Genomic DNA, 57,671 nt, shown 5'->3' on the forward strand with positions numbered 1-57,671 from the left:
AGAAGCTCTTCATCGACGTTACGGAGCTTGGTCTTGGTAAGACCATCCAGGTCGGTGCCCTCAGCTTCGAAGGTCTCGAAGTCATCAACGCTAAGAACGCTGTCGTCTGCGCCGTTAAGCTCACCCGTGCTGCACGTGGTGCTATGGCTAAGGGCAACAAGTAAGCTACAGCTCAGCCTAAGCGATAGAGCACCTCGATGTGCTCCCATCGCCCAACCTACAGAGGCTATCCCTACCACATGTAGGGGTAGCCTCTCTTCTTCTCCCTCCTACCCTCTCCCCAGCTCATGTAGTCCCGACCATCAGATGTCCCTTCGCGCTCGCCTATTCCTTCTCCTCAGCCTGTTCGCTCTCACCGCACCAGTCTACTCGCAGCCTTACCCCGAAGCGATCGAGATACTGCGCCGCTATGAGCAGCGTCCTGGGGTACGTGTCACAGCTCTCGTACGCGACCTCCAGACCGGAGAGCCCATACTTGCTCACCGCACGTCCGAAGCCTTCCGCCCCGCCTCGCTGGTGAAGATCCCCACGACGGGAGCCTTCCTTGCGCTACGTGGGCACGACTACCGCTTCCACATCCCCGTGATGATCCGCGGACAGGTCGATGGCGAGACACTTCATGGGGACTTGGTGCTGAAGGCCTCAGCAGACCCTTCACTTGGATCGCACTACATCCCCAATCAGAAGCGCCTCATCAGTGAGGTCAAGGCGCTGCTTGAGGAGCGCGGGATCACCCGTATCACGGGACGTCTAATCATTGACCTCCGAGGTTTCCCCCGTCCTTTCTTCAATGAGACTTGGGCCGACGAAGACCTTGACGAGTACTATGGCGCTCCCATCTCGGGCTTTAACATCGCAGACAACTACGCCGATCTCTTCCTCTTCTCCAGCGACGGGGAGCAGCCTGTCGTGGAGCCGAATGTCGCCTCACTCCTCGTCCCCACGCGCCAAGAGCTACTCCTCGGTAGTTCAACTCAACTGGACCTTACCCCGATGCGTAGAGCCGACACCCTGCTCATCTCGGGTACCGTACGCGAAGGCCTCTCAGGTCGACACCTACGCTGGACGATGCCTGACCCTCCCAGCTACGCCACGATGTGGCTCAATGAAGGCCTGCGCCTCGAGGGTATTGACCTACAAGATCGCCCCGAGCTCAACTACGACGAGCTCATCACGGGCCTTGATACGCTGGGCTACTACACCTCACTCCCTGCGGATACCCTCGCGAAGATCACAAACTTCCGCAGCTCCAACATCTATGCCGAAGGTCTTGCTTATGCACTCAATAGCTACGAGCAGCGTAAGACAGGTCAGCCTACGGTGATGCGCTCCTACTGGCGAGAGCGTCTGGGACTTACTCCGACCGAATTCTATCCCATGGATGGCTCTGGGCTCAGCCCCGAGGGACGCCTCTCCTCAGGTGCACTCAGCCTCATCCTCTCAGAGCTCTGGCGTGACCAGTCACTCCACAAGCCTTTCTTGGCCTCACTCCCCGAAGCGGGTGTCGAAGGCACAGTGCGCAGTCTCTCCATCCCGAGCGAAGTGACCGCCTACCTCAAGAGTGGCTCTATGCGTGGTGTACGTGGCTATGCGGGCTACCTCCTTCATGAGGACAAGTGGTACAGCATCGTCTACATCGCTAACGGAGCTATCAATAGTGCTGAAGCGCGTACGACCTTCACCCGCCTCTTGACAGGGCTCTTCACCCAGCAGCCCCTTCCTCCGCTTCCTACTCCCACGAAGAAGGTAGCGGCGAAGGGGAAGAAGCATAGCGAGCACAGCAAGGGTAGCAAGAAGGCTTCACACAAGGCCTCCTCTAAGTCCTCACGCAAGGGGAAGAAGCGTTAGCCAAAGAGGGCTAATAGCGTGCTACATGGGTGGATAGTCGTATATTTGCGCTATAGTATAACTCGGTATCCTTCTCTAATCCCCCTTTCCAGAGGGAGCATACCCCAAGGAATATGAACCAAAAGACTACCTTTACTACTCTCGCTCTCTGCGCCCTCGGGTGCATCGGAACGGCCAAAGCCCAAGAAGCTCGCTACTTCAATCCTGTGACAGCTGCTGTCCCATCCCTGCAGATTAGCCCTGATGCGAGGGCCTCTGGTATGGGCGACGTCGGGGTATCAACGACAGCAGACCCCTATTCCCAGTATTGGAATCCCGCCAAGTTTGCCTTCATCGATAGTAAGGCGGGCCTATCGCTCGGCTATACACCTTGGCTATCTCGCCTGGTAAGCGACATTGCACTGATGCATGCGGGAGGCTACTTCCGTATTGGGAATGACAACACCCAGACTATCGGTGCTTCGCTCCGCTACTTCACCATGGGTAAGCTCACGACGTGGGATGCCTCAGGAAGAAGTCTTGGCGTATCGCACCCCAATGAGTTCGCCATCGATGCGAGCTACGCCCGTAAGCTCTCCCCCAACTTCTCCCTCGCTGTAGCTCTGCGCTATATCCATTCGGATCAGGGAAGCCGTGAGCAAGGTGACCGCCCTGGGTCGGCCTTCGCAGCCGACATCGCGGGCTACCACCAGAAGTACATCACGATCGGTGGGGCTGAGTGCCTGTGGACAAAGGGCTTCAACATCCGCAATATCGGCACGAAGATCTCCTTTGACGGAGGGACGACTTCCTCCTTCATCCCCACGAATCTCGGTCTGGGTACGGGACTCCTCTACCCCATCGACAAGGAGAACATGATCTCCATAAACCTCGAGGCTAATAAGCTCCTTGTCCCCACACCTCCCACGGGGGATGCAGAGAAGGTCGCCGACTATCAGAAGACCTCTGCCATCGCGGGGATCTTCAAGAGCTTCGGTGATGCGCCTGGTGGCTTCGGCGAAGAGCTCAAGGAAATCCGCTGGAGCCTCGGTGCCGAATACAGCTACTGCGATAAGTTCTTTGTGCGTGCTGGCTACAGCTACCTCCATCCCAACAAGGGGAATCTCCAAGCCTTCACCGCTGGGGCAGGCTTCCGCATGAGCGCCTTCCGCATCGATGCCTCCTATCTCATCTCTACGATCTCCGACAATCCACTCGATCAGACTCTCCGCTTCACGCTGGCCTTCGATATGGACGGTATCCGCGGACTACTCAAGTGATATATATGCCACAGATACCTTTCCGGACGGGCTTCGGCTATGACGTCCACCGCCTCAGTGACGGCTATGAGCTATGGCTCGGCGGCGTGAAGATCCCCTTTGAGCAGGGTCTCGAAGGGCACTCCGATGCCGATGTCCTCCTCCACGCTGTATGTGACGCCCTCCTCGGAGCGGCTGCCCTCGGTGATATCGGGGTGCACTTCCCCCCATCCGATATGGCTTACAAGGGCATTGACAGCAAGATCCTCCTCAGCCGTAGCTGCGCCCTCGTGCGTGAAGCAGGCTATGAGATCGGCAACATCGATGCGACAGTAGCAGCAGAGGCACCGAAGATCAACCCACACATCCCCGAGATGCGCCGTGTGATGTCCGAAGTTATGGGCATCCCTGAGAGTGCGATCTCGCTGAAGGCTACGACAGCCGAGCGCATGGGCTTCGTCGGTCGCCGCGAAGGGATGGAAGCCTTCGCCACCGCACTCATCGCCGTCAAGGGAGCTTTCTAACGAAGCTCCTCTCAGAGTAAACAAAAGCAAGCGCGGGCGAATCACCAATGGTGATTCGCCCGCGCTTGCTTTATATAGGACTAAGTAATTAGTCGAACTTCTTATCAAATTGGACGGATGCTTCGCCCATGAATTCCTTGATGCGCTGCTCTTCATCGTGCTTACAGATCAAGAGGACCCCCTTGCTCTGAGCTACGATGCAGTCATTGATCCCCTGGACGACGACGAGCTGCTTCTCTGGATCTCCATCAAGCGAGACGATGTTGCCCTCAGCCTCATAGAAGAGAGCCTTGGTGTGGAGTGCCACATTTGCACGAGGCTCCTCACGCTTGAGCTCATAGAGCGAGCCCCAGGTACCGAGGTCTGCCCAACCGAAGTCGACGGGAAGCACCATGACATTGTCCGCCTTCTCCAAGACAGCGTAGTCAATCGAGATATTGGGGCACTCAGAGAAGACTTGGCTGACACGACTCTGCTCCTCATCGGTAGCATAAGCGCCCTTCACCTCGTCGAGGATAGAGGTCAGCGAAGGCAGGTACTGATGGAAGGCATCGAGGATCGTCTGCACGTTCCATGCGAACATCCCACTATTCCAGAGGAATTCCCCGCTCTCGTAGAAGACCTTCGCCATCTCGATATTAGGCTTCTCCGTGAAAGTCTTCACCTTCACAAAGTGCTCATCCTCTGAGTCGGTGAACTGGATGTAGCCGTAGCCCGTCTCAGGACGCGAGGGGCGTACGCCGAGAGTGACCAGCTTGGGATGCGCCTTCACATAGTCCAGCGAGCGGCGGATAGCTTCGTCGAAGGCATCCTCTTGCAGGATCAGGTGGTCAGCAGGAGTGACCAGGACGTTAGCATTGGGATTCTTCGCATAGATGTGATAGGTCGCCCAGCCGATGCAAGGTGCTGTATTGCGGCGCATAGGCTCCAGGAGGATCTGCCCTGGGGTCAGCTCGGGGAGCTGCTCCAGCACAAGGTCTCGGTAGATAGCGTTGGTGACGACGACAAAGTTCTCCTTAGGGATTACCTTCGAGAAGCGATCATAAGTCATCTGAAGAAGGGTGCGACCTGTGGCGAAGATATCGAGGAACTGCTTCGGCCTGGCCTCACGGCTATATGGCCAAAAGCGGCTGCCTACGCCTCCGCCCATGATGACACAATAGTTGTCTGTGTGCATAGTCTTTTTACTACCGGGGTTAGTATTACTACACAAATATAAGCATTAATACCATACGAAGCGATAGACTACTGGAGTAAAAACACCAAGTAGCACCCGCTACAGGACTGCCTCCCACGCTATCAAAAGCAGATGCGACTTTCCCTACATATTGCACGAAAGAGAGGTCATCCAGCAAAGCCTATCTATCTACCAGATAAAGCAACCAGTACTGGTCACCAAGCGAACCAGTACTGGTAAGATATATCGACCAGTACTAGTTCACACTTCGAGCAGTACTGGTCACTTCGCTGACCAGTACTGGTTCGTTTCGCCTCTCCATAGGGCCTCTATCTATAAGGCTATTAAAGGGGCTGGTTGATGCGAAAGAAGCAGGCTCAATAGAGGCGCAGGAAATAGAATGCCAGCAGCCCTTGGAGCAGGACGAAGACAGGGACGAGATAACGAAAACGCTTGTGCGAAGTCTTATGATTCCACACGACCATCCCGAGGCAGGCACCTAAGGCTCCACCGAAGGCAGCCAAGAGAAGGAGCGTCCGCTCAGGGATGCACCAGCGTCCGCCTTGAGCACGCCACTTATCGATGCCATAGACGACAAAGGTAAGGGCATTGAGCAGGAGTAGGAGTACTAAGACGAGATCAGCAGGCTGTAGTCCGAAGAGCTGCATCATGCGATACTGACGAGCTCCAGCTCGAAGATCAGGGTTGAGCCTGCGGGAATGCCAGGCTGCGCATAGCGACCATAGGCCAGCTCTGCAGGGAGATAGACTTCCCAGCGGTCACCGATACACATCTGCTGTAGGGCAATGATCCAGCCCTCGATGAGATCACTCAGGCGGAAGGCTGCAGGCACATCGCCCTCCGTACTATCAAAGACCTGCCCATCAATCGTCCGCCCCGTATAGTGAGCCGTGACGATGCTACGAGGCGACGGATGCTTACCATCTGCACGTCCTTCGGTAATTACCTTGTAATAGGCTCCTTTGGGCAGAGGCTTAACACCCGCTTCCTGAGACTTTGCTTTGAGCCAAGCCTTATTAGCCTCAATATATTCACGCTTCTTCATACACATTCATTTATAGGCCTTCGCGACGAAGGCAAAGTAAACCCCGCCTCCACAAGTGTGGGGGCGGGGCTGTGATAGGGCTCCTCTATGGAAGAGGGTTGCCTTTAGATAGAGTAAAGGATGCTGATCGACTCGTGATTGATCACACGATTGATAGCCTCAGCGAAGATATTGGCTACCGACACGATGTGGATCTTATCCGAGTGCTTACGCAGGGGGATGGAGTCGGTGAAGATCATTTCCTTGAGTGCCGAAGCATTGATACGCTCGGTAGCAGGATCACTCAGTACTGCGTGGCTGGCTACAGCGCGGACGCTACGAGCGCCATTCTGCATCATCAGGTCAGCCGCCTTACAGATCGTCCCTGCCGTATCAACGATATCGTCCACGAGGATGACGTCCTTATCCGTGACATCCCCGATGATCGTCATCTCAGCGACTTCGTTGGCCTTAGCACGGCTCTTGTGGCAGATGACCATGGGCACGCCGAGGAACTTAGCATAGGAGTTAGCACGCTTAGCACCACCGACGTCTGGCGTAGCGATGACCGTGCGCTCAAGATCAGACGTCTGGCGCAGGTAGTCGATGAAGACCATAGAGGCGTAGAGGTGATCCACAGGCACGTTGAAGAAGCCCTGGATCTGGTCAGCGTGCAGGTCCATAGTGATGACGCGCGTGACCCCTGCCGTGCTCAGCAGGTCTGCCATGAGCTTCGCCCCGATAGATACACGGGGCTTGTCCTTACGGTCCTGACGAGCCCATCCGAAGTAAGGGATGACCGCAGCGATGTAGTGTGCGGAAGCACGCTTAGCAGCATCGACCATCAGGAGGAGCTCCATGATGTTGTCCGAAGAGGGATAGGTGGACTGTACGAGGAAGACATCCTTACCACGGATACTATCCTTGTAGTAGACAGAGAATTCGCCGTCAGCGAAATGCTCTACCTGCATATCACCGAGGTTAATACCCAGGGCTTCGGCGATCTTTCCTGCCAGTTCCAGCGAAGCAGAGCCTGCGAAGATGGCAATGTTCTTTGTGTTGATACTCATTTGACGTGTAAGTTGATTGGGGCTCACCACTATGGAGAGTCATTTAATTGTTTGTGTTACGCTTGAGCACGAGAGCCGTACGTGCGGGGAGGTAGAGGCGCAGCGGTGCCAGAGCTGGACAGGCTGCAGTCCCAGCCTTCTCGGCAGGCTGCGTGGCATAGATGAGACTGTCGTCGATAAGGCCATAGCCACCAAAGGCCTTGCAATCGGTATCAATGACGACGGTGTATGCGCCCTCAGGGACATTGATAGGATAGTCGACGTGAGAGCGTGTGGGGTGGAAATTGAAGACGAAGAGATAGTCCCCACGCCCGAAGGCCAGAGTCTTATCCTCCTCATGGATGTGATATTGCTCAATATGGAGCGAGGGGAAGGTCTTCACCGAGTTAATGAAGCGAACCATCGCACGATCGAACTCCTGCAGGTCGTGGTAGAGGAGATCTGCATTATCTGCGAGGCTCCACTGACGGCGGGCGTAGTGGTAAGACCAGCCATTACCTTCGCGTGGGAAGTCAATCCATTCGGGGTGACCGAACTCATTCCCCATGAAGTTGAGGTATCCACCATTCATCGTGGTAGCAGTAGCGAGACGAATGAGCTTATCGAGAGCGATAGCGCGGTCGGTGACAAGCGTGCGGCTTGAGTGACTCATGTGCCAGTACATATCGGCATCAGCGAGGCGGAAGATGAGCGTCTTGTCGCCCACGAGCGCCTGGTCATGGCTCTCAACATAGCTGATGGTCTTCTCATCTTCACGACGGTTCGTGAGCTCATACCAGATCGCACCTGGGCTCCACTCCTCGTCGGGGTGGTCCGTGATGAGCTTCGTCCAGAAGTCGGGGATATTCATCGAGAGGCGGTAGTCAAAGCCAAAGCCTCCGTCCTCGATAGGAGCAGCGAGACCAGGCATACCACTCACCTCTTCGGCGATCGTGATCGCGCCGGGGTAGACGCTATGGATCAGCTTATTGGCCAGCGTGAGGTACGCCATAGCATCGGCATCCTGATGACCATTGAAGTAGTCAGAGTACGAGGTGAAGCACTCACCGAGGCCGTGGTTATAGTACAGCATCGAGGAGACGCCGTCGAAGCGGAAGCCGTCGAACTGGAAGACCTCCAGCCAGTACTTACAGTTGGAGAGGAGGAAGTGGATGACGTTGTTGCGCCCGTAGTCAAAGCACAGCGAGTCCCAAGCGGGATGATCACCTCGAGGACCTTCGTGGAAGAAGAGCGTGCGGGAGCCGTCATAGTATGCCAGCCCTTCGACTTCATTACGCACGGCATGGCTGTGCACGAGGTCCATGATGACCTTGAGACCTGCTGCGTGGGCTGCGTCGATGAGCGCCTTCAGTTCGTCGGGAGTACCGAAGCGGCTACTGGGTGCGAAGAAGCTTGAGACATGGTAGCCAAAGGAGCCATAGTAAGGATGCTCCTGGATGGCCATGATCTGAATGGCATTATACCCGAGGTCAATGATACGGGGCAGGACCTTCTCTTGGAACTCCCGGTAGCTACTTACCTTGCCCTCCTCTGACGACATACCGATGTGGCACTCGTAGATCATGAGGGGCTCTTCGGTGCGAGCTGGACGTGCGTGACGGAAGGTATAGCTATCCTCAGGTGCCCAGACCTGGGCGCTGAAGATACCCGTCGAGGGGTCTTGCACTACACGAGTAGCCCAGGCGGGGATACGCTCACCACTCCCATAGTCCCAGTGGACAAAGAGGCGATAGAAGTCACCGTGACGCATTGCCTTGTCAGAGATGCAGATCTCCCAGTTGCCATAGTCATCGACACGCTTGAGCTTCCACACCGACATCGTCTGCCAGTTGTTGAATGAGCCAATGAGATGCACACTCTGAGCTCCAGGGAGGAACTCACGGAGGATCCAGCATCCCTTCTCCTTATCATGGTGTAGGCCATAGTGAAGGTAGCCGTCGGCAAACTGCTCCAAGGGAATATCTCCACCTTGAGTGATCGAGCGCTCACGGGCATGAGTGAACTCCATGCGGCGGCGGATACGCTCTTCGTAGGGCTTAAGCCATGGGTCATTTGCTGCTAACTTCGTCATAGTCTTTGTGCGTTGAGGCCAGTTACTGGCGTGAAGTGATGAGGAGTGGACCTATTTCAGATTCAGTATCAAGGTGGAGGGAAGCTGTTCAAGAAGCTCTTCAGAAGTATCAAAGGACTCCTGCCAATAGGTGTAGCTGACGACCACGAGGTCATACTCGGTGGGGACAGAGCAGAGCTTATCTGTCGCGATAATCTCTTCTCCAGGATGAGAATTGAGGCCCTCACGTGCGACTCCTGTAGAGAGGACAATACGCAGTGTAGCCTGATTATTTTCGGCCATCGTGCGGGCATAGGGCAAGAGACGTAGGTCGCTGGCGCTACGCACATACACGAGGATATGCTTAGGTGAATCAAAGGAACGGCTCAGCAGGATACCTACCGAGCAGGGGGCACGGTGCACGAAGAAGGCCATCTTGTCACGCAGCATGCTATGGATGGAGAGGAGGCTCTCCGTGGTGCGCATCGGCAGTGAGCCCATGAAGCGGCTCATCTGCTGACGCATTGAGCTGGCCTCACGGTCATCTTCATCCGAGGAGAGACGTACGCCAGCCCCTACGATCAGGAGGTTGTAGCGCTCCGAAGTGAGCTTATTCAGCACGGCACTCTCTACCTCATCAGCTACGATATAGTCGGTCTCGAGAGGCTGCTCCAGCTCTTCGGCAGCACGGAGGATAGGGCGGAAACTGTCTTGGTAGAACTTATCCGCCTCGATGGGATTGATATCCTTGTCAGTAGTGATGTGCAGAGCCGTCACATTGGGGTGAGCGCCACCACGACGCAGTAGCTGATTCGTCAGATGCAGCAGCGTAGCCCCAGAGGAAGGACGACCAAAGGAGAGGAGCACCTTAGTTCCTGCCTGCTTATCAATAGTCTCGATGCGGTCACGCTTACGCTCCTTCATGCGGATGAAGACATTGATCAGGTGCACCATCGGCATCGTCATTACCGTCGTGATCACCGTCATCAGCACCAGCACCGCATAGATCGTCGGAGGCAGGATCTTCATCTCATAGCCGATACCCAAGACGACGAGCTCCATCAGCCCACGCGTATTCATGAAGGCACCGAGATAGATGCTGCTCTTGGGGCTCTCGCCAGAGAAGCGCGCAGAGACATAGGTACCACCGACCTTGCCGACGACAGCGACAAGAGTGAAGAGCCCGAGGAGCACCCAGGTAGCAGGGCTATCGATCAGCCCCAGCTCTGTCTGCAAGCCGCTCGACACGAAGAAGAGCGGAAGGAAGAGCATCAGCGAGACATCCTCGATCTTGTCGGTAAGAATCTTGCGGAAGGAGAGATCCTCTGGCATGACGAGCCCGAGCATGAAGGCTCCGAAGAGGGCGTGCATACTCAGCAGCTCGGTGATGTAGGCGGAGAGGAGGAGAAGGATGAAGATCACCCCGACCATACCATGGCTGATGACCTCCGTATTGTTGTACACCTTCCCCGCTACACGGAAGAGCGGGCGGATGATGCCAAACATCACCAGCAGGTAGGCGATGAGGAAGAGTAGATTGTAGCCTGTGCTCAAGATACTCCCACTCTGCGAGATCGCGATGATCGCAGCGAGCATGAGCCAAGCGGTGATATCACCAGCAGCAGCCGTAGAGAGGGAGAGCTTCCCGAGGTGCGTGCGCTGTAGATGGTTCTCCTGGATGATACGTGCCAGTACAGGGAAGGCCGTGATACTCATGGAGATCCCGATAAAGAGAGCAAAGGGCGTGAAGTCCGTTAGGCTCGAGGCATACTCCGTATATATAACGTAGCTGAGTGGTAGGGAGAGTGCAAATGGGATGAAGATCCCAGCATGGCTGATGATAAGGCTACTCTTGAGCTGACGGCGAATATCCCCTAAGCGGAGCTCCATACCGATGGCAAACATAAAGAGAATCAGCCCAAAGTTGCTTAGCAACTGAATATTAGGAAGGCTCTCCGTAGGGAAGAGTGCACCAAAGAGCTCTGGAGACACATGGCCAAAGAGCGATGGTCCTAAGAGAATCCCTGCGACGATCTCCCCGATGACGGCAGGCTGACGCATCTTGCGGAAGACCCATCCCATAATACGGGCGGCCAGGAGGATAATAAGGATCTGGAGGAGGAGCACCCCGATGGTAGAGTGTATATGGTGCGTGACGCTGGCGCTGAAGTCTCCGAAGGCAGAGGAGAGCGTCGCGACTTCTTCTGCGGGACGCAATGCCGTAGGGGTAAGTGCCTCACCTAACTGGAGCGTCCCCCAAAGGGCAGCCACAGAGGCAAGCAGTATCACGATGTAGAAGACATAGGGAAGGACTCCCCGCTCTTTAGGCATGCTGTTCCGTTGTGTTGTAAGCGCGGGCTGCGGCAGATGGAGGGTACTCGTCCTCATCAGCCAAGCCCATACGCACCACCAAAGATACAAATTCTTTAGGAGGTAGGCAGTAGGTCACACACACCTCCAGAGGGGATCTTACCTACGGTACATGTTCCTACTCAGACACGCATAGCGCACATTTCTCAGCACACATCCATACACATTATTATATACGCCCATAGAAAGGGCTAGTAATTAAGATTGCATTTTATGATTATCTTTGCAAGAGATTACAATTAATACTTAAAACGTAAAGCAAAACAAGCAATGGGAAAGTTCATCCAAGAGTTTAAGGAGTTCGCCCTCAAGGGTAATGTCATGGATATGGCTGTGGGTATCATCATCGGTGGTGCCTTCGGTAAGATCATCACTTCGCTGGTCAATGACATCATCATGCCTCCTATCGGCCTCATCACGGGCAGCAGCTTCAGCGATGCTAAGGTCGTCCTGCGTCCCGCAGAACTCGATGCTGCTGGTGAGACTGTCAAGGAAGCAATTGAGCTGAACTGGGGTAACTTCGTCCAGACGACTGTGGACTTCTTCATCATCGCCTTCTGTATCTTCCTTATGATTAAGGCTATGAACGCCTTCCGCAAGAAGGAAGAAGAGCAGCCCGAAGCTCCTGCAGCTACGCCTGAAGATATCGAGCTCCTCCGCGAAATCCGCGACGAGCTGAAGCGCCGCGGCTAAGCTTCCCTCCCGCCCTCTGTGGCTGGTACAGCATCAAGCCCTTCTCTGAGCACATCGCTCGGAGAAGGGCTTTTCACTTTCCTCCCCTAAGCTGGCAAGTTAGCGACTAAGAGTAGAGCATACACGAGGCAATATAAGTGGAGGATGTAAACCACTATTCGTATGGAGGGCGAACCAATAGTGGTACAGCATACAAACCAATAGTGGTCGATGAGTGAACCAATAGTGGTCACGACGTCGACCAGTATTGGTCCGAAAGCGAACCTATACTGGTCGGAGCGGTGACCAATATGAGACTGTTGTCTATAGTCCTGTCCTCTATTTAGAGTGCTAAGGCATCGCACGACCAGCTCCCCCCCGATATGCCTCTCCGAAGTGGTACACAAGCCCTTCGCCTTATCGCACGTATTTCTCTTATCCTGCGGAGGGAAAAGTGGCATTCCCGTAGTGGTTTTTCTCTATCTACGCACGTAGTCTTAAAGACCAGGCACGTCAGTCCAAATATCCACGTACGTAGATATTAGGACCACGTACGTAGTCCAAACTTATCTGCCACTCGTCCGCAACTTTTCTCCCTACGCAGGACAATAACCTAATAGAGGTCACTTCACAAAGCTGTATAGGAATCCAAGCAAAGCTATATAGCTTTCTTCGCCATCCTATATAGCTCTGCCCACGTACTCATATACCTATTATGAGACCATTGTGTAAGCCCACCTTCGGAAGCATGCTCCATGGCCTGCCCAAATGGAAGCCTCCTTGACGGCAACGTGAAGAGGAGAAGCCCTGAGGACAACTGCCCGATCAGCAGAGTCCAAAAGTTGGCGTATCTTTGACAATCCACTCCTCTCCCCATGGGAAGAGGCACTCATCTGGAGGCGTCTCGCCTCCCTACCCTACCAAGAATACTTATGAGTAATAAGCGTACCATCCCCACCTCTGAGCTCATCATCAATGGTGACGGCTCTGTCTTCCACCTTCATCTGCGTCCCGAGCAGCTCGCTGACCGCGTCTTCCTCGTCGGGGACCCCGCACGAGTTGACATGGTCGCTTCACGCTTCGACTCCATCGAGTGCAATGTATCGAGCCGTGAGTTCCACACCATCACAGGCTCTTACAAGGGCAAGCGCATCTCCATCGTCAGCCACGGCATCGGCACGGACAATATCGACATTGTCCTCAATGAGCTGGATGCCCTGGCGAACATCGACTTCGAGACCCGCCAAGAGAAGGACACCTTCCGTCAGCTCACCCTCGTACGTGTCGGCACCTCGGGCGGACTGCAGGACGAGACTCCTATCGGCACCTACGTTGCAGCCGAGCACTCCATCGGCTTCGATGGTGTGATCTACTTCTACTCTGATACGGCACGCATCCGCAATCGCGCCTTCGAAGAAGCTCTCATCAGTCAGCTCGACTGGAAGATCGAAGGCCTGCGCCCCTACGTCGTCGCTGCAGACAAGAGCCTCATCCAGCAGATCTGTCAGGACGACGTCCTGCGAGGAAACACCATCGCTGCTAATGGCTTCTACGGCCCCCAAGGTCGTCAGCTGCGCCTCCCTCTACAAGATCCCAAGCTCAATGAGAAGATTCAGGGCTTCAACTTCGAGGGCTACCGTCTGACGAACTATGAGATGGAGAGCTCCTCTCTCGCTGGGCTTGCTGCTCTCATGGGGCACCGTGCTATGACTGTCTGCTGTATCATCGCTGGGCGTAAGGCACAAAATATGAATACCGACTACAAGGGCAGCATCGAGGGGCTTATCGACCTCGTCCTCGAGCGTATCTAAGCCCCTTCACTGCTAAAATGGAGGCACTTTCTCTCAAGGCCCTATTATACATCTTCATCGGAGGAGGCTCAGGGAGCCTCCTCCGTTACCTTATTGGCTGGGGGACAGCACAGCTCCTCGGACGGCCTACCCCATGGGCGACCTGGGGTATCAACCTCTTGGGCTCCCTTCTCATCGGGCTACTCTTGGGGCTGATGATGCGCCCTACGGGGCTCAGCTCTGACTACCGCCCGCTGCTCATCATCGGATTCTGCGGGGGCTTCACGACTTTCTCCACCCTCTCGGCTGACCTCGTGAACTACCTACGTAGCGGGGAGCTTCTCACAGCTCTCGCCTACCTCAGCCTTAGCCTCATCGGGGGCGTCCTCTTAGCTTACCTCGGCCTTCGCTGGGGGCGCACCCTCTGATAGTATCCTCATCCTACGCTATGCATAGATCTCTACGCTTTCTCACCCTACTCCTTTTCCTCACAGCTCTCACAGAGAGTGCCCTTGCTAAACCCATCGACCAAGCGACAGCCTCGCAGCTGGCACGCCAAGTCCTCCGCGTCAGCAATACCTCCGCACGCAGCCTCCAGCACCTTCAGCTCACCGAGCGCCCTACCTACTATATATATAATGTAGGGGGAGGTGGGGGCTTTGCACTCATCGCCAAGGACGATACAGGGGGAGCTATCATCGGCTACAGTGACCGTGGGAGCTTTGATCTGGAGCGCATGCCCCAGGACCTCAGAGCCCTTTTCTCTACCCTTGACCAGCCTCAGCTCGCCGCACCAGGCAAGAGCGAAGCACGCGCCTTTGCCTATCCACCCAAGCACGGGAAGGTAATAGCCCCCTTAGTTAGCTCGCGCTGGGGGCAAGGCCATCCCTATAGCCTCGGCACCCCGACCTATACCGACAGCGATGGCGACCAGCAGCACATGTATGCTGGGTGTGTGGCCGTGGCTATGGCTCAGGTGATGTACTATCATCAGTGGCCTGCTCAAGGCACTGGATCCAAGACGCACAATCAGCTCGGCTATCGCGACTTCTCCGCAAGCCACTACCGCTGGGGCGATATGCGCCCCGTCTATGGGAACGATGAGCGCTACATCGGCTCGGGGAACAATCGTCGTGTACGCCCCGATGATGATCCGATCTTCACCTCGGTAGCCCAACTCATGTCCGACCTCGGCGTCGCCGTATCTATGGGCTACACCCAGTACGCCAGTAGCACCTCCTCCGAGCAGGCTGCCGCAGCACTCTCGACCTACTTCAGCTATGATGCTACGCCTGCTCTATCGGCCTCGGTCCTTGGGATGAGTACCATTGAGCGTCTTCTGAAAGAAGAGCTTGAAGCGGGCTTCCCCATCTACGTCAGTGGGATGAATCGGAGTGGAGGCAAGCTCTATGGTCACGCTTGGGTCGTGGACGGAGTAGATGCCGACGGGCTCTTTCACATGAACTTTGGCTGGGACGGGCAAAGCGATGGCTACTATTCGCTCCGACGTATTGCCCCTGGGCAAGCAGGGAATGAGTTTGCTGGTCGCAAGGTCGACTTCTCCCAAGGGATACAAGTCATCTTAGCCCGTCCCAAGCGCACGGGTACAGCTCCACTCTCTGATGAGGTGAAGGGCATGGGATCAGGATTAGCAAGTCACTACTCAGCCTTCCTCCGCCTGCATGGAGCTGGAGGCATGAAGCGTGCTCGCAAGAAGAGCATCGATGTAGACCTCGCTGGCTTCATCAACAAGGGGCTTCCCTTCAAGGGTGACTACGGCTATGGACTCTACGATAGCGAAGGGCATCTCCTGCGTATCTATCCCTCCAAGTACCACAGTGCAGGGGGCTTCACCAAGGTCAAGCTCTATGGACAGATGGTCGATGGGCAGTACATCAGTGAGGAGATGGCCGAGACGGACCGCTTAGCTATCGAGGGCCTCTCAGCTGGTATCTATGCCCTGCGTCCGATGAGTTCACGCCTCCAAGAGGATGGAAGCTGGACTCCCTGGCAGCTCATCCTGGATGCCCCCACCCTGGGTCTTCATCTCACTGATAGTGAGGTGGAGGTCATCGAGGAGGACGGCTTCGACCGTGGCTTCCAGATCATGGAGCCCCTGCAGCAGCCCGCACTCTATCCTGGTGATGAGGTCCGTCTTCCCCTCGTTATCAAGCATCTCGCTGCCACCAGCCGCGACACCCAGCTCGTCCTTCGTCTCTATGACGAAGCAGGCAAGCTCGTCGAGGGCTTCCAAGAAGCAGCACCGCTTGAGCTGGAGTTCACGCCTATGGAGACACGTCTTGTCCACCTACCTCTCACCCTCCCTGCAGGGATACAAGCAGGGCGCTATCGTCTCTCGCTTGAGGTAAAGCACGGTGATGGTAGCAGCACCTATCCGACACAGCGCTACCAGCTTCGTGAGGAGACCTATCTCACGGTATCAGCTCCCATGACGGGACGCGTACAGGCCGTAGGAGCTCTAATCACAGACGCCGCAGGGCAAGAACTCAAGAGCTATCCAGTAGACCTCACTACAGGTAGTAGCTCATACCTTGCTGTCAGCGTGAAGACTCCTTCATCTAATACGTCTCTCGGCACGATGCGCCTCTACCTCGAGGATCCCACGACAGGTAGCCGTACACTCTGTGCAACACGTACCCTCACCCACTCGAGCTTCTACACGATGACCAACATCATCAAGAGCGATGCCCTCACCCAGCAGCTTCTCGGCAACCTCATCACAGGTAGAGCCTACCGCGTCGTGGCAGAGGTCACACAGGGTGAGACGGTGTACAGCGCTTGGGCACCTAACGAGCCTGCCGTCTACGTGACCTTCATCACAGGACGAAGCCCAGAGACGCCACCGACAGCTGAGGTCCGTCCAGCCGAGCCCGCAACTGAGGAGCAACCTGAGCCTGAGCCAGCACCTACACCTACTCCGACACCTCAGCCACAGCCTACGCCCCAACCGACTCCGAAGCCCACGCCAGTGCCAGTGCCCGTGCCTGACCCCAAGCCAGAGCCTAAGCCGACACCGACACCAAAAGAAGAGGAGCATCAGGAAGGGCAACTTCGCTACTTCCCCAGTGAAAGCCGTGTCGAGGTCATCGGCAAGCAGCTCCTTCGTCTGGAGGTCTTTGACCTGGCGGGTAAGCGTCTTATCCTCCATACCCTCACAGGTACGACGCAGGCAAACCTCTCGCTTAGCACCCTGCCACGCGGGCTCTACCTCGTCCGTGTGCTGGATGGGACGAGCTACTCGACGCACCGTATCGCCCGATGATCAGGCGAGCGGTATTGGCTACAACGGATATTATCACTACCTTTGCCACACAATTACAGAAGCCTTGCCCATGGGCAACATGCTTCACACAGGCGGCTGTGGTGTAATTGGTAGCCACGTCAGACTTAGGATCTGATGCCGCGAGGCGTGGGGGTTCGAGTCCCTTCAGCCGCACTGAAAGCAGGCGATCTACTCTATCGATGAGTAAGACCGCCTGCTTCTCTTTTATACTTGGGACGCTATTTGTTTGGTAAATGCCCTACCTTGGCTTACCTTTGCGCCCGAAAGAACTAAGGACAAAGGGGTGCTCACCGCACATGATGGTGAGCTGAGATGATACCCTCAAGACCTGACCCAGATCATGCTGGCGTAGGGATTGTTCATCGACCATTATCTACCCTTTCCCCTTCAGCTCTGCATTACTATGCAAATGAATAAGTATTGTATGATGAAGAGAAAAACAACGCTCCTCTCCACCGTGGTCCTCTCGGCCACAGCTACCTTCATAGCCTCTCCCTCCGTAGCTACAGCTACACAGCTCGCAGATAGTCTCAGCACGCACCGCCTCGAGGAAGTGCAGGTAACCGCTACACGCGCTTCGGCAAAGACGCCTATGTCCTTCACCAATGTATCGAAGGGTCAGCTACTGAAGTCAAACCTTGGGCAAGACGTCCCCTACCTTCTTCTGCAGACACCTTCCGTCGTAGCAACGAGCGAGCCTGGCATCGGTATCGGCTACACCTACCTGCGAGTACGTGGGGTTGATGCAGCGGGCATCAATATCATGACCAATGGCGTGCCACTCAATGACTCCGAGAGCCAAGGGGTCTTCTGGGCAAATATGCCGAACTTCTCCTCCAGCATCCAGGATGCTCAGCTCCAGCGTGGCGTCGGGACATCATCTAATGGCTCTGCTGCCTTCGGTGCCAGCCTCAACCTCCGCACCGACCACTTCTCCATGACGCCGACCGCCTCCCTCACCCTCCTCGGTGGGTCTTACAACACCTTCCGACGTGACGTCCATGCCTCCACAGGGCGCATCGCAGGGCATTGGGCCTTAGAAGCTCGCCTGGGGAAGACGACCACGGATGGCTACATCGACCGCAGTGGTACGGAGGGCACCTCCTACTTCATCCAGGGAGGCTACTTCGGGGAGAACACCATCCTCAAGCTCCTCTCCTTCGGCGGGAAGCAGCGCACGGGTATCGCTTGGAACGGGCTTAGCCCCGAGGAAGAAGCCGTCTACGGCCGACGCTACAACTCCGCTGGGCACATGAATCCCGGCAGCACACCTCAAGATGCTCGCTACCGATATAATACGGACAACTATGAGCAGTACCACTATCAAGCGCAGCTCACCCAGCGTCTGAGTGAGGGCTTGATACTCAATCTCACGGCACACTATACCAAGGGTTACGGCTTCACCGACGAGTACCGCACGGGGCGTAAGCTCAAGGAATACGGGCTGAAGGAGTTCATCCTCCGTGATGAAAATGGCGCTGCTATCCTCGATAAGAATGGCAAGGAGCAGAAGATCAAAAAGATCACGCTGCTTCGCACCAAGTACCTTGACAATGATTTCGCAGGGGGTATCGCGACACTCGACTATAAGTCCGATCGTCTGGAGCTCACCGCTGGGCTATCAGCCAACCACTATACGGGCGACCACTACGGCGAGCGCCTTCCCGTCACTCCCTACCCTTACCTCGTAGAGCCCAATGAGCGCTACTACGAAGACAAGGCCAATAAGACCGACCTCTCAGGCTTCGTCAAGGCGAACTATGAGGTAGTGACTGGACTCAACCTCTTTGGCGACCTCCAGTACCGCTTCATCGACTACCGCATCGCAGGTACTATCGACCACTTCGTGAAGAATAGCCAGGGAGCGATGGTAGCGCAAGAGATCGACCTCAAGAAGACTTTCAACTTCCTCAATCCAAAGGCAGGGCTCTTCTATCAGTTCGCTCCCCAGCATCACGTCTATGGATCGGTCGCAGTAGCTCACCGAGAGCCCAATCGTAAGAACTACACTGAGGTCAGCCCCAAGGACTACCCCCGTGCTGAGCGCCTCACGGACTACGAAGTCGGCTACGGCTTCCGCAGTCGCACCTTCACCGCTGGGCTCAACCTATATTATATGGACTACCACGATCAGCTCGTGCTCAATGGTAAGCAGAGCGATGTCGGCGGTAAGCTCAGCGAGAACGTAGCCAGCAGCCACCGCATGGGTGCCGAGCTCAATGCCTCATGGAAGATCTGCCCCGTGCTTCGCTGGGATCTGGCTGGTGCCGTCAGTAAGAACCAAATCAAGCAGTACCACCTCTACGCTTGGAGCGATCAGGCTGGGACCGAAGTGCTGACGACCTACGACCGCACTCCTATCGCTTACTCACCCCAGCTGGTCCTAAGCAATACGCTGACCTTTGCGCATCGAGCCTTCGAAGCGGCTCTTACCTCGCAGTACGTCGGTATGCAGTACCTCGACAATACGGGGAGCCGTGAGCGCAGTCTCCCCGCCTACCACGTAGCGAGTCTACGCCTCGGCTATGAGCTACCCGTACACTTCGTGCGTAGCTGGAGCATCAGTCTGCAGATCAACAATCTCTTCGATGCACGCTACTCGAGCAATGGCGGAGCTGGCTACACCTTCGACAAGAAGGGTGCGATCAGCAGCTACACCTGGACCTATCCTCAGGCTGGTATCCACGCCTTCCTCGGCACCACCATCACGATATAATCTCTACCTTTACGGTCTATGGATCTGACCGCTCTCCTCTCCTTCCTCTCCTCGCACGTCCTGGAGCTCGTCACGCTCGTCGTGTCACTCATCTGGCTGTACCTTGAGTACCGCGCCAGTATCTGGCTCTGGCCCGTAGGTATCATCCTGCCCTTGCTATGGATACCGATCTGCTATCAGAGTCATCTCTACGGCATGCTCGCTATCAATGTCTACTACCTTGTGACCAGCGTCATCGGCTGGATAGCGTGGCTACGTAAGGGCAATGCCGAGGGAGAAGAAGTCCCCATCTCTAATATTCCAGCGAAGGCTGGGGCGATCTACCTCGCCCTGGCCTTCGTGGGTTACATCGCTCTGCTCTTCCTCCATCCCTTCATCCCCGAGTGGCAGCTCCCTTGGGCGGATGGACTCATGACGATAGCCTCGGTCATCGGCATGCTCTGGATGGCACGAAAGTGGCGTCAGCACTGGCTCTGCTGGATCATCGCGAATGCTGCTGGCTTCATCGCCCTCTACGGAGCAGAGGACTACATCTCCTCCTTCGTCTACGTCGTAAACTTCGTCACCGCCTTCTTCGGCTACCGCAAGTGGGGGCAGCTGATGAAGCAGTCCGACAAGCATACCGCCTAAGTAGTCCCCCGACACCATGCGCACCTACCCTCGCTTCACTCAGGAGACTCTCCCGCAGACACTCGTCCTCGCGAACGGGGCCTTCCCCACCGCCCCCACACCCCTTGCGCTCATCGACGACTGGATACTAGGCAAGGAGGGCTACAGCCTCACCTGCTGTGACGGAGCCGTCAATAAGCTCCGTCGCTATACCGACCGTCTGCCCGACGCTGTCATCGGGGACCTCGACTCGGTATCTCCTGCACTCAAGGATCTCTTAGCGGGGCGCATCCAGCACTTCCCAGATCAGGAAACCAACGACCTGACGAAGACCTTTACCTATCTCCATTCGCGCTACGGGAAGCAGGCCATCACCCTCCTCGGTGCCAGTGGCGGACGCGAAGACCACATCCTTGCGAACCTCGCACTCCTCCCGACCTATGCGCCCCTTGTCGAGGACCTCGTGATGCTCACCGACGAAGGCTACTTCCTCCTCATCACCGAGCCCTCCACGATCGACGTCTTGATCGGGCAGCAGATATCGATCTTCAACTTCCAGCGGACGCCCATCAGCTTCGGTGGAGTGCGCTGGCCCCTTGTGGAGGCTACACTTCCTGCGCTATGGTGTGGCTCCCTGAACTGCGCCATCGAGAATCAGATCACCGTCCACACCACCTCCCCCATCCTCATCTATCTGGCCAATGTCTGAGCAGGAAGCCCTCACTATCGTCCTCGGTGCGCTGGATCAGCTCACGCCACGGCGCACCGATCCGCCCACACTGATGGAGCTGACTCTATGCCTTGGTTATAGTGAGGCTGAGCTGGACGAAGCCTTCGCGACCCTCTTTGCCTGCCGTGCAGACGAAGCTCTCGCGCTCTTCTCTCAAGACGCTCTTCGCCTGCGCCCTACGGAGTTCCGCTCCGACTACCCCACACGACTGACCCTTGACAGCAGCTACACAGGGTCCGTCTCCTACTGCTTCTTCCCCTACCGCTTCGGTGAACTACTTTTAGCCACTACGCCACTCGGGCTGTGCTACAGCAGCTTCACCCTCGGCGACTGGCAGGGGACTTACGCTGAGCTACGCCAGCTCTATCCCCAAGCCTCACACGACCTCAAGGTCGAGCACGAATACCTCCAGCAGGCGATTCGCTATCTCAAAGCCCCGACGACGGAGGCTCTTCCCCCACTCCACCTCATCGGCACGCTCTTCCAGCGGAGCGTCTGGATGAGTATGCTCCTCATCCCAGAGGGGAGCCACACCAGCTATCAAAGCCTCGGTGAGACCTTCGGCATGCCTCAGGCCGCCCACGCCGTCGGGTCAGCCGTAGGAGCCAACCCCTTAGCTCCCTTCATTCCCTGCCACCGCGTCCTGCCGAAGGAGCACACCATTGGCCACTACCACTGGGGGGTCACGCGCAAGGCCCTACTCCTCATACCCGAGCTTCTCGCACCGCAGGCATAGTCCTCTGCACCCTTATCACACCAAGCCCCCGCATCGGTTGCCCAATAGGAGCACGATGCGGGGGCTAACTATTTATATCCAGTCCACGAACAAGGAAATCGCTCATGGTAAACTATCTGAGGCTTAGGCGTGTTCTCCTATTGCCTATTTATTTAAGTATTTAATAATATCTCCCGATGAGTATCAATCTACCTCCATCTTCTCTTCCCCGCGTCGTCATCGCTGGCGGGGGCTTTGCTGGTCTCAAGCTGGCACAAGCCCTTGACTCTTCGCTCTTCCAGATCGTCCTCATAGACCACCACAACTACCACCAGTTCCCCCCACTCATCTATCAGGTCGCCTCATCGGGTCTGGAGCCCAGCTCCATCGCCTTCCCTTTCCGTGCAGCCTTCAAGCGCAAGAAGAACTTCATCTTCCGCCTGGCGAACGTCATCGGCGTCGAGCCTGAGCAGAAGCAGCTCATCACCTCGGTGGGCGAAGTACCCTACGACTACCTCGTCTTGGCATGCGGTGGTACGACGAACTACTTTGGCAATGAGCAGGTCGCCAAGCATAGTCTCCCGATGAAGACCCTCTACGAGTCGATGAACCTGCGCAACGTCCTCCTGCAGAACATCGAGAAGGCGCTCGTCTCCGACAAGCCCGAGACCCGCGAAGCCCTCCTCACGGTAGTGATCGTCGGTGGCGGTCCTTCGGGCGTAGAGATCGCAGGGGCGCTGGCGGAGATGAAGCGCTATGTCCTACCGAAGGACTACCCTTACATGGAGACGGACCAGTTCAAGATCCACCTCATCGACGCTTCACCCCGCCTCCTGCTGGCGATGAGTGAGAAGAGCTCTCGCACCGCCGCCGAAGGTCTCACCTCCCTTGGCGTCGAGATTCACCACAACACGATGGTCACCGACTACGATGGTCGCGTGCTTACCCTCGGTGATGGGACGAAGATGAATACCCGCACAGTCATCTGGGTCAGCGGTATCATTGCCAACACCGTCGAGGGGATCCAAGCCGACTCTCTCGGTCGTGGCAAGCGTATCCTCGTCGATGGCTACAACGAAGTGCTGGGCGTACCCGACGTCTTTGCTCTCGGTGACCAGTGCCTCATGACGGCTGATCCAGCCTACCCTCAGGGGCATCCTCAGATGGCTCAGGTCGCTATCCAGCAGGCAGCCCTGCTGGCCAAGAACCTCAAGGCACGCCTCACGGGAGGAAAGCAGCAGACCTTCCGCTACAAAGACCTTGGCTCGATGGCGACCATTGGCCGAAATCGTGCCGTCGCTGAGATTGGCAAGGCCAAGTGGGGAGGCTTCACAGCCTGGCTCCTCTGGCTCGTCGTCCACCTGCGCTCCATCCTCTCGGTGCGCAACAAGGTCATCGTCCTCCTCAACTGGATCTGGAACTATGCGACCTACGACCGCTCGCTCCGCCTCATCCTCAAGCGCAACGTACCCGTCGATCCCTACCAGGCTCGTCAAGAGCGTCTCGCCAACCGAGACACGCGTGTAGAGTAGGTAGCTGGTATTCCCTCTTACGGATAAGGCCCACCCCGTGTCGTACGGGGTGGGCCTTATTGCAAGGTGCCGCCTCGACCAATATAGGTCATCGGGCGAAGCTATATGGGTAGCGAAGTCAAGCTATAGGAGGCTGTTGCCGCGAGTCCCGTCGTTTATTTAGAGTGCTAAGGTATCGCACGCCCTTCACCTTATCGTGAGTATTCCTCTTATCCTGCGGAGGGAAAAGCATCGTCCTCGTGGAGAAAAAAGTGCCTTTCGGTAGTGGTATTCTTCTATCTATGCACGTAGTCTTAAAGACCAGGCACGTAAATCCAAATATCCACGTACGTAGATGTTAGAGCCACGTACGTAGTCCAAACTTATCTGCCACTCGTCCGCAACTTTTATCCCTATGCGGAGCAACAACCTAATATGGGTTCGCTCATCGGCCAATATAGGTTCACACCTCACACCTCTACTCATTCACTCCACATACCGCTATTCATTTATGCTCTTCGCCTCCATCAGAGGGTAGTACCCATGGCTATACCTTGCATCTACCCTTCATGGCGCCACGCTCTTGAGCCCACGCTCTTCAGCAGCTTGTCCCAAGCGTAGCGCGGACACTTACCCCATCAGGCTTGGAGCGAAAAATATGGGGCGCATTCCCTTGGAAAGTCGTATCTTTGCCCGCGAGGCTCAATATATAAGAAGGAATTGGGCTGTGATGAGATATTACATATGATCAAAAGACTTTGTTTGGCTTGTGCGGGGCTCCTGCTCCTCTCTTCATGTGGTGAGTACTACCGCGTGCAGAAGTCCACGGACCTCGGGGAGCGCTACTCCTTCGCCAAGAAAAGCTATAATGAGAAGAAATATGGGCGTGTCGTGAGCCTCCTCGAAGACATCGTCCCCCAGCTCGTCGGTACGAACGAAGGCCCTCAGAGTACCTATCTCTTGGCCGACGCCTACCTCCAGCGGGGCGATGAGAGCGAAGCTTCACGCTACTTCCAGAACTACTATACGAGCTACCCCAAGGGACCTATGGTCGAGGAAGCCCGCTTCAAGGCTGGCTACTGCCTCTTCCAGGCATCGCCTGACCCACGACTGGATCAGACTGCTACCATTGGGGCGATCAAGGAGCTCCAGTCCTACCTCGACTTCTACCCCAAGGGCAAGCATAGCTCAGAGGTCGAACTGATGCTCTTCGAGCTGCAGGACAAGCTCGCCTATAAGGAGTTCCTCGCTGCCAAGCTCTACTACAACCTTGGCCTCTACCTCGGCAACAACTACGAGTCGTGCATCATCACGGCACAGAATGCTCTGAAGGATTACCCCTTCACCAAGCACAAGGAAGACCTGACCTTCCTCATCCTGCGTGCCAAGGCCGAGATGGCTGACCTCAGCGTCCCCGAGAAGCTGCAGGAGCGTCTCCGCGACGTCATCGACACCTACTATGCCTACCTCAATGACTTCCCCAACGGGACATACACGAAGCAGGCACAGAAGATCTTCGACCGCATGAACAGCAAGAAGGTCAGCGAATAACCCACCCACGAAGTATCATAGAGAATAAAGAATATGCCTAAGTACAAAAAGAATGTACCGACCAACACGATTAGCCGTGACATGGTCAGCCTCAGCAAGGACACGGAGAACATCTACGAGACCGTGATGATCATCGCCAAGCGTGCCAACCAGATCGCTCAGGAGACGAAGCAAGAGCTCGAAGCTAAGCTGCAGGAGTTCGCAGTCTACACCGACGATCAGCAGGAGATGGTCGAGAACGAAGAGCAGATCGAGATCTCCCGTCAGTATGAGCGCATGCCCAAGCCTACGCTCATCGCTGCTAAGGAGTACGAAGACGGCGAGCTCTACCACAACATCGCTGGGCGCACCAAGAAGTAAGTCCCGACAAGCTCTCTACCGCTATGTGGCAACGCATACAGACAGTATGGCTCCTCCTCGTGGGGCTCATCATGATCACCTTTGCCCTGCAGGACGTCGCGGTCTTCACCCTCCCCGAGGGGCAGGCTTGTGTCCTCGACAACTGGCGCATCTATAGCGCTGTCGACAGTACGACGCTGCACAGCACCTGGGTCATCGGTGTACTCAGCCTCCTGACGGGCTGTGCATCACTCGGACTGATCTTCCTCTACAAGCGAAGAATCCTGCAGATGCGCCTGACGATCCTGACGATGCTGGTCATCATCGGCGAACTCATCTACATCGCTTGGGCCAGCTATCAGTTCTGCTCAGCGAACGGGGCGACCTTCGCCATCCGCTTCCCACTGGCCCTGCCGATCATCTGCCTGCCTCTGCTCTACTTAGCCTCCCGCCGTATGATCTACGACGAGACGCTTATCCGAGCCTCACAGCGCCTACGATAATCCCCATCTGTGAAGCACCTCCCTCTACACATGTGAGACGGGAGGTGCTTCGTTGCTTTCTCCCCCTTCCCCTCCTATCACATCTATTACTCTGCAATCATGCAATTCGATTCGCTACAAGCTATCTCCCCCATCGATGGGCGCTACCGCGGCCAAGTAGAGGCCCTCGCCTCTTACTTCTCAGAGGAAGCCCTCATCCGCTACCGCGTACGTGTAGAGATCCTCTACTTCATCGCCCTCTGCGAAGAGCTCCCACACCTCCGTGGTATCCTCAGCAAGGACCGCACGGATCGCCTCCACGATATCTATCTGAGCTTCACCACCGAGGATGCCCTCCGAATCAAGGAGATCGAGCGCGTGACGAATCATGACGTCAAGGCCGTCGAGTACTTCATCAAGGAGAAGTTCGACGACCTCGGCCTAAGCGATGAGAAAGAGTTTGTCCACTTCGGGCTCACCTCACAGGACATCAACAATACGTCCTTCCCTCTGATGATCCGCGAAGCTGTCGAGCACGTCTTCTTGCCTGAGTTCGGCGGACTGATCGACCAGCTCCAGTTCTACGCTACGGAGTGGAAGCACGTATCGATGCTGGCACGTACCCACGGGCAGCCAGCCTCCCCCACGCGCCTCGGCAAGGAAATCGAGGTCTATGTCTACCGCCTGCAGGAGCAGCTCAAGACGCTCGAAGCGCTGCCTCACACAGCGAAGTTCGGTGGAGCTACGGGGAACTTCAACGCCCATGCCGTAGCTTACCCTCAGCATGACTGGAAGCGCTTCGCTGCAGACTTTGTCCGTAGCCTCGGCCTCGAGCGTGAAGCCTTCACCACGCAGATCTCCAACTATGACCAGATGGCAGCCCTCTTCGATGTGCTGACGCGTATCAACGTCATCCTCATCGACCTGGCGCGCGACTTCTGGATGTATATCTCGATGGACTACTTCAAGCAGCAGATCCGTGCTGGCGAAGTCGGCTCATCAGCTATGCCTCACAAGGTCAACCCCATCGACTTCGAGAATGCAGAGGGTAACCTCGGCATCGCGAACTCCGTCTATGGCTTCCTTGCTCGCAAGCTCCCCATCTCGCGCCTGCAGCGTGACCTCACCGACTCGACCGTACTGCGCAATGTCGGTGTGCCCTTGGCACACAGCCTCATCGCACTGAAGAGCCTGCGTAAGGGCCTCGGGAAGGTACTCCTGAACAAGGATGCCCTCTACCAAGATCTTGAGCACAACTGGGCCGTCGTAGCTGAAGCACTCCAGACAATCCTCCGTCGTGAAGGCTACCCCAAGCCCTACGAAGCCCTCAAGGAGCTCACGCGTACCAACGCTGCCATCACGGAGAAGGCCATCTACGACTTCATCGAAGGCCTCGCTGTCAGCGACGCGATCAAGGAAGAGATGCACCGCATCTCCCCCCACAACTACACGGGGCTCTAAGCCATCTCACCCAGCTTCGCGGGCGACATTCCGTCCACTGAGCCCATAAGACAAGTGTGCCCCCGAGTAGCTCTATCGCTACTCGGGGGCACACTTTTATATGATGTGGTGGGCCGTCTTCGCCCCCCAACCTACCAAAAACGAATAGGGACTGTCTCCCGACAGCCCCTACTCTCTGTTAACCTTAAATCTAATACCATGAAAAACACACTACAAAGGTACGACATTTTTTTATACTACCAAACAAATCTATAAAATAGATTAAACTTCTTCTGCGAAGGGCTACTATCCCCGCATAGATATAGCATATTCCTTATGCACACATACAGAGTATAAACTCTATATATCAACGCATTGCATCAAGAGAACAAGGTGAATCCACCTCCATACGAGGAGATAATACCTTCACAAATGAGCACAGAAAAATTTTCTTGAGTAGCGAGAAAGAGTACCGAATCCGTCCCTTTTTCATCCGCTGCTCCCCCTATCAGCGGATGATTTTCTTCACTTTTGAGGTAATAGAACGTATAAAAGCACCACGGGCCTACGGCTAAAAGAGCGATCCCCACTATGGTCTGATGACCATAGTGGGGATCGCTTCATTGTACCCAGAGCCGGGATCGAACCGGCACGAACTTTCGTCCATTGGTGTTTGAGACCAACGCGTCTACCGATTCCGCCATCTGGGCTTATCGGATCGGCTGCAAAGATACGACAATTATTAGAAGTAGCCGATACGGATTCATTGCACTACTACTATGCGGAGCATTCCACTACGGCTCCATGCGCGAAGCACTATTGCTTTCCACTCGTAGCACTACTGGTTCACACCGCAAGCAATAGTGGTTCATACCGCATACCACTATTGAGACCGTTGCTTTGCATAGGGATAAAAGTTGTGGACGAGTGGCAGATAAGTTTGGGCTACGTACGTGGCTTTAATATCTACGTACGTGGATATTTGGACTGACGTGCCTGGTCTTTAAATCTACGTGCGTAGACAGAGAAAAAGCACTACGTGAAGGTGCTTTTTTCTTCAGGAGAAGGACGCTTTTCCCTTCGCTGGATAAGAGGAATATGCGCGATACAGCGAAGGGCTTGTATATCACTTCGGAGAGGCATATCGGGGAGATGGGCGTGCGATGCCTTAGCACTCTGAATAGAGGACAGGACTCTATACAACAGTCTCCTATTGGTATGAGTCTGTCTGCATGAGTCTCCTGCTAAGCCCTTGTAGCTTATCAAGATAAGCGCCTTCTACTTCACAAGATCCCTACGAGTAGTGTGAGAGCCCCTACAAATATATCGCTTCCGATGCAGCCCCATACCCAAATAGCGATACATCGGATAGACTATTTCCTTATATTTGCAATAGTATACAAGCATACATTTAACAAAGGCGGCCATAATATACGCCACCAACTTACAGAAAAGAACCTAATCAATGAGCAATATTTTCTCAAAAATCGCACAGCTCTTCTCCAGCAACAAGGAAGGGCGGCGCACACAAAGTACCGAGACACAGGCATCATCTTCTCAAGCAACGGCCTCCCAAGGCGTAGTCTCTTGCTCTCGCCCTGCAATTAACTTGACACACATTGACCTACCCACCGCCCCCTCTTTCAACACACGCAGCCTCGAAGAAGTACGGGCGGCAGCTGAAGCTGGAGATGCCGAAGCACAGTACCTCCTCTTTGACTACTACGCCTCAGGGCATGGGGAAGAAAGTGATTGTCCTGCCTTCGAATGGCTAACTAAGGCTGCAGAGCAAGGCTATCCCTTAGCACTCTATACCAGCGCTCTTATCCAGATCGAAGAAAAGGAAGGAGCAGCTGTACCTCCACAGGCGCTCTTCTATCTCCAAGCCTCTGGAGAGCGAGGCTTCTCCGATGCCTATCTCCAGCTCTATCATCTCTATCGTGATGGGAAGGGTGTCGAGGCCAACGAAGACACAGCTATCAACTATCTCAGAAAGGCTATGGAGGCTGGTTCGGGCACAGCCTATCTGATCGTCGCCAAGGGCTTCCTACCTGGCAATGGTGGGGGGCCCATTGACTACGATGCTGCCTACTACTATGCTGAGCAAGCAGCACACCTTGGCTGTCCTGAGGCGGTGGAACTCATCATCCATCTGCTCGAAGAGAACCTTGCCTCTGGCGACCACACGGAGCTCCTGCGCTACTGGCGCCGTCAGCTTCGCCCTACACATTAGTTATAAGCTCGATGAGCTGACACACTACAAGAACCCCTATACGTGCAAAGGGTACTCTCCACTTGAGGAGAGTACCCTTCTATTTTATTAGTCCCCTGTAGATAGAGGACAAGTAGGCTATATAGTAGACGGACTTTATTCCTCTGCCTGATCAGGCCAGCCTTGAGCACGCAGACGAAGCTCTGCGCCATCGGGGGTAACGAGGTAGCAGCCCTGCCCAGGACTGGTCACATGACCGATGATATGGATACCATCCAGCTCCTTCAGACGATCCAGCTCCGCAAGCGGAATGGTGAAGATGAGCTCAAAGTCTTCGCCGCCATTCATCGCTACAGTCGTCGTCGACATATTCAGCTCCTCAGCCATACGATGCGTCTCGATATCGATCGGCAGACGCTCCTCATAGATACGCACCCCTACACCACTCTCCGTAGCGAGATGGAGGAGTTCGGAGGCTAAGCCATCCGAGCTATCGATCATCGACGTGGGACGCAGTCCCTTCTCTCGAAGAGCAAGGATGATATCTTGGCGGGCTTCGGGGCGAAGCTGACGCTCGAGGATGTATTCATGCTCGGCAAAGTCAGGCTCGAAGTCTCCCTTCTCCCCTGCGAAGACGCGCTTCTCACGCTCCAGAAGCTGGAGTCCCATATAGGCGGCGCCAAGGTTACCACTGACGCAGATAAGGTCAGTAGGCTGAGCACCACTACGATAGACGATCTCCTCTTCGCGAGCAGCCCCCAGACAGGTGATGCTGATGCAGAGTCCCGTGAGGCTTGCCGAGGTATCTCCACCGACTAAGTCTACCCCGTAACGGCTACATGCAAGGCGAATACCAGCATAGAGCTCCTCAAGATCCTCCACAGCGAAGCGAGCCGAGACACCTACCGAGCAGGTGAGCTGCTGTGGATGCCCGTTCATCGCATAGATATCAGAGAAGCTCCCGACAGCAGCCTTATAGCCTAAGTGTCTGAGCGGAGTATAAGTCAAGTCGAAGTGAATCCCCTCAAGAAGGAGGTCAGTCGTCACGAGCGTCTGCAGTCCTTCGGGGTAAGCGATGACGGCAGCATCATCGCCCACACCACGGCGGGTGCTCTCATGCTGTATGGGGAAGTCTCGGGTCAGGCGCTTGATGAGCGCAAATTCGCCGAGCGAAGAGATCTCTGTTCGTTGCATATAGATATAGAATACTTGGGATAGGCACCGCAAGCACAGCACCTTCGATGGGAGAGGAAAAGATCCTTAGCGCAGCCCTTGCAGGGAGGGTGGTAGGGAGTTAGCCGCCTTGCATATCATCTCACGGAACTCCTGCGGCTTGTAGAGTATCTGCGTCTCGATCGGGAGGAAGTACAGCTGCTTGACCAGCACTTCAGGGAGTTCTCCAAGGCTATCGGTGAAGCGCACCGCATCCTTCTCCGTACAGACGATGTAGACAAAACGCCCCGAGTGCTGCTCACACAGCTCCTGCCAGCGCTCACTGATCGCTACAAAGTCCTTTCGCCGGAACTGATGATGATCAGGATAGACGAGCTGGTCAATCAGCTCATATCGCTCCTCAAGGAAGGAGAAGAAGAGCCCAGGTGAAGCGATCCCCGAGAGGGCGATGACGAGTGCATCCTTAGGGAGCGGACTACCCTCCTCCCCAAGGAGCGTACGCACTGCGCGTGGCTGCTGATAGTGGATGCGTGAGAAGAAGATCTCCTGATGCGCATAGAGGTCAAGGTTGCGCTGCATGATACGTAGCTTGATCGGCGGCATATCATGTGGGCACTTCGTCAGGATGATGCAGTCAGCACGATAGCGTGCCGTAGCAGGCTCGCGCAAGCCTCCGAGGGGGAGAAGCTCATCATCATGCAGCTCACGCTGGGCATCGATGAGCAGGATACTGAAGGAGGGCTGCACGTAGCGGTGCTGGAAGCCATCATCAAGGAGGACCACCTCGGGGCGCTCTTCCTCAGGGAGTGCGAGTAGGTAGCGCATAGCACGACGACGATTGCCATCGACAATGAAGCGCACCTCGGGATACTTCTGCTTGATTTGCTTGGGCTCATCTCCGACTTCTTCAGCAGTCGAGGTCAGGGTCACCTCCCTCAAGCCACGGCTCTTTCGCTTGTAGCCACGACTGATGACAGCGATACGATATTGCTTACGAAGGATCGAGATGAGTAGCTCGACATGGGGCGTCTTCCCTGTCCCACCGACGGTGATGTTCCCAACGCAGATCAAGGGAATGGGATAAGCCTGCTGCTTGAGTATACCTTGGTTGAAGAGAAAGTTGCGCAGGCCTACCCCCAGACCATAGAGCCAGGAGAGCGGATAGAGGAGCGGATTATTACTTTTCTTCATTACACCGAGGTGAGGAGAGGGAGGGTGCGAGCGATGCTTGCGCCCTCCCTGTGATTAGTAGGATGTATATTCGTAGGGCAGACGTGCGAGGATCCCCGTATAGCGGTAGCCTTCGCGGAAGAACTCACGGATCTTCTTCTCTTCATCTGTCATGAAGAAGTCACGTAGACGTGCAGTGAAGCGCTCAGTGGTCTTTGAGGCAAAGAGCTCTTCGAGGAAGCTCGTAGACGTAGAGCCATAGTCTACGCTGTAGCCCTCATGAAGGCCTGCGAGACGTGCAGCAAGGCGGATAGCCGTCTCCAGCCCCCCAAGCTCATCGACAAGCCCAAGCTCCTTCGCCTTAGCCCCAAGCCACACGCGACCCTGACCGACGGAGTCTACTGCTTCGACAGACATATCACGGCCGATAGCGACGCGGGAGAGGAAGGTCTTATATCCACGCTCTACCTCCATTTGGATCAGCTGTCCCTTCTCAGGAGTCAACGGACGCAGAAGCATAGCCATCGGATCACTCATACTCATATCTGCATAGGGCGAAGTCTGCACGACATCAATGCTTACCCCGACCTTACGTCCAAGCTCAGACGCATCGGGCAGGATACCGAAGATCCCGATAGACCCCGTGAGCGTCACGGGACTGGCGACGATAGCATCAGCTGCCGAAGCGATGTAGTAGCCACCTGATGCCGCTACGTCCCCCATGGAGACGACGACCGTGCGCGACTGACTCAGCTCACGTACCTCATGCCAGATCTGCTCCGAGAGGAAAGCACTCCCCCCTGGCGAATTGATGCGCAGGACGACAGCCTTAGCCGTAGAATCCTCACGCAGCGCACGGAGGTCACGTGCCAAGTCGCTCGTGATACCATCGCTACTAAGCGGACTCTCTGTGATCTCCCCTTCAGCGAAGAGTACCTTCACAGCATTGTCCTTATCCGTGCGTCCCTTATCCAGCGGATCAGGCTCCATGAGGAAGTCAGACAGCGTCACCATAGGGATATCATCAGGTGAAGTGACATCGAGGCGCTGCGCCATAAGATCTTCTACATCAAGGCGATAAGCCAAGGTATCGACGAGGTGAGCACGCACGAAGGTCTCTGCCTCACCGAAAGCTCGACCACTATCAGCGAAGGCGCGCAGGCTGTCGACAGGTACCGAGCGCGAAGCCGAGATCTCACGAAGCATGAAGTCCCACAGCCCGTTGAGGTAGACCGAGATCTGCTCACGATTAGGCTCACTGAGCTTATCGAGCATGAAGGGTTCTACAGCTCCCTTGTAAGTGCCGACCTTGAAGATATGGGCCTTGACCCCGAGCTTATCCAAAGCCTGACGGTAGAAGGTCGGTGCCGAAGCCAGCCCGACAAGCCCCACCATACCCTGAGGGTTGAGGATGACCTTGTTCGCTACAGATGAGAGGTAATAGGCCTTCTGGTCATAGGAGTCAGCGTAGGAGATGATGAACTTCCCCGAGGAGCGGAAGTCCTTGAGTGCCTCACGCAGATCTGCTGTCGAAGCCATACCCCCACTATAGCCCTCCACATTGAGGTAGATACCTCGTATGCGAGAGTCCGCCTTCGCCTTACGGATGCTGGCGAGGGCCTGCGAGAGTGAGATCGGCTTCTCGTCCGAGCCCATGCCAGGGATGAAGCTCGAGAGTTCGTCCGTAGTGACGATCTCGGAGATCGAGCTAAGATCGATCTTCAGCACGCTTCCATCACGGATCTCGGTCGGAGTAGAGCCTGAGGCCAAAGCACCTACGACGATGACGATGAATAGGAAAAAGGCGAAGATCGAGCAAAGGATATTTGCTGCGATGAAGCCAACGAAGGAGGCCAAGACGGTCTTCCAGAAGCCTAAGGGCTTTTTGGGTTGTAAGGGTTCTTCCATTGGGGTGTGAAGCCAGAGAGGGAGGTGATAGATAGTGCAGGGAGTGCACTTAGGCACTTACCCCTTTAGGACAAATATAGTGAATCCTCACTATTTGACTGTCGGAGCGCCAGAGCCTGCACATCAAAGTCAGAGGGGCATATTGAGGATATCTGAGGGACTATCTACCAGCACGGAGCAAATCCTTCAGCAAAATCCACCCTTTCAGAAGCCCCCTGTACTTCTCATCTTTATACCATACGCGCAATATGCAAGCTCCAAATTAATAGTACCCAGGCACGCCCAGCTCCCCGATATGTCCCCCCGAAGTGATACACAAGCCCTTCGCTTTATCGCGCGTATTCCTCTTATTCAGCGGAGGGAAAAGTGTCCTTCTCGTGAAGAAAAAGTGCCTTCACGTAGTGGTTTTCCTCTGTCTACGCACGTAGTCTTAAAGACCAGGCACGTAAATCCTAAAATCCACGTACGTAGATATTAGAGCCACGTACGTAATCCAAACTTATCTGCTACTCGTCCGCAACTTTCATCCCTACGTGGAGCAACAACCTAATAGAGATCACTTCACAATGCTATATAGCTTCGCACCGAAAGCTATATAGGAATCCAAGCAAAGCTATATAGGAATCAGTCCAAAGCTATATAGCTTTCTTCGCCATCCTATATAGCTCTACCCACGTACTCATAGTAACAATATGAGACCATTGATACGGTTAGCCTACGGAATCCCTTGTACATTTCACGCTCCCCAGAGATAGAAAATCACCAGTCCACGACCTGACGGCTGAGAAGAAGGATCGCTATAAAAGTGGTACTTTTGCGCTAGCTAAGCCCTTGTGAATGGGCGAAGCTCCCCAAGACTTCAGTACATTATAATGCAAGCTCTCAATTCGTGGCTACACGATGTCTTCATCACCCCTTCGGTGCTGGAGACCCTTGTATGGCTCACCCTCGTCTCTGCCGTAGGCATCCTGCTCGGCAAGCTGCGCGTGGGTAAGATATCTCTCGGCATCACCTTTGTATTCTTCGTCGGGATCCTCTTCGCTCACTTCGGCGTGCGAGTCGACCCCGAGATGAATAGCTTTGCCCAGACCCTTGGCTTAGCACTCTTCGTCTACGCCCTCGGTGTCGAGGTGGGGCCGTCCTTCTTCCCTTCGCTCAAGAGTCAGGGTGTACTATATAATACGTTAGGCCTTATGGTCATCGGCCTCGGCCTCACCGTCGTGGTCGCCCTACATTATATATTCGGTATCTCGATGCCGAATATGCTCGGGATCATGGCCGGCGCTGTGACGAATACACCGATGCTAGCAGCTGTACAGAGCACGATGCAGGATGCTCTTGGCTCTGCCGGTGCCCGCCAAGTCGCTGACCTTGCGCTCGGCTGCGCCCTCACCTACCCTCTCGGCGTCGTCGGGATGATCCTCGCCATACTGACCCTCAATATCCTTGATCCGAAGCGCCACAAGCGTAATGAGGAGGAGAACTCCCGCAACACTTATATCACCGAGCTGGAGCTCACGAACGAAGCTCTCTTCGGTAAGACCATCCTCGAAGCTGTACGCCTTGAGGAAAAGCACTTCATCATCTCGCGCATCTGGCGTGGTGATACGCTGATCATTCCCTCCTCACAGACAGTACTCCACGAGGGTGACCACCTCTTGGTCTTGGTACACCCTGAGGACGTCGAGGAGATGGAGCAGTTCTTCGGTCGCCGTGCTGAGAGCCGTGACTGGAACCGCCCTGACATCGACTGGGATGCTATCGACTCCCAGCTCGTCAGCAAGCGTATCATCATCACAAACTCCAAGGTCAATGGCGCTAAGCTCGGTGCTCTACGCCTGCGCAATCAGTACGGGATCAACATCACCCGTATCGATCGTGCTGGTATCGAGATCCTCGCTACACCCGACCTACACCTGCAGCTCGGTGACCGTCTCTCGGTGGTAGGTGAAGCGCAGGAGATCGAGCGTGCCTCGAAGTTCCTCGGGGACTCGATCAACGTCCTCGACAAGCCGAAGCTCTTCAGCTTCTTCTTCGGCCTCGCCGTAGGCTGTATCCTCGGCTCGATCCCCTTAGCTATCCCAGGGCTGAGTATGCCGATCAAGCTCGGGCTCGCTGGTGGGCCTATCATCGTGGGTATCCTGATGGGTGCCTTCGGAGCACGTCTGCGCATCGCTACCTACATGAGCAATAGTGCCACGCAGCTCATCAAGCAGCTCGGCATCATCCTCTACCTCGCAGGGCTGGGTCTGGCCAGTGGTGAGCACTTCTTCGAGATGATCATCCACGGAGATGGTCTGCTCTGGATTGGCTTAGGTTTCCTCATCACCTACCTCCCGACGATGGCTGTCGGGCTTCTCTCGCTCTTCGGCTATAAGAAGACGCATGCCGAGACTGTCGGGATGCTCTGTGGCGTGATGGCGAACTCCATGGCGCTGGACTATGCGATGTCCATCAACGAGTCACGCTCCAGCTCCGTAGCCTATGCTATCGTCTATCCCGTGGGGATGTTCGTACGTATCATATCTGCTCAGATCCTCCTGAGCTTCTTCCTCTAACTTCGACTATATGCCTCAGCAAGACGGACTCATCGTCCTCTCGGGAGGGATGGATAGCGTCACCCTCCTCTACGAATATCAGGCGAATATCGCGCTGGCCATATCCTTCGACTACGGATCGAAGCACAACGCACAGGAGATCCCCTACGCCCGCCTGCACTGCGAGCGCCTCGGCATCGAGCACTTGACGATCCCTCTCGGCTTCATGGGGCAGTACTTCCGCAGTGCCCTCCTTCAGGGGGGCGGAGAGATCCCCAAGGGGAGCTATGACGAGGAGAATATGGCTGCGACGGTCGTACCCTTCCGCAACGGCATCATGCTCTCCATCGCTGCTGGTCTCGCTGAGAGCCGAGGCCTAAAGCGCGTATATATTGCCAATCACTTCGGCGACCACGCTATCTACCCCGACTGCCGTGCCTCCTTCATCCGCCCGATGCACGAGGCTATCGCAGCCGGTACGAGCAACGGCGTCGAGGTCACAGCCCCCTATACCAATATAAGTAAGGGTGAGATCGCTCGCCATGGCAAGGCACTCGGCATCAACTACGCCGAGACCTGGAGCTGCTACGAAGGCGGCGACGTGCAGTGTGGCCAGTGTGGCACCTGCATCGAGCGCCGTGAGGCCATGCTCAAGGCTGGCATCGAAGACCCCACCATTTACAAAGACTAATCACAAAGAACTCCTATCCGAATGAAGTTCATCTCCTGGAATGTCAACGGCCTGCGTGCCGTCTTCACCAAGGGTTTTCCCGATATCATCAAAGAATTAGATGCTGACTTCGTCTGCCTACAAGAGACGAAGATGCAGGCGGGTCAGCTTGATGCCGACCTGCCCGGCTACATTAGCTACTGGAACTATGCCGTGAAGAAAGGCTATTCTGGTACCGCTATCTATACCCGTCATGAGCCTCTCTGCGTCAGCTACGGCATCGGCATCGAGGAGCACGACCAAGAGGGTCGCGTCATCACCCTCGAGTATCCCGACTTCTACCTCGTCACGGTCTACACGCCGAACTCACAGGACGACCTCCGTCGCCTCGACTACCGCATGACGTGGGAGGATGCCTTCCGCTCGTACCTCAAGGGGCTGGATGCGAAGAAGCCTGTCATCGTCTGCGGCGACCTCAATGTAGCGCACAAGGAGATCGACCTGAAGAACCCCAAGTCCAACCGCCGCAATGCGGGCTTCACTGACGAAGAGCGCGGCAAGCTGCAGGAGCTTTTGGATGCAGGCTTCATCGACACTTTCCGCCACTTCTATCCCGACCAAGCAGACATCTACTCGTGGTGGTCGTACCGCTTCAAGGCCCGTGAGCGCAACTCAGGCTGGCGTATCGACTACTTCGTCGCCTCCGAGCGCCTCGCTCCCCGCCTGCAGGGTGCCGCCATCCACACGGAGATCTACGGCTCGGACCACTGTCCCGTAGAGCTCATCCTCGACTAATCTACCCAGAGATAGATCCACTATCACTTATGATCCTTTGTATAGAGACCTCCACGACGAAGTGCAGTGCCGCCCTCGGTCGTGGTAAAGAAATACTCGCTTCACACGAAGCTGAGTCCCCCGAAGGTGGGCACGCCGCGGCCCTTGCCCCCATGGTCAACGAGCTGCTCGAGGTACTCCGCAGTCACGAAGGGGCTACCCTCTCGGCTATCGCTGTGAGTGCAGGCCCTGGTAGCTACACGGGACTGCGCATCGGGGCTTCGCTTGCCAAGGGCCTCTGCCTCGGCTATCGCGTCCCCCTCATCGCTATAGACACGCTGGAGCTACTGGCACATCAAGCACAGTGCGCACTCCCCGAGGGGCGTACCGCTACGCTCTTCCCTCTGCTGGATGCCCGACGAATGGAGGTCTATGCCGCAGAGTTCACCCACACGGGGGAGCGCAAGCAGGATGACTTCGCAGCGATCCTCGATCCCGAAGCACCTATCTTCGGCTCTGCTTCAGACCCTATACTCATCGGTAATGGCGCGACGAAGGCCCGTGGTCTGTGGCCAAAGCACAGCTATGAAGTATGGGACGAAGGCTTTGCCCCCACGGCGAAGGCCATGGTCGCCCTTGCCACGGTATCCTTCGAGCGTGAGGAGTTTGTCGACACAGCCTACTGGACGCCCAACTACCTCAAGGACTACGTCGCTGTCATCGCGAAGAACAAGGTCCTCAACCGCTAAGCACTCATGCCCCAACTCCCCCCGACCAATCAAGTCATCCTCACGGGTGAGCTCACCGAAGAGCCGAGCGTACACTATCTGGCGCCCGACTTCCCCGAGGTGCGCCTGCGCCTCAAGACCGAGGAGGAGGTCACAGGGCGCGAAGGTGGCCGTCCCTACCTCCAGCGGCTCTATCATCGCATCATCGCTCGCGGTCAAGCAGGGATAGCGCTGGAGCATCTGCACGCGGGAGCTCACATCTCCATCGCTGGTCGTATCGAGTACGTACGTGAGACCGACCGCGAAGGGCGAGTAAGCACCAGCACAGAGATCGTGGCGCTCAGGGTACGCATCCATCAGACATCCCCCGCTCCCGACCACCAGGGAGGAGCAAAACCAACCGCCCCATCCTTCGATGCCCAGCGCTACAAACCCGCCGAAGATGAGGATCCGCTGAGCTAATCACTCCCACACAAGATAAGAGGCACACCAAGGTATAGGTCAGATGACCAGCCTTGGTGTGCCTCTTTTTCGTAGATGGATATACCACATAGGATACTCACCATTCCCCATTCACCCAGTCGGATACTACACTCTAATTATCATATATATAGGACACCTCCATAGAGCTATCCCCTTCGCGAACATACGAGGGGCAGATGTGAACCTATATTGGTCGGCAAGCTGACCTATATTGGTTGCGTTGGTGACCTATATTGGTTGCACCGATGACCTATATAGGTCAGCCCGCCGACCAATATAGGTTTCCTTACCTTCTTCGATAGGGATGAATTTCCCCCTACCGAAAATCATTCCAGACTGCACCTCGGAGGTAGGACGCCCCTTCCCTTTTTCGAGGTCTATCCTCCCCCTCTAATAGGTGGGCCGAATTCCCTAAATCAAACCCAGACAACGCACTCATTTCCTTAAATTATATAGGATATAAGCAGCCATTGAAAAGGAATACAACGTATTGTCTTTTTATTTACATTTGCTATTGCACCTCATCCCAGCCCTATTCTTTATATAAAGGGAGTGAGATGCACTGAAGCACTAACCTACCAATGTCTCTACAGATTATGGGAACCCAGCTACGTAACCTCATCGTGAGTCTGATGCTACTCATCGGCTCCGTGACGGCCGTTTGTGCCCAGACGATCCTTGTCCAAGGGACGGTACTTGACTCCAGAGGTACGCCTCTACCGAAGGTATCTGTCACGGTCAAGCTCGACAACTCCACGCACACGACGACCGACAAGGAAGGGAAGTTCTCCCTCCAAGTCCCTGAGAAATCCGTCCTCGTCTTCACCCTCACGGGCAAGAAGGCCATCGAAGCCCCTGCTACAACTACCCCCCTCGAGATTACCCTCGAGGATGGTGAAGAGCAGCAGAAGGGCTCTACGGTGACGACCATGCGTCAGACGACCTCTATCCAGACCAAGTACTATCCGCTCTGGGTCATCGATGGTGTCGTCTATAAGCAAGACAGCACGTTCAACACCGCCGACCTCGCCTCCACCGACGCCAAGCGCCTCATCGCCGCAGCTCTCCCTGGGCTCTCCGAGCGTGATATCGAGAGCTTCACTGTCATCACCGATGCCTCGGCGACGGCTCTCTATGGGAACCAAGCTACCGGTGGTGTGATCTCCGTGCGCACCCGCCATGCAGGCCAAGGCATCAACCGCTTCACCTATACCTCACAGCTCACCTACCGCTTCATCCCCTCCTACCGCGAGTTCAACATCCTCAACTCGCAGGACCAGATGTCGGTACTCAAGGAGCTTGAGGGCGGTGGCAGCCTCTCTCCCGAGACCGTGCTCTACCAGACGCGCTACGGGGTCTACGGGCTGATGTACGACAACGCGATTAAGTATAAGAACAAGGAGTATCTTCAGGATAACACCCTCGAGGGCCGCACCCGCTACCTACAAGAAGCTGAGATGCGCAATACCGACTGGTTCAAGGAGCTCTTCCAGCACAGCATCCGTCATCAGCACACGGTCTCGCTGGCATCTGGCGGACAGGTATCGAACTTCTATGCCTCACTCGGTGCTACCATTGACCCAGGGTGGGCTAAGGTACAGTCGGAGAACACCTACTTCTTCAACCTCAACGCCACCTTCAAGCCACACAAGTACTGGACCTTCGGGACGATCGTCAATGCCTCCTACACCCGCGATCATGACGGTGGGGACTTCACGCCCCTCTCGGTAGCGCAGACGCTCTCCCGCACGATGGATCCCACGCAGTACTACCTCTACGAGTTCGCTCCCTACAACATCAAGGAGGAGATGAACCAGAACTACCGCGATGTCGATGCTGTGAACGTCCGTCTGCAGGCCTCGATAGCCTACCGCCCCTCAACGAAGTTCAACGCTTCGCTCCTCGGTTCGATCCAGTACTACAATGACCTGACGGAATTCATCCGCACCGAGAAGTCCAACGCCTCTGAGCGCTTCCGTGCGATGAATAAGCGTCTCATCCGCGACCGCAATAGCTACCTCTACAAGCCTGCCGATGATGTCTATGCTGTACCACGGGTCGTCATGCCTCATGGGGGCTACCGCACCATCCAGGAGTACGCTTCACGCCGCTTCGACCTGCAGGCCCGTGCTACCTATACCGACACCTTCGCTGAGGGCAAGCATGCTCTGACACTCGTCGGGGGTACAGACCTCTACGACTACCTCGAGCGTAATGGCTGGCACAATGAGTATGGGGTGAACTTCGAGATCGGTCAGCTGAGCACCTTTGACCCTATGCTCTTCCACTGGCTCCATGATCGTCGCAACAACTACTACTCGCGCTCGACGACGATCTATCGTAATGTCTCCTTCCTCGGGAACCTCTCGTATAGCTACCTCGGTCGCTATACCCTCGATGGCTCCTTCCGCTACGAAGGGACGAACCGCTTCGGGAAGTCTCGTCTGGTACGCTGGATCCCCACTTGGAACGTAGCCCTCGGCTGGGACGTCTCAAGCGAATCCTTCTTCCCCAGCCTCAGCCCCCTCTCCTCACTCTCCACGCGTCTCTCCTACGGGATGACTGGGACACTCCCCTCTGTCTACAACTCCTACCAGCGCATCAAGGGCTACCTCCCCTTCCGCCCAGGTGACCTCAGCTCTCCCTCGCTCTATATCAGTGAGCCTGCTAACCACGATCTCACCTATGAGAAGATGTATGAGCTGAACTGGAACCTCAACTTCGGGCTTCTGAAGGACCGCATCGGCGTATCGCTCAGTCTCTTCTCGCGTCAGGGTCGAGACCTCGTAGATATCTCCTACAATCAGGGTACTGGGGGCTTCTTCAAGCCCTACGGCAATGTGGCCTCCATGGAAGCTAAGGGTGTCGAGCTCTCGCTGACGACGCAGAACGTCAAGACGCAGAACTTCTCTTGGACGACGTCCTTCTCCTACGCTCGCAATACGAATAAGGTGACGAAGCTTCTCTCGCAATCAGACGTCTCCACGCTAGTAAGCTCCTCAAGTGGTGCTGCCCGCGAAGGCTATCCTCTGGCATCAGTCTTCTCTATCCCCTTCTACAAGCTGTCAAACGAAGGCTTCCCCCTCTTCTACAATAGCAAGGGGCAGATCGAGCGTGACCACATCAACTTCAGCGCTACGGAGGATCTTGACTACCTCAAGTACTCGGGTACGCTCACACCTACTGACCAAGGGGGGCTCAACAATAGCTTCCGCATCGGCAACTTCACGCTGAGCGCCTATATCCTCTACTCCTTCGGTAGTATCAAGCGCCTGCCAGCTGAGTTCAGCACCACGTACTACGACTACGAGGTCCTCGGGCATGAGTTCAACCGCCGCTGGAAGGCCCCTGGTGACGAAGAGCACACCAACGTCCCCTCCATCCCCACGGCAGATCAGCGTAACCGCTACCCCAATCTCTCGCAGGCCTACACGACCTACGACTACTCCGACGTGCGTATCGCTCGCTGCGACTACATCCAGCTGCGCGACGTATCACTCGGCTACTCTATCCCCAAGAGCCTCCTCACGAAGAGCTTCCTCTCCTCTGTCGATCTGAAGCTGCAGGCCTCCAACCTCTTCCTCATCTACTCGGATAAGAAGCTCAACGGTGCGCTCCCCTACGCCTATACTCCACACTCGCTCATCTTCACCTGTACGGTGGGTATGTAGTCATCGAAATACTTAGAAGCTATGAAGCCAATCACGATTCTAAGCCTTGGTGTCACGCTCGTCCTGTCGATGACATCATGCAACAAGTTCCTCGATGAGAACCCCTACTCCTCGCTCGTCGAGCCCGACAATGCGAGCAAGATAGAGAAGCTCCTTGGTAGTGCTTACTCTACCTCTTCGATAGCCTACCTCACGGAGCTCTCCTCCGACAACATCCAGGATGACGGGGTGAATAACCCTTACACGAATCAGTTCTGTGAGAAAGCCGCCTACTGGGAAACCATTGTGAACTCCGATAGGCTCTATGATGCGCCCTACCTCATCTGGCAGAACACCTATAACTCCATAGCGCATGCCAACGAAGCTCTGGAGGATATAGAGGCTCTCGGTGGGGATAAAGAGGAGCTACAGGGTATCAAGGGGGAGGCTCTCTTGGCTCGTGCCTATGGACACTTCTGTCTGGCCAACCTCTTCTGCCTGCCCTACGACCCCTCGTCCAGCTCCACGGATCCTGGCATTCCCTACATCAAGAAGCGCGTAGTCAACCTCCAGCCCAACTACCCTCGCGGTACGATGGCTGAGACCTATGAGCAGATCGCTGCTGACCTCGAGGCAGGGATCCCACTTCTGGAGAAGTATTCGAACTATACGGACAAGGAGAAGAAATTCCACTTCACCGCAGCCTCTGCTCATGCCTTCGCCGCACGCTTCTTCCTCTACTATCAGAAGTGGACGGAGGCGATAGCACATGCAGACAAGGTGCTGGGCTCCGATCCTAAGCTCGTCCTACGCAACTGGAAGGCCTTCTACAGCATCCCTCGTACCGATGCCTCCTTCGCACTGGCCTACTACGACATCAGCAACCCTGCGAACCTGCTTACCATCCCCACCTACAGCTACTACCCATGGCTTGTGACGGGCGGGACGGCCTACTACAATACACGCTTCACGCAGTCGCAAGAGCTGACGCTCACCGAGACCCTCTTCGCGAAGAACATCTGGGGTACTAAGGACCCCTACTGGTTCCAGCCCTTCATCTATACCGAGGGGAATATCAACAAGACGGTCCAGCCTAAGCTCCCCACCTTCCCCAGCAATAGCATCCAGACGATGGAGACACCCTTCACCACCGACGAGACGCTGCTGGTACGTGCCGAGGCTAAGCTCCATCTGGGTAGCAGTCAGTACGCCTCTGCTATCGAGGATATGAATCTCTGGACGACGAACTACCTCAACGACGGGGAGAACAACTCACGTCAGAAGACCTTCACCCAGCAGGAGATCGTCGCCTTCTACTCCGCCCTGCCCATCGACTCCGAAGGGAAGGCCTCGATCCGCAAGGCGTTCAATGCGCACTTCACCATCGATTCGGATGAGGAGAATGCCCTCCTGCAGCACCTCCTGCAGTGCCGTCGTATCCTCACCATGCACGAAGGTCTGCGCTGGCAAGATATCAAGCGCTTCGGTATCCCCATCTACCGCCGCCTCAATAATGGCTACCGCTACATCGTCCAGGACAAGCTCCCTGGTCGCGATCCTCGCCACGCCATCCAGCTTCCCAGCCAAGCAACGAAGGGCGCTATCACTCCCAATCCGACTACCAACTAATTGACTACGCGCTATGAAGAAGCTATTTCTCCCCCTTGCAGCCCTCGTACTCACAGGGCTCACGGGTTGCGACGCTGATATAGACTATGTACAACCCAGTCGGCAGGTCGTCGCGAGCACGACGGTCAGTAGCTTGCCTCGCCTCGACCGCTATATCCAGCAGGCCTTCGCGAAGAAGTACAATGTCGATATCGCCTACCGCTACGATGACAAGGTCACAGACCGCCGCTATCTCCTCGCTCCAGTCAAGGAAGAGAAGGCGCTGGAGTACCTCAACCTCATCGAGTATATGTTCTTCCAGGTCTACGAAGCCTCTACTCCTGAGGGCTATCTACAGACCCACACAATCAAGTATCTGAACCTCTTCGGTTCCTCAGGCTACGCCATCGACCGCCGTATGGCAGGTGCAGCTCCACAGGGGATGATCTGGATCTACAACATCAATGAGCTGAATACGCAGTACACGGGTACTGTGCGTGCGGACTACATCAGCGTACTCTTCCACGAATCGGCTCACACGCTTCACGAAGAGCGAGCTTACCCACCTGAGTTCGACAAGCTCTCCGCACTCGAGTACCAGAAGCAGGATGCCTTCAGCTACTGGTGGCGTACGGGGCAGAATGCGAGCTATGCGGGCTTCGTCAGTGACTACGCCAGCACCGATGCTGACGAAGACTTCGCCGAACTCTTCGCCTACTACATCCTCGACAGCGACAGCGAGTGGGCAGACCGTCTCAAGGGTGCCGAAGGCAAGAACCGCTCCGACGCCAAGTATACCGGTCGCGAGATCATCGAGAAGAAGGTGGCTATCATGAAGGAGTACCTCCGCTCCGAGTACTCTGCCGACCTCGATAAGATACGTGCCGAGGCTCAGAAGCGCCTTCCACTGGTCGCATCAATGGACTTCACCAAATATCCTAACGGCTACTAACTATGCGCTACTACCATATCTTGGCCTTAGGCCTCTTCACGCTCTTCACATCCTGCCGGATGTACGAGGACATGCCCAGTGGTGATAACTACGTCTCGACAGCTATCGCCAGGGACACCCAGAGCCTACGTCAGCTCCTACGCTCCAGTGAGCATGGCTGGATGCTGACGCTCGTCCCGGGAAAGGGACAATACGGTGGGCTCAACCTCAGCCTCAAGTTCACCTCCGACAACGAGGTCACGATCTTCTCCGAAGAGTCGCAGACTCCTGCTACCTCCAGCTACCATTTCTCTCAGAATGGTGGGGTACGCTTGACCTTCGACACCTTCAATGATGCTCTGCACCAATATTCCAATCCTCAGTGGGGTATCCCCGTAGCTTACGATGGCGACTTCGACTTCACGGTCCTACGCGTCAGCGAAGATGGGCGGACGATCACCCTACGCGGTGGACATACGCAGGGAGAGATGCAGCTGACGCGCGTCGATGAGAATCCTAATAGCTACTTCACCAAGATCACCGAGAGCCAGCACGCTCTGAAGGGTAAAGCACTTGCGCCCCTTCAGCTCGGTGGCAAGGAAGTCGCTGTATCGATCTTCGGCTTTGCACGCCAGCTCTGGGTACGCTATGACAATGAGCAGAAGCTGCTACCCTTCGCCTTCACAGACAAGGGGCTACGCCTGCTGACGCCCTTCACCATCGGCTCAGATACCCTCCGCACACTGGAGCTCAATGCTGATAAGACGGCAGTCACGACGCAGGATGGCAAGCAGACCTCCAGCCTCTACACAGGGACGTATGACCTCTCGGAGCAGTACACCATCCTCTCCTATGCGAGCTCGGCGACGGCAGGTACTGATGCACTGAACCTCTTCACGCAGGTGCAGGAGACGCAGCAGGGTGACGTATATCCTGGTAGCTTCGGCACGGATGTGTACTTCGGTCGCACGAGTGCCATGATGCCGAAGATCTCGCTCTTCTTCCAGATCACCTACTGGCTGGATCAGAGCTGGGGGAGCTACTACATGGACTTCACGTCGATCTACGGACAGCCCTCGCAGTTCCACACGACACGCATCATCCAGAAGGATATCTCTTGGCTCTTCGGTCACCGCGCCTTCGACTGGTATCTACAGTCTATCACGAGACACTCGCCCTACTCCATCGAGCCGATCTCGGGTGATGCAGACCATGTACGCATCAGCTCGGTAGCCTCACCCTCGACCTACTGGATGCAAGCGACCGTCCCCACGCCCCACGACTAATCAGTAGAGACGCATTCACATAAAAAGCTGAGGCGGTGCCCCATGTGTTGGGGCACCGCCTCAGTGCTTTTAGAGAGTCAGGAAAGGACTACTTGAAGGGCACAACCTTGTAGATCGAAGCTTTATTCTCAAGAAGCTCTTTGACCCCCTTCTCTATATCTTCTGCACTACCATATGTATCTTCGGGTTTCCAATCCTTACAGCCAGCGAGGAAGTCATCGAAGTAAGCATTCCAGTCTGCATACTTGGCCTGTGCCAGAGGTACGAGCGAAGAGATGTAAGCATCGACTTCTTCGCGAGTCGTGTAGCCAGCACGCAGACCTGCCCATACGATATAGACGCCACGTCCCCAGTCCCAAGCCTTGTATTCACCTTCTGAAGATTTAAGGTTCTCCAGCAGCTCCTTAAGGCCTACGCTATCAGTGACCCCCCAATCTTTGCGCAGCATCGTGACGACAGAGTCGACGCTTTGACCTTTATAGGGGTCGATAAAGTATTCCTTATAGCCTTCAAGCTTGCTGAGAGCCTCACTCTTGATCTGCGCATCGAAAGCATCTACACCATCGTGATCACTATAGAAGTACACACCACCCAGCAGCGTGGGACGCAGGGCATCGTAATCAGCCGTGTTGTCAGCGCATGAAGCGAGGGCACAGACTGCGACTACAGCCAAGAAGGCTACCCTGAAGAAATTCTTGAGCATATGCAAAATGGTATAAGTGTTATTCTGGCTATCTCCACCTTGGAAATAGCTCTATACAAAGGAACGAAATTAACACCAATAACGAGACCTCACAGATAACATTTCCTAACGCCATCGTATGGAGGGGAAGTAGGAGAGGCACAATATGATGCCACCCACATACAGCACAGCCGAGAAGCCCACTGATGGGCTTCTCGGCTGCATTGTTCAGTTAGTCCGGCTCTGTCTACGAGCTTACTCGCCGTAGTACTTAGCCTTGAGCTCAGCGACCGTAGGATCGACGATGTAGTCGTCGTAGTCCATGATCTTGTCGATGATGCCACCAGGAGTGAGCTCGATGATGCGGTTAGCTACCGTCTGGATGAACTCATGGTCATGGCTGGTGAAGAGGACGTTGCCCTTGAAGGTCTTGAGCGTATTATTGAACGCCTGGATCGACTCCAGGTCAAGGTGGTTCGTGGGGCTATCGAGGACGAGCACATTCGCATTCTTGAGCATCATACGCGAGATCATACAGCGCATCTTCTCACCCCCGGAGAGGACTGAGGCGCTCTTGAGGATCTCCTCACCGGAGAAGAGCATACGCCCAAGGAAGCCCTTGAGGTAAACTTCGTTGGTGTCGGCAGCGAACTGAGAGAGCCACTCAACGAGGTTCATATCCGTATTGAAGTACTCCGAGTTATCCAGTGGCAGATAGGCTTCGGTGATAGTCTGTCCCCATTCGTAGGTACCTTCGCTGGCCTTCTCTACTCCATTGATGATCTGGAAGAGGGCAGTCATCGCACGAGGGTCACGGCTGATGAAGACGATCTTGTCGTCCTTCTCTACATTGAAGTTCAGATCGCGGAAGAGCAGCGTACCATCATCCGCATAAGCCGTGAGGCCCTTGACTTCAAGGATCTTGTTCCCTGGGTCACGGTCAGGTGTGAAGATGATACCTGGGTAGCGACGGCTGCTGGCCTTGATCTCTTCGATGTTGAGCTTCTCGAGCATCTTCTTACGGCTCGTAGTTTGCTTACTCTTAGCGACGTTGGCACTGAAGCGACGGATGAACTCTTCGAGTTCCTTCTTCTTTTCCTCAGCCTTCTTATTCTGCTGCTGTTGCTGACGCAGAGCGAGCTGGCTGGACTCGTACCAGAAGCTATAGTTACCAGCGAACTGCTGGACGCGACCGAAGTCAATATCCACCGTGTGCGTGCAGACCGAGTCGAGGAAGTGACGGTCGTGGCTGACGACAAGCACCGTCTGCTCATACTCGGAGAGGTAGTTCTCCAACCAAGTCACCGTCTCAAGGTCAAGGTCATTGGTAGGCTCGTCGAGAAGGAGGTTGTCGGGCTTACCATAGAGTGCGCGTGCCAGGAGGACACGCACCTTCTCCTTACCGCTAAGCTCCTTCATGAGCTTGTAGTGCTGGTCTTCCTTGATACCGAGACCGCTCAGGAGCATGGCGGCATCGCTCTCAGCGTTCCAGCCTTCCATCTCTGCAAACTTATCTTCCAGCTCAGCGACGCGATTGCCATCCTCATCGTTGAAGTCGGGCTTAGCATACAGCGCATTCTTCTCCTCCATGATTGCCCAGAGGACGCTGTGCCCCATCAGGACGGTATCCATGACGGTGAAGGCATCGAAGGCGTGGTGATCCTGGCTAAGGACCGAGAGACGCTCACCAGGACCGAGGGTGATGCTACCGCGCGTAGGCTCAAGCGCCCCACTGATGGTACGCAGGAGGGTTGACTTACCAGCACCGTTGGCACCGATGATGCCATAGCAGTTACCTGGGGTGAACTTGAGGTTGACGTCTTGGAAAAGGACACGCTTACCGAACTGTACGGCGAGGTCGCTGACTGTGATCATATTGCTTCTGGTTTATTTCTTCTTATCTGCTTAGGAGAGGGAGCGCGAAGTAAATCAGGGGATTGGCTATGTAAACCCTACTATAATATGTAGCTACCGTAGGTTATTTATGCCATGGATGCCCCTCGTACTCCACTAATACGGGTACGCAAAGGTAATACTTTGCTTTTGAATCGCACGTATTTACGCTACGAGCTCCCGCATCAAAATCTCCTCCTCATCCGCAAGCCGTATGGAGGCAGGATTGATTTGCAAACCACTATTCGTTTGGAGTGCGAACGACTATTGCGTCGGGATAAGCCCTGCGTCTTATCGCGAGTATTTCTCTTATCCAGCGGAGGAAAAAGTATCCTTCTCGTGAAGGGAAAAGCGCCTTCACGTAGTGGTATTCTTCTATCTATGCACGTAGTCTTAAAGACCAGGCACGTAAATCTAAATATCCACGTACGTAGATATTAGAGCCACGTACGTAGTCCAAACTTATCTGCCACTCGTCCGCAACTTTTATCCCTACGCATAGCAACAACCTAATATAGGATGAGGGTATGAACCTATATGGGTCCGTGCGACGACCTATAGAGGTTCGCCCCGCCCGTCACATACATCAGTAGCATCACCGCTGTGAGGGGGAGCCTATCCGTCGAAGGAGTATAGGTCACTCAGTGCTACATGATAATGTAGTACCTTTGCAGGCACGACCCGAAGCACGGGGAGCGTTATACGGAAGAGAGGGGCTGGACGCCCCATCGACACAATAATTATATAGGAGTAAGTCAAGGATCGTAGGGCATGCGCCATTGGCAGGTCAATCGTCATTTCCTCAAGGTACTGAAGGTAGTAGCATGGATAGCTGCTACCCTCTTTGTCTTGCTCTACCTGCTCCCCCTCGGACTCTTCCGCATCCCCGCCGTGCAGAAGGAAGCTGCCAGCCGTGTAGCAGGCCTGCTCACCGAGCTGTTTGGCAGCCCCGTACAGCTGGAGCGTGTTGAGCTCATGTCCTGGACGAATGTCGAGGCCCATCGCGTCGTCGTCCTCGACACCGCTGGGCGACGTATGCTCACCGCAGACCGCCTCATCGGGGGGATCTCGCTGAGCGACCTCATCACCCAGCAGGAGGTACGCATCACCTCTGCCCGACTCTTCGAGGCGGATCTTCGGCTCATCCGTGACCCTAAAACAGGACGACTGAATATCCAGCACACCATCGATCACCTCTCCAAGCCCAAGAGCTCCAGCAAGTCGATCCCCGTAGACATCAATAGCATCATCATACGTGACATGCGTCTCTCCCTCAGCGAAGCCGAGCGGGAGCGCCTCGTCATCAACAAGCTCTCCACCCGCGTCCGCCGCCTGCGCTTCTCGAAGGGCTATATCGGTGGCGCTATCGATGAGCTGAGCTTCACGACAGACAAGGGCTTCACCCTCTCCTCGCTCACAGGACAAGGAGAGCTACAGGGCAGCCTCCTCACCCTATCCAATCTCCAGCTTAGCCTGCCAAAGAGCTCGCTCTCCATCCCGCTGGCGCGCCTTGAGACACAGCGCAAGGGGCTTGCCCTCCTCGAGGAGCTGGAGCTGGGCGACACGCAGCTCACGCTCTCTGACCTCAGCATCCTCTCCCCCGCCCTCAAGGATCGCAATGAACAGGCGACCCTGCAGGCGACCTATTGCCGCGAAGGGCTTGCAGCCGGACGTGCGAACTTCTCCCTACGCCTCCCCCGTCACATCATCCTCGAGGGTAGTGGCCGTGTCACGTGGGACAGCGCAGGCGAGGTCACCAGTATCTCGACTGACATCACCGATGCCGAGGTAAGCTCCGCTATCGTCGGCTTCATACGCCCTCACCTCCCCGCCTCCTCCCTCCCCCTCGTCGAGCGTCTCAGCCGCCTGCAGAGCATCCGCCATGCGGGAAAGACGCAGTTCGTCCCTGGGAAGTCCTTCTCAGGAAAGGGCTACATCGCCTCAGCACAAGGACGCTGGGACTATGACCTCACGGGAAACCTTGAAGGCAAGAGCCTGCGCAAGCTCACGGGGAAGGCTTCGACCCAAGGTTTCGACCTCGCCCCTCTCATGGGCGATCTGGCACCCGTAGGCTCGGTAGCCATGACTATTGACCTCGATGCTACGAGTAGCACCGGCACCCTTGAGGACTGGCAGGGCACGCTACAGATGGCACTCCCTTCAGTCACCTACCGCGGGCAGACCCTCCGTGGCACACAGCTCGCCGTCACCCCCGTCGGTGCACGTCGTCATAAGGTGCACCTCGAGGTCGATGACCCAGCAGCCTCCCTCGCTCTCGACGGGGTGGCGACTTTCTCGGGCCGTGCCCTGCATGCCGTAGAGGCTGACCTACAGGTGCGCCACCTGCAGACCGACCTCTTCGGGCTCAATCCCAACAGCCCCCGTCAGACACTCTCGCTCACGGGGCGCTTCAACATGGACGAGCTAAACATCGACCGCGGGCAGGGACGTCTCGCTATCGATCATATCTCGCTGACCTCACCACAGCGCACCCTCTCACTGGACGAGCTGAACATCCTCTTCTCGGGCAACCCCGAGGAGACGCGTATGATTTACCTCCGCTCGCCTTATCTCTCTGCTACCCTACGGGGGCACTATGTGCTGAGTGCGCTGATCCCTGACCTACGTCGCACGCTCTATCATCACTTCCCCTCGCTCGACCTCGCTCAAAGAGGAGGCGCGCGTAGCAGCGAGATCTCAGGTACAGACTTCGACCTCTCCCTCCAGCTGCACAAGATCCCCGAGGAGTGGCAGCAGGCTCTCAAGCTGCCTATCGGCCTCGAGGAGGGTGCAGATGTACGTGCCTCCTATATCGGTGCGAGCCACTCGCTGGGTCTGCAAGCCTCCGTCCCTACCCTCCGCCTGGGTGGTCATGAGCTACGTGGAGCGGCTCTGAGCCTTGAGGACGGGGAATTCAAGCTCACGGGTGAGGCAAGACTAGCAAGTGGCGCACAAATACAGGGCTTCGCCATGATGACGAAGATCCTCACCGATAGCCTGCACGTCCAGCTTGATCTGGGGCGTGAAGTCAAGAGTAAGCTCCACAATGGCTTCCTCAATATCGGTGCGTCCCTGCACCAATACACACAGAGCGAGAACGGCCGTCCAGCACTCGGCTTCGACGTCACGCTCGCCCCCTCGACCATCCGTGTACACAGCGACACCTGGAGCGTCGCACCCGCACACCTCTCCCTCCGAGGTAAGGAGCTTCGTGTCGAAGGTCTTGATCTGGCCTCCTCAGAGCGCCGCATCAGCATCAGCGGCGCACTCAGCCCCAATCCCGAGGAGCACCTCAATATCGCCCTCAAGAAGATCAACCTTCTCTATATCCTCGAGTCAGCAGGCGTGGGCTTCAACATGATCAACACCGACCTCACGGGCTCCGCTACGGCAAGTCTCCAAGGCGGGAAGATCATCGCTACGGCTGCTGTCACTTCGCCAGCACTCCATGTCAAGGGCGTTGATGTCGGCGCACTGAAGGCTGACCTCACCTTCGACAGCGGTGTCGGAAATATCATGATCGATGGGGACGTCAACCAGAGTGAAGGTGGACACAGCCATGTCACGGGCTACATACGCCCAGCTGGTGGCGCAGGTATTGACCTCACCTTCGAGGCGGAGCGTCTGCGTGCCGACTTCATGGGTAAGTTCATGGACACGCTCTTCGACCATGTACAAGGCCGTGCCACGGGTAAGGTACGCCTCTTCGGGGTCTTCGAAGAGGGCGTCACCGTAGAGGGCGAAGCCGACGTCGAAGATGGTAATATCGGTGTCCGCCTCCTCGGCACAAGCTACAGCTTCTCGCACCGCCTGACCTTTACCCCCACCTCGATCATCTTCTCTAAGATCCCCATGCGTGATGATGAGGGTCACACAGGTATCGTCGATGGGGTGATACGTCACCGCTTCTTTGATAACTTTGATCTTGACCTCACCGCCTCGGAGATGCGTGGAGTGAAGGTCCTGCAGACCGCTACGAAGCAGGCACTGCCTATCTATGGCACGGCCTACGGCACTGGTACAGCCCAGATGAAGGGTAAGCTCCCCAAGCTCCTTCTGGATGTGAACCTCCGCAGTGCTCCTGGTACGGACGTCGTACTTGACTTCAACAAGACGGATGTACGCAAGGACGAGCGTCTCTTCACCTACCGTCCTCTACGTCCTCTCTCTACACAGGATAGCCTCGCCTTCGCAGACACCATCGCACGCCCAGCCGTCGCAGCCGAGACGGAGGTCACGATGCGTATGGCCCTTCACGTCACACCCGATGCACGCCTCTCCCTGCGCCTCGGTAGCAGCCAGAGCATGCAGAACGATATCGTCACACGCTGCGAAGGGGACCTGACGATCGAGATGCCCCACTCGGGTTCGCCCACGACCTATGGTAGCCTGACGCTACGTGAAGGACAGTATACCTTCAACTTCGAGCAGTTCGCCCGTAAGCGCTTCACCCTCAAGGAAGGTGGACGCCTTGACTTCCGTGGCGACCCCATGGCGGCTATCATTGACCTTAAGGCCGCCTACGACCTGACGGCGAATATCGCGGACTTTGATGCGGGACTCTCTACCCTCACTCAGCGCACCAGCATACCCGTGAGCTGCACCGTCCAGCTCAGCGGTGTGATCACGCGTCCAGACATCAAGCTCGGCGTCGAGCTCCCAGGCTCAGAACCCGAGATGGAGCGCCGTATCCAGTCGCTCCTCACGTCGGAGGACGAGCGTAACCGCCAGTTCCTCTACCTGATGACCCTCGGGAAGTTCTACACCACCGACACGAAGCAGGGCACGACGACGGTCTCCAACAACCTCACCTCCTTCGCGACGACGACACTCTCCGACCAGCTCTCTCGACTGCTCGGTAACTTCTCGAACGATATCCAGATCGGCGCAAATATCCGCACAGCCAATAGCGCACTCGACAACACCGACATTGAGCTACTCTTCTCGGGTAGCTGGCTCGATGACCGCCTCCTCATCAACGGGAACGTCGGCTACCACGACAACCCCTTCCTCTCCGGGAAGTACATCGGCGAATTTGACCTTGAGTACAAGCTCAATGCTGCTGGTACACTCCGCCTCAAGGGCTACAGCCACTACAACAGCATGTACCAGTACGTGCGTCAGTCGCTGACGACGCAGGGCCTTGGCTTCATGTTCCAGCGCCGCTTTGACTCGCTTCAGGAGCTCTTCTCACGCAGGAAGAAGAGGCTCCAGCCCGACAGCACGGCACGCCCTCAAGAGGCCGATAGTCTCCGCAAATAAGATCGCCACCACCCTACTCCCCAGCACATGCCGTGGGAGCAAGAGATATATGCGCCCTTTCCCCCTTGGCAATCGCAGAGAAAAGGCGTACATTTGTGAGACAAGAGAAACCCTCAACCAAATCATAAATATCCAATAGTTATGAGCTTCCTCACACAAGACAAGCTGACGATCGTAGGTGCCGCTGGCATGATCGGCTCGAACATGGCCCAGACTGCAGCCATGATGTCTCTCACCCCCAACATCTGTCTCTATGACCCCTTCCCCACTGGCCTCGAAGGGGTAGCCGAAGAGATCCGCCACTGTGGCTTCGAAGGGCTCAACCTGACCTTCACCTCTGATATCAAGGAGGCACTCACTGGCGCTAAGTACATCGTATCCTCAGGTGGTGCTCCCCGTAAGGACGGTATGACTCGCGAAGACCTTCTCAAGGGCAACGCCGAGATCGCTGCTCAGCTCGGTAAGGACATCAAGGCTTACTGCCCCGATGTTCGTCACGGCGTCATCATCTTCAACCCTGCTGACATCACGGGTCTCGTGACGCTGATCCACTCTGGCCTCCGTCCCGAGCAGGTCACCACACTCGCAGCTCTTGACTCTACGCGTCTGCAGAGCGAGCTCGCTAAGCACTTCGGTGTAGCTCAGAGCGAAGTCGTCGGTGCACGCACTTACGGCGGTCACGGCGAAGCTATGGCTGTCTTCTCCAGCGGTGCTACTGTCGCTGGCGAGCCTCTCTCCTCGCTCATCGGTAGCGCTAAGCTCTCCGCCGAAACGTGGGAAGACATCAAGCAGCGCGTCACCAAGGGTGGTGCCAACATCATCAAGCTCCGTGGTCGCTCATCCTTCCAGAGCCCTGCATACGTCTCTATCGAGATGATCCGTGCAGCTATGGGTGGTGCTCCCTTCCGCTGGCCTGCTGGTTGCTACGTGAACATCCCTGGTCTCGACCACGTCGTCATGGGTATGGAGACTGTCATCGATAAGGATGGTGTGCACTACAGCCACGAGATCAAGGGTAGCGAAGAAGAAAAGGCTGCTCTCAAGAAGAGCTACGAGCACCTCGTGAAGATGCGCGACGAAGTCATCTCTATGGGTGTCATCCCCGCAGTAGCTGACTGGAAGACCGTCAACCCTAACCTATAAGTCGAAGCGCGCACGCCGCACACTCCGACTAACGGAATCTAAAGCGCAAGGCGACTACTACAGCTTCTCTCACGAAGCATGTAGTAGTCGCCTTCTCTTTTGCCTCGCCATGAAGCATCGCTACATAGCCTTATTTCCCCTTGCCTTTCTCCTCCTCACGCTACACATTTCCTCGCCCCAGCTATGGGCGCAGAGGAAGGTGCTGCGTGTGATGAGCTACAACGTAGAAAACTTCTTCGATACCGAAGACGACCCTACTCACGACGATGACAGCTTCCTCCCCACGGGAGAGCAGCACTGGACACATGCACGCTACCAGACGAAGATCCAGCATATCGCTGAGGTCATCAGTGCCGTCGGGGGAGAAGCCTTCCCCGACCTCATCGCTCTCATGGAGATAGAGAATGCCACCGTACTCAGCGACCTCCTCCATCGCACCGCCCTCGGGGAGAAGGCAGGCTACCGCCATATCATCACGCACGGAGAGGATAAGCGTGGCATCAATGTAGCGCTCCTCTATTCTCCCGAGACCTTCCACCTCATCGCTTCCGAGGAGATCCCTATTCACTTCCCCTTTGATTCGCTGCGCCGAACGCGCTCCCTACTTCGCGTCACGGGCGAGGTCCCCTCGGGCGACACGCTCCACGTCTTCGTCTGTCACCTTCCTTCGCGCCGTGGCGGAGCACGGGCCTCGGCCCGCTACCGCAGCTACTGCTGCACTCGCCTTCGAGAGCAGGTCGATAGCCTGATGGCGCAAGGCGGAGAAAGGACGCACAGCCTGCTCCTCGGCGACTTCAACGGCGATCCCGAAGAAGCACCCACCATCGAAGCCCTGCGCAGTCGTCCCTATACAGCAGATATGGCTGTGCAAGACCTACCACCCGAGAGCCTTCTCGCCCTCCTTCATCGGAAGACAAAGCAAGAGCCCCCAGGTAGCTACTGCTATCAAGGCGTATGGTCTCAGCTTGATCAAGCCCACCTCACCGCCTCACTCCTCCAGCAGCGGGGACGCCTTCGCTATGTGGCAGAGAGTGCCGAGACCTTCTGCCGGCCATTCTTCACGACGCAGCTCAGCGGGGGCGGCGCACCTATACCTTGGCGCACCTACGGGGGCAACTTCTATCGGGGTGGGTATAGCGATCACTTCCCCATCTGCCTACTCCTCGAGTACGAGTAACTGGGGGAAGGCGAGGGGGAATAAGCAAAACGGCATTGCTTCAAGTGAAGCAATGCCGTTTTCTATTTGCTGAGCCGAAAGCCGGACTCGAACCGGCGACCTATTCATTACGAATGAATTGCTCTACCAACTGAGCTATTTCGGCGCACTATCCTGAGGGACATCCCTCAAATGCGTTGCAAAGGTAGAGAATTATTTTAGATCTTCCAAAAGTTCGTCCAAGAAACGATCCAGTTCTTCACCTACACCATCCAGCAGGGGGGGCTCGATCTTGATGAGGTCCTCATCGAGGAAGAGGAGATCCTCAATGACGGAGAAGTCGGGGCGGATAAGCTCAATGGAGAAGGGACGTGCGAAGCAGGGACGATCCCAGAAGCCCTTTTGCTCAAGGCGTGTCACCAGCTCGCGGAGCGTCTCGACAGCGACCTCTGAGGGCTCGCTCTCTGTACCGGTCTCAGCCCAAGCGAAGACGGAGACGTGGCTGATCTCCTTGTCCTCGTCATCATAGAGATGTAGCGTGCCCGTAGCACAATCGGCTAAGAGAAAGAGATCGGTGAGAGGGCGACTGATGATCGGCGACTCTTCGCTGACCAAGGAGAGGAAGTGCTTTCTCAGGAGCTGTAGCTCACGCTCGTTGCTTTGCGACATAATGCTTCGTGTTCGATTAGGAGAGGGTCCGCACTGCGGAAGCCCCCTCGTATTAATCACAAAGGTAAGCAGGAATCTCCATTCCCCCACATGCCACGCCCGTGCGCGCTGTGCTTTTCTCTCTCCAGCCTCTCACAAGGGCGCTATGAAGCTGCGCCCTGAGCGCACTAATACCGCCTTTATCAGAAGCTCCATAACAAGAGATAGCCCACACAAATAGAGGGATCTTCCCCACCCTCCTACAAGGATAGAACTACTGTCCTCTATAGCCCGGGCGAACCTATATTGGTCACTGAGTGAACCACTATTGGTCCACACACGAAGCAATAGTGGTCGAAGCGCGGACCAATAGTGGTTTTTCCGCATCTACGCACGTAGTCTTAAAGACCAGGCACGTCAGTCCAAATATCCACGTACGTAGATATTAGAGCCACGTACGTAGCCCAAACTTATTTGCCACTCGTCCACAACTTTTATCCCTACACGGACCAACAAACTAATATAGATCACTTCACAAAGCTATAATAGGAAGCAGTCCAAAGCCATATTGCTTTC

General features: G+C 55.7%; 42 protein-coding genes, 3 tRNA genes, 1 pseudogene and 1 riboswitch (1 of these 47 cut by a window edge). Of the genes and pseudogenes, 31 read left to right on the plus strand and 15 right to left on the minus strand.

Annotated elements, in window-relative coordinates; translation table 11 throughout:
* The 4 genes from HMPREF1121_RS02885 to ispF form a co-directional block, all read left to right on the plus strand.
* Nucleotides 1–164 carry the final stretch of a 50S ribosomal protein L25/general stress protein Ctc gene (locus tag HMPREF1121_RS02885; protein WP_044114555.1) on the plus strand. 412 nt of this gene lie to the left of the window's left edge, so 164 of the gene's 576 nt are visible here — the last part of the coding sequence; the start codon falls outside the window, past its left edge; the stop codon is at nucleotides 162–164.
* 142 nt (nucleotides 165–306) lie between these two features.
* A complete protein-coding gene (dacB, locus tag HMPREF1121_RS02890) occupies nucleotides 307–1,848 on the plus strand; it encodes a D-alanyl-D-alanine carboxypeptidase/D-alanyl-D-alanine endopeptidase (RefSeq protein WP_044114556.1) in 1,542 nt (513 codons plus the stop codon).
* 113 nt (nucleotides 1,849–1,961) lie between these two features.
* The gene (gene porV / locus HMPREF1121_RS02895; RefSeq protein WP_044114557.1) at nucleotides 1,962–3,107 is read left to right on the plus strand and encodes a type IX secretion system outer membrane channel protein PorV; all 1,146 of its coding nucleotides are present in this window, start codon (nucleotides 1,962–1,964) and stop codon (nucleotides 3,105–3,107) included.
* A 5-nt stretch (nucleotides 3,108–3,112) separates the two neighbouring features.
* Nucleotides 3,113–3,610: a 2-C-methyl-D-erythritol 2,4-cyclodiphosphate synthase gene (gene ispF / locus HMPREF1121_RS02900; RefSeq protein ID WP_044114558.1), complete on the plus strand. Its 498-nt coding sequence runs from the start codon at nucleotides 3,113–3,115 to the stop codon at nucleotides 3,608–3,610.
* An 88-nt stretch (nucleotides 3,611–3,698) separates the two neighbouring features.
* On the opposite strand, the gene HMPREF1121_RS02905 is transcribed toward ispF, so the two are convergent.
* From HMPREF1121_RS02905 to HMPREF1121_RS02930, 6 genes are all read right to left on the minus strand, one after another.
* Nucleotides 3,699–4,787, minus strand: coding sequence for a mannose-1-phosphate guanylyltransferase (locus HMPREF1121_RS02905; protein ID WP_044114559.1), 1,089 nt, complete (start codon nucleotides 4,785–4,787; stop codon nucleotides 3,699–3,701).
* A 377-nt stretch (nucleotides 4,788–5,164) separates the two neighbouring features.
* A complete protein-coding gene (locus tag HMPREF1121_RS02910; protein WP_044114560.1) occupies nucleotides 5,165–5,458 on the minus strand; it encodes a DUF1294 domain-containing protein in 294 nt (97 codons plus the stop codon).
* On the minus strand, nucleotides 5,455–5,853 hold the full coding sequence (locus HMPREF1121_RS02915) for an FKBP-type peptidyl-prolyl cis-trans isomerase (RefSeq protein ID WP_044114561.1): 399 nt from the start codon (nucleotides 5,851–5,853) through the stop codon (nucleotides 5,455–5,457). Before HMPREF1121_RS02915 ends, HMPREF1121_RS02910 begins: the two co-directional genes overlap by 4 nt.
* A 104-nt stretch (nucleotides 5,854–5,957) precedes the next feature.
* Nucleotides 5,958–6,902 carry a ribose-phosphate pyrophosphokinase gene (locus HMPREF1121_RS02920; protein ID WP_009432499.1) on the minus strand — a complete coding sequence of 315 codons (945 nt, stop codon included), beginning with the start codon at nucleotides 6,900–6,902 and terminating at the stop codon, nucleotides 5,958–5,960.
* Between the two features lie 43 nt (nucleotides 6,903–6,945).
* On the minus strand, nucleotides 6,946–8,973 hold the full coding sequence (locus HMPREF1121_RS02925) for an alpha amylase C-terminal domain-containing protein (RefSeq protein ID WP_044114562.1): 2,028 nt from the start codon (nucleotides 8,971–8,973) through the stop codon (nucleotides 6,946–6,948).
* A gap of 51 nt (nucleotides 8,974–9,024) precedes the next feature.
* Nucleotides 9,025–11,283, minus strand: coding sequence for a cation:proton antiporter (locus tag HMPREF1121_RS02930; protein WP_044114563.1), 2,259 nt, complete (start codon nucleotides 11,281–11,283; stop codon nucleotides 9,025–9,027).
* A gap of 309 nt (nucleotides 11,284–11,592) precedes the next feature.
* Between HMPREF1121_RS02930 and mscL the strand changes: the two genes are divergently transcribed.
* From mscL to purB, 14 genes are all read left to right on the plus strand, one after another.
* A complete protein-coding gene (mscL, locus tag HMPREF1121_RS02935) occupies nucleotides 11,593–12,015 on the plus strand; it encodes a large-conductance mechanosensitive channel protein MscL (RefSeq protein WP_009432451.1) in 423 nt (140 codons plus the stop codon).
* Between the two features lie 911 nt (nucleotides 12,016–12,926).
* Nucleotides 12,927–13,805: a nucleoside phosphorylase gene (locus HMPREF1121_RS02940; protein WP_009432482.1), complete on the plus strand. Its 879-nt coding sequence runs from the start codon at nucleotides 12,927–12,929 to the stop codon at nucleotides 13,803–13,805.
* 17 nt (nucleotides 13,806–13,822) lie between these two features.
* A complete protein-coding gene (crcB, locus tag HMPREF1121_RS02945; RefSeq protein WP_009432478.1) occupies nucleotides 13,823–14,212 on the plus strand; it encodes a fluoride efflux transporter CrcB in 390 nt (129 codons plus the stop codon).
* A 20-nt stretch (nucleotides 14,213–14,232) separates the two neighbouring features.
* Complete coding sequence (locus HMPREF1121_RS02950) at nucleotides 14,233–17,067, plus strand: thiol protease/hemagglutinin PrtT (protein ID WP_044114564.1); 2,835 nt, start codon at nucleotides 14,233–14,235, stop codon at nucleotides 17,065–17,067.
* A gap of 92 nt (nucleotides 17,068–17,159) precedes the next feature.
* A tRNA-Leu gene (locus HMPREF1121_RS02955) sits at nucleotides 17,160–17,241 on the plus strand.
* A 116-nt stretch (nucleotides 17,242–17,357) separates the two neighbouring features.
* Nucleotides 17,358–17,460: riboswitch (TPP riboswitch) on the plus strand.
* Nucleotides 17,461–17,497: 37 nt separating this feature from the next.
* Nucleotides 17,498–19,804, plus strand: coding sequence for a TonB-dependent receptor (locus HMPREF1121_RS02960; RefSeq protein WP_232223725.1), 2,307 nt, complete (start codon nucleotides 17,498–17,500; stop codon nucleotides 19,802–19,804).
* A gap of 18 nt (nucleotides 19,805–19,822) precedes the next feature.
* Nucleotides 19,823–20,434, plus strand: coding sequence for a nicotinamide riboside transporter PnuC (gene pnuC, locus HMPREF1121_RS02965; RefSeq protein ID WP_044114565.1), 612 nt, complete (start codon nucleotides 19,823–19,825; stop codon nucleotides 20,432–20,434).
* Between the two features lie 16 nt (nucleotides 20,435–20,450).
* The gene (locus HMPREF1121_RS02970; RefSeq protein WP_044114566.1) at nucleotides 20,451–21,122 is read left to right on the plus strand and encodes a thiamine diphosphokinase; all 672 of its coding nucleotides are present in this window, start codon (nucleotides 20,451–20,453) and stop codon (nucleotides 21,120–21,122) included.
* The gene (locus HMPREF1121_RS02975; RefSeq protein WP_052353565.1) at nucleotides 21,115–21,879 is read left to right on the plus strand and encodes a methylated-DNA--[protein]-cysteine S-methyltransferase; all 765 of its coding nucleotides are present in this window, start codon (nucleotides 21,115–21,117) and stop codon (nucleotides 21,877–21,879) included. The genes HMPREF1121_RS02970 and HMPREF1121_RS02975 overlap by 8 nt, the downstream gene beginning before the upstream one ends.
* Nucleotides 21,880–22,055: 176 nt before the next feature.
* On the plus strand, nucleotides 22,056–23,390 hold the full coding sequence (locus HMPREF1121_RS02980; RefSeq protein ID WP_044114567.1) for an NAD(P)/FAD-dependent oxidoreductase: 1,335 nt from the start codon (nucleotides 22,056–22,058) through the stop codon (nucleotides 23,388–23,390).
* 723 nt (nucleotides 23,391–24,113) lie between these two features.
* Nucleotides 24,114–24,920, plus strand: coding sequence for an outer membrane protein assembly factor BamD (locus HMPREF1121_RS02985; protein WP_044114568.1), 807 nt, complete (start codon nucleotides 24,114–24,116; stop codon nucleotides 24,918–24,920).
* A gap of 33 nt (nucleotides 24,921–24,953) precedes the next feature.
* Nucleotides 24,954–25,280, plus strand: coding sequence for a DNA-directed RNA polymerase subunit omega (locus tag HMPREF1121_RS02990; protein ID WP_009432420.1), 327 nt, complete (start codon nucleotides 24,954–24,956; stop codon nucleotides 25,278–25,280).
* Between the two features lie 23 nt (nucleotides 25,281–25,303).
* Entirely contained in the window at nucleotides 25,304–25,762 is a 459-nt protein-coding gene (locus HMPREF1121_RS02995; RefSeq protein WP_044114569.1) for a DUF4293 domain-containing protein, read from the plus strand.
* Nucleotides 25,763–25,861: 99 nt separating this feature from the next.
* Entirely contained in the window at nucleotides 25,862–27,202 is a 1,341-nt protein-coding gene (purB, locus tag HMPREF1121_RS03000) for an adenylosuccinate lyase (RefSeq protein ID WP_044114570.1), read from the plus strand.
* 605 nt (nucleotides 27,203–27,807) lie between these two features.
* Here purB and HMPREF1121_RS03005 read toward each other — a convergent pair.
* Nucleotides 27,808–27,891 (minus strand) — tRNA-Leu (locus HMPREF1121_RS03005).
* A 755-nt stretch (nucleotides 27,892–28,646) separates the two neighbouring features.
* Between HMPREF1121_RS03005 and HMPREF1121_RS08625 the strand changes: the two genes are divergently transcribed.
* Nucleotides 28,647–29,414 carry a tetratricopeptide repeat protein gene (locus HMPREF1121_RS08625; RefSeq protein WP_156946037.1) on the plus strand — a complete coding sequence of 256 codons (768 nt, stop codon included), beginning with the start codon at nucleotides 28,647–28,649 and terminating at the stop codon, nucleotides 29,412–29,414.
* 135 nt (nucleotides 29,415–29,549) lie between these two features.
* Here the strand turns inward: HMPREF1121_RS08625 and thiL are convergent, their stop codons facing one another.
* From thiL to sppA, 3 genes are all read right to left on the minus strand, one after another.
* On the minus strand, nucleotides 29,550–30,587 hold the full coding sequence (gene thiL / locus HMPREF1121_RS03020) for a thiamine-phosphate kinase (RefSeq protein ID WP_044114572.1): 1,038 nt from the start codon (nucleotides 30,585–30,587) through the stop codon (nucleotides 29,550–29,552).
* Nucleotides 30,588–30,653: 66 nt separating this feature from the next.
* Nucleotides 30,654–31,757, minus strand: coding sequence for a tetraacyldisaccharide 4'-kinase (gene lpxK, locus HMPREF1121_RS03025; RefSeq protein WP_044114573.1), 1,104 nt, complete (start codon nucleotides 31,755–31,757; stop codon nucleotides 30,654–30,656).
* Nucleotides 31,758–31,811: 54 nt separating this feature from the next.
* The gene (gene sppA / locus HMPREF1121_RS03030; RefSeq protein ID WP_044114574.1) at nucleotides 31,812–33,644 is read right to left on the minus strand and encodes a signal peptide peptidase SppA; all 1,833 of its coding nucleotides are present in this window, start codon (nucleotides 33,642–33,644) and stop codon (nucleotides 31,812–31,814) included.
* Nucleotides 33,645–34,516: 872 nt separating this feature from the next.
* Between sppA and HMPREF1121_RS03035 the strand changes: the two genes are divergently transcribed.
* The 9 genes and pseudogenes from HMPREF1121_RS03035 to HMPREF1121_RS08920 form a co-directional block, all read left to right on the plus strand.
* Nucleotides 34,517–36,202: a putative transporter gene (locus HMPREF1121_RS03035; protein WP_044114575.1), complete on the plus strand. Its 1,686-nt coding sequence runs from the start codon at nucleotides 34,517–34,519 to the stop codon at nucleotides 36,200–36,202.
* Nucleotides 36,203–36,212: 10 nt separating this feature from the next.
* Nucleotides 36,213–36,872 carry a 7-cyano-7-deazaguanine synthase QueC gene (gene queC, locus HMPREF1121_RS03040; protein WP_044114576.1) on the plus strand — a complete coding sequence of 220 codons (660 nt, stop codon included), beginning with the start codon at nucleotides 36,213–36,215 and terminating at the stop codon, nucleotides 36,870–36,872.
* A 21-nt stretch (nucleotides 36,873–36,893) separates the two neighbouring features.
* Entirely contained in the window at nucleotides 36,894–37,646 is a 753-nt protein-coding gene (locus HMPREF1121_RS03045) for an exodeoxyribonuclease III (RefSeq protein ID WP_044114577.1), read from the plus strand.
* Nucleotides 37,647–37,675: 29 nt separating this feature from the next.
* Complete coding sequence (gene tsaB, locus HMPREF1121_RS03050) at nucleotides 37,676–38,374, plus strand: tRNA (adenosine(37)-N6)-threonylcarbamoyltransferase complex dimerization subunit type 1 TsaB (RefSeq protein WP_044114578.1); 699 nt, start codon at nucleotides 37,676–37,678, stop codon at nucleotides 38,372–38,374.
* A gap of 6 nt (nucleotides 38,375–38,380) precedes the next feature.
* The gene (locus HMPREF1121_RS03055; RefSeq protein WP_044114579.1) at nucleotides 38,381–38,815 is read left to right on the plus strand and encodes a single-stranded DNA-binding protein; all 435 of its coding nucleotides are present in this window, start codon (nucleotides 38,381–38,383) and stop codon (nucleotides 38,813–38,815) included.
* Between the two features lie 617 nt (nucleotides 38,816–39,432).
* Nucleotides 39,433–42,507: a carboxypeptidase-like regulatory domain-containing protein gene (locus HMPREF1121_RS03060; RefSeq protein WP_044114580.1), complete on the plus strand. Its 3,075-nt coding sequence runs from the start codon at nucleotides 39,433–39,435 to the stop codon at nucleotides 42,505–42,507.
* 21 nt (nucleotides 42,508–42,528) lie between these two features.
* On the plus strand, nucleotides 42,529–44,115 hold the full coding sequence (locus HMPREF1121_RS03065; protein ID WP_044114581.1) for a RagB/SusD family nutrient uptake outer membrane protein: 1,587 nt from the start codon (nucleotides 42,529–42,531) through the stop codon (nucleotides 44,113–44,115).
* 13 nt (nucleotides 44,116–44,128) lie between these two features.
* A complete protein-coding gene (locus HMPREF1121_RS03070; RefSeq protein ID WP_044114582.1) occupies nucleotides 44,129–45,046 on the plus strand; it encodes a substrate import-associated zinc metallohydrolase lipoprotein in 918 nt (305 codons plus the stop codon).
* A 71-nt stretch (nucleotides 45,047–45,117) separates the two neighbouring features.
* Nucleotides 45,118–45,768, plus strand: a pseudogene (locus tag HMPREF1121_RS08920) (DUF4302 domain-containing protein); the annotation flags it as partial.
* Here the strand turns inward: HMPREF1121_RS08920 and HMPREF1121_RS08925 are convergent.
* The 3 genes from HMPREF1121_RS08925 to HMPREF1121_RS03085 form a co-directional block, all read right to left on the minus strand.
* Nucleotides 45,751–46,158, minus strand: coding sequence for a putative nucleotidyltransferase substrate binding domain-containing protein (locus HMPREF1121_RS08925; RefSeq protein WP_369793545.1), 408 nt, complete (start codon nucleotides 46,156–46,158; stop codon nucleotides 45,751–45,753). The pseudogene HMPREF1121_RS08920 and the gene HMPREF1121_RS08925 sit on opposite strands and share 18 nt — an antisense overlap.
* Before the next feature lie 241 nt (nucleotides 46,159–46,399).
* Nucleotides 46,400–47,014 (minus strand): DUF1266 domain-containing protein, encoded by a 615-nt coding sequence (locus HMPREF1121_RS03080; RefSeq protein ID WP_044114584.1) that lies wholly within the window; start codon nucleotides 47,012–47,014, stop codon nucleotides 46,400–46,402.
* Nucleotides 47,015–47,248: 234 nt separating this feature from the next.
* A complete protein-coding gene (locus HMPREF1121_RS03085) occupies nucleotides 47,249–48,868 on the minus strand; it encodes an ABC-F family ATP-binding cassette domain-containing protein (RefSeq protein WP_009432471.1) in 1,620 nt (539 codons plus the stop codon).
* A gap of 789 nt (nucleotides 48,869–49,657) precedes the next feature.
* Here HMPREF1121_RS03085 and HMPREF1121_RS03090 point away from each other — a divergent pair.
* The 3 genes from HMPREF1121_RS03090 (at nucleotide 49,658) to HMPREF1121_RS03100 (ending at nucleotide 56,468) form a co-directional block, all read left to right on the plus strand.
* Nucleotides 49,658–54,148, plus strand: a complete 4,491-nt coding sequence (locus HMPREF1121_RS03090; RefSeq protein ID WP_044114585.1) for a translocation/assembly module TamB domain-containing protein — start codon at nucleotides 49,658–49,660, stop codon at nucleotides 54,146–54,148.
* A 141-nt stretch (nucleotides 54,149–54,289) separates the two neighbouring features.
* Nucleotides 54,290–55,291 carry a malate dehydrogenase gene (locus HMPREF1121_RS03095; protein ID WP_044114586.1) on the plus strand — a complete coding sequence of 334 codons (1,002 nt, stop codon included), beginning with the start codon at nucleotides 54,290–54,292 and terminating at the stop codon, nucleotides 55,289–55,291.
* 109 nt (nucleotides 55,292–55,400) lie between these two features.
* On the plus strand, nucleotides 55,401–56,468 hold the full coding sequence (locus HMPREF1121_RS03100) for an endonuclease/exonuclease/phosphatase family protein (RefSeq protein WP_044114587.1): 1,068 nt from the start codon (nucleotides 55,401–55,403) through the stop codon (nucleotides 56,466–56,468).
* Between the two features lie 72 nt (nucleotides 56,469–56,540).
* On the opposite strand, the gene HMPREF1121_RS03105 is transcribed toward HMPREF1121_RS03100, so the two are convergent.
* Together HMPREF1121_RS03105 and HMPREF1121_RS03110 are read right to left on the minus strand one after the other, a co-directional pair.
* A tRNA-Thr gene (locus HMPREF1121_RS03105) sits at nucleotides 56,541–56,613 on the minus strand.
* A gap of 47 nt (nucleotides 56,614–56,660) precedes the next feature.
* Complete coding sequence (locus HMPREF1121_RS03110; RefSeq protein WP_044114588.1) at nucleotides 56,661–57,116, minus strand: hypothetical protein; 456 nt, start codon at nucleotides 57,114–57,116, stop codon at nucleotides 56,661–56,663.
* Nucleotides 57,117–57,671: the final 555 nt, after the last annotated feature.

This window comes from Porphyromonas sp. KLE 1280 (assembly GCF_000700805.1).
Lineage (GTDB): Bacteria > Bacteroidota > Bacteroidia > Bacteroidales > Porphyromonadaceae > Porphyromonas > Porphyromonas pasteri.

Excerpts from the sequence above, each read along its gene's own strand:
- dacB (WP_044114556.1), top strand. The coding sequence starts at position 307 with ATGTCCCTTCGCGCTCGCCTATTCCTTCTCCTCAGCCTGTTCGCTCTC.
- porV (WP_044114557.1), top strand. The coding sequence starts at position 1,962 with ATGAACCAAAAGACTACCTTTACTACTCTCGCTCTCTGCGCCCTCGGG.
- ispF (WP_044114558.1), top strand. The coding sequence starts at position 3,113 with ATGCCACAGATACCTTTCCGGACGGGCTTCGGCTATGACGTCCACCGC.
- HMPREF1121_RS02905 (WP_044114559.1), bottom strand. The coding sequence starts at position 4,787 with ATGCACACAGACAACTATTGTGTCATCATGGGCGGAGGCGTAGGCAGC.
- HMPREF1121_RS02910 (WP_044114560.1), bottom strand. The coding sequence starts at position 5,458 with ATGATGCAGCTCTTCGGACTACAGCCTGCTGATCTCGTCTTAGTACTC.
- HMPREF1121_RS02915 (WP_044114561.1), bottom strand. The coding sequence starts at position 5,853 with ATGAAGAAGCGTGAATATATTGAGGCTAATAAGGCTTGGCTCAAAGCA.
- HMPREF1121_RS02920 (WP_009432499.1), bottom strand. The coding sequence starts at position 6,902 with ATGAGTATCAACACAAAGAACATTGCCATCTTCGCAGGCTCTGCTTCG.
- HMPREF1121_RS02925 (WP_044114562.1), bottom strand. The coding sequence starts at position 8,973 with ATGACGAAGTTAGCAGCAAATGACCCATGGCTTAAGCCCTACGAAGAG.
- HMPREF1121_RS02930 (WP_044114563.1), bottom strand. The coding sequence starts at position 11,283 with ATGCCTAAAGAGCGGGGAGTCCTTCCCTATGTCTTCTACATCGTGATA.
- mscL (WP_009432451.1), top strand. The coding sequence starts at position 11,593 with ATGGGAAAGTTCATCCAAGAGTTTAAGGAGTTCGCCCTCAAGGGTAAT.
- HMPREF1121_RS02940 (WP_009432482.1), top strand. The coding sequence starts at position 12,927 with ATGAGTAATAAGCGTACCATCCCCACCTCTGAGCTCATCATCAATGGT.
- crcB (WP_009432478.1), top strand. The coding sequence starts at position 13,823 with ATGGAGGCACTTTCTCTCAAGGCCCTATTATACATCTTCATCGGAGGA.
- HMPREF1121_RS02950 (WP_044114564.1), top strand. The coding sequence starts at position 14,233 with ATGCATAGATCTCTACGCTTTCTCACCCTACTCCTTTTCCTCACAGCT.
- HMPREF1121_RS02960 (WP_232223725.1), top strand. The coding sequence starts at position 17,498 with ATGAATAAGTATTGTATGATGAAGAGAAAAACAACGCTCCTCTCCACC.
- pnuC (WP_044114565.1), top strand. The coding sequence starts at position 19,823 with ATGGATCTGACCGCTCTCCTCTCCTTCCTCTCCTCGCACGTCCTGGAG.
- HMPREF1121_RS02970 (WP_044114566.1), top strand. The coding sequence starts at position 20,451 with ATGCGCACCTACCCTCGCTTCACTCAGGAGACTCTCCCGCAGACACTC.
- HMPREF1121_RS02975 (WP_052353565.1), top strand. The coding sequence starts at position 21,115 with ATGTCTGAGCAGGAAGCCCTCACTATCGTCCTCGGTGCGCTGGATCAG.
- HMPREF1121_RS02980 (WP_044114567.1), top strand. The coding sequence starts at position 22,056 with ATGAGTATCAATCTACCTCCATCTTCTCTTCCCCGCGTCGTCATCGCT.
- HMPREF1121_RS02985 (WP_044114568.1), top strand. The coding sequence starts at position 24,114 with ATGATCAAAAGACTTTGTTTGGCTTGTGCGGGGCTCCTGCTCCTCTCT.
- HMPREF1121_RS02990 (WP_009432420.1), top strand. The coding sequence starts at position 24,954 with ATGCCTAAGTACAAAAAGAATGTACCGACCAACACGATTAGCCGTGAC.
- HMPREF1121_RS02995 (WP_044114569.1), top strand. The coding sequence starts at position 25,304 with ATGTGGCAACGCATACAGACAGTATGGCTCCTCCTCGTGGGGCTCATC.
- purB (WP_044114570.1), top strand. The coding sequence starts at position 25,862 with ATGCAATTCGATTCGCTACAAGCTATCTCCCCCATCGATGGGCGCTAC.
- HMPREF1121_RS08625 (WP_156946037.1), top strand. The coding sequence starts at position 28,647 with ATGAGCAATATTTTCTCAAAAATCGCACAGCTCTTCTCCAGCAACAAG.
- thiL (WP_044114572.1), bottom strand. The coding sequence starts at position 30,587 with ATGCAACGAACAGAGATCTCTTCGCTCGGCGAATTTGCGCTCATCAAG.
- lpxK (WP_044114573.1), bottom strand. The coding sequence starts at position 31,757 with ATGAAGAAAAGTAATAATCCGCTCCTCTATCCGCTCTCCTGGCTCTAT.
- sppA (WP_044114574.1), bottom strand. The coding sequence starts at position 33,644 with ATGGAAGAACCCTTACAACCCAAAAAGCCCTTAGGCTTCTGGAAGACC.
- HMPREF1121_RS03035 (WP_044114575.1), top strand. The coding sequence starts at position 34,517 with ATGCAAGCTCTCAATTCGTGGCTACACGATGTCTTCATCACCCCTTCG.
- queC (WP_044114576.1), top strand. The coding sequence starts at position 36,213 with ATGCCTCAGCAAGACGGACTCATCGTCCTCTCGGGAGGGATGGATAGC.
- HMPREF1121_RS03045 (WP_044114577.1), top strand. The coding sequence starts at position 36,894 with ATGAAGTTCATCTCCTGGAATGTCAACGGCCTGCGTGCCGTCTTCACC.
- tsaB (WP_044114578.1), top strand. The coding sequence starts at position 37,676 with ATGATCCTTTGTATAGAGACCTCCACGACGAAGTGCAGTGCCGCCCTC.
- HMPREF1121_RS03055 (WP_044114579.1), top strand. The coding sequence starts at position 38,381 with ATGCCCCAACTCCCCCCGACCAATCAAGTCATCCTCACGGGTGAGCTC.
- HMPREF1121_RS03060 (WP_044114580.1), top strand. The coding sequence starts at position 39,433 with ATGGGAACCCAGCTACGTAACCTCATCGTGAGTCTGATGCTACTCATC.
- HMPREF1121_RS03065 (WP_044114581.1), top strand. The coding sequence starts at position 42,529 with ATGAAGCCAATCACGATTCTAAGCCTTGGTGTCACGCTCGTCCTGTCG.
- HMPREF1121_RS03070 (WP_044114582.1), top strand. The coding sequence starts at position 44,129 with ATGAAGAAGCTATTTCTCCCCCTTGCAGCCCTCGTACTCACAGGGCTC.
- HMPREF1121_RS03080 (WP_044114584.1), bottom strand. The coding sequence starts at position 47,014 with ATGCTCAAGAATTTCTTCAGGGTAGCCTTCTTGGCTGTAGTCGCAGTC.
- HMPREF1121_RS03085 (WP_009432471.1), bottom strand. The coding sequence starts at position 48,868 with ATGATCACAGTCAGCGACCTCGCCGTACAGTTCGGTAAGCGTGTCCTT.
- HMPREF1121_RS03090 (WP_044114585.1), top strand. The coding sequence starts at position 49,658 with ATGCGCCATTGGCAGGTCAATCGTCATTTCCTCAAGGTACTGAAGGTA.
- HMPREF1121_RS03095 (WP_044114586.1), top strand. The coding sequence starts at position 54,290 with ATGAGCTTCCTCACACAAGACAAGCTGACGATCGTAGGTGCCGCTGGC.
- HMPREF1121_RS03100 (WP_044114587.1), top strand. The coding sequence starts at position 55,401 with ATGAAGCATCGCTACATAGCCTTATTTCCCCTTGCCTTTCTCCTCCTC.
- HMPREF1121_RS03110 (WP_044114588.1), bottom strand. The coding sequence starts at position 57,116 with ATGTCGCAAAGCAACGAGCGTGAGCTACAGCTCCTGAGAAAGCACTTC.